The organism is Actinoplanes sp. G11-F43 (genome assembly GCF_050589265.1).
In the GTDB taxonomy this organism is placed as follows: domain Bacteria; phylum Actinomycetota; class Actinomycetes; order Mycobacteriales; family Micromonosporaceae; genus Actinoplanes.
The window spans coordinates 1-57,523 of sequence record NZ_JBNZCE010000001.1; the positions used below are offsets into that span (position 1 = coordinate 1).

Annotated in this window: 54 protein-coding genes, 2 tRNA genes and 2 pseudogenes (1 of these 58 cut by a window edge); 40 read left to right on the forward strand and 18 right to left on the reverse strand. The window is 68.4% G+C overall.

Annotated elements, in window-relative coordinates; genetic code table 11:
- The first annotated feature begins 111 nt into the window (after positions 1-111).
- A complete protein-coding gene (locus ACQ0O7_RS00005; protein WP_430779756.1) occupies positions 112-990 on the forward strand; it encodes an IS5 family transposase in 879 nt (292 codons plus the stop codon).
- A gap of 552 nt (positions 991-1,542) precedes the next feature.
- Here the strand turns inward: ACQ0O7_RS00005 and ACQ0O7_RS00010 are convergent.
- From ACQ0O7_RS00010 to rpmH, 8 genes and pseudogenes are all read right to left on the reverse strand, one after another.
- The gene (locus ACQ0O7_RS00010) at positions 1,543-2,688 is read right to left on the reverse strand and encodes a ParB/RepB/Spo0J family partition protein (RefSeq protein WP_430779602.1); all 1,146 of its coding nucleotides are present in this window, start codon (positions 2,686-2,688) and stop codon (positions 1,543-1,545) included.
- Positions 2,685-3,587: pseudogene (locus ACQ0O7_RS00015) on the reverse strand (ParA family protein); the annotation flags it as partial. The pseudogene ACQ0O7_RS00015 and the gene ACQ0O7_RS00010, both read right to left, overlap by 4 nt.
- A 410-nt stretch (positions 3,588-3,997) precedes the next feature.
- Positions 3,998-4,756, reverse strand: a complete 759-nt coding sequence (gene rsmG, locus ACQ0O7_RS00020; RefSeq protein WP_430779603.1) for a 16S rRNA (guanine(527)-N(7))-methyltransferase RsmG — start codon at positions 4,754-4,756, stop codon at positions 3,998-4,000.
- Between the two features lie 2 nt (positions 4,757-4,758).
- Complete coding sequence (locus ACQ0O7_RS00025; protein ID WP_430779604.1) at positions 4,759-5,343, reverse strand: protein jag; 585 nt, start codon at positions 5,341-5,343, stop codon at positions 4,759-4,761.
- 138 nt (positions 5,344-5,481) lie between these two features.
- Positions 5,482-6,510, reverse strand: a complete 1,029-nt coding sequence (yidC, locus tag ACQ0O7_RS00030) for a membrane protein insertase YidC (protein WP_430779605.1) — start codon at positions 6,508-6,510, stop codon at positions 5,482-5,484.
- Positions 6,507-6,770, reverse strand: coding sequence for a membrane protein insertion efficiency factor YidD (gene yidD / locus ACQ0O7_RS00035; protein WP_430779606.1), 264 nt, complete (start codon positions 6,768-6,770; stop codon positions 6,507-6,509). Before yidD ends, yidC begins: the two co-directional genes overlap by 4 nt.
- Positions 6,767-7,123, reverse strand: coding sequence for a ribonuclease P protein component (rnpA, locus tag ACQ0O7_RS00040; RefSeq protein WP_430779607.1), 357 nt, complete (start codon positions 7,121-7,123; stop codon positions 6,767-6,769). Before rnpA ends, yidD begins: the two co-directional genes overlap by 4 nt.
- A 36-nt stretch (positions 7,124-7,159) precedes the next feature.
- Positions 7,160-7,297, reverse strand: coding sequence for a 50S ribosomal protein L34 (rpmH, locus tag ACQ0O7_RS00045; protein ID WP_014448226.1), 138 nt, complete (start codon positions 7,295-7,297; stop codon positions 7,160-7,162).
- Between the two features lie 570 nt (positions 7,298-7,867).
- Here rpmH and dnaA point away from each other — a divergent pair.
- The 6 genes from dnaA (at position 7,868) to ACQ0O7_RS00075 (ending at position 17,740) form a co-directional block, all read left to right on the forward strand.
- Positions 7,868-9,706, forward strand: a complete 1,839-nt coding sequence (gene dnaA / locus ACQ0O7_RS00050) for a chromosomal replication initiator protein DnaA (RefSeq protein ID WP_430779608.1) — start codon at positions 7,868-7,870, stop codon at positions 9,704-9,706.
- Positions 9,707-13,383: 3,677 nt separating this feature from the next.
- Complete coding sequence (dnaN, locus tag ACQ0O7_RS00055) at positions 13,384-14,517, forward strand: DNA polymerase III subunit beta (RefSeq protein WP_430779609.1); 1,134 nt, start codon at positions 13,384-13,386, stop codon at positions 14,515-14,517.
- Between the two features lie 39 nt (positions 14,518-14,556).
- On the forward strand, positions 14,557-15,429 hold the full coding sequence (gene gnd / locus ACQ0O7_RS00060; protein WP_430779611.1) for a phosphogluconate dehydrogenase (NAD(+)-dependent, decarboxylating): 873 nt from the start codon (positions 14,557-14,559) through the stop codon (positions 15,427-15,429).
- Positions 15,430-15,432: 3 nt separating this feature from the next.
- Entirely contained in the window at positions 15,433-16,563 is a 1,131-nt protein-coding gene (gene recF / locus ACQ0O7_RS00065; RefSeq protein ID WP_430779612.1) for a DNA replication/repair protein RecF, read from the forward strand.
- Between the two features lie 151 nt (positions 16,564-16,714).
- A complete protein-coding gene (locus ACQ0O7_RS00070; RefSeq protein ID WP_430779613.1) occupies positions 16,715-17,230 on the forward strand; it encodes a DUF721 domain-containing protein in 516 nt (171 codons plus the stop codon).
- 33 nt (positions 17,231-17,263) lie between these two features.
- Positions 17,264-17,740, forward strand: coding sequence for a hypothetical protein (locus tag ACQ0O7_RS00075; protein WP_430779614.1), 477 nt, complete (start codon positions 17,264-17,266; stop codon positions 17,738-17,740).
- A 64-nt stretch (positions 17,741-17,804) separates the two neighbouring features.
- On the opposite strand, the gene ACQ0O7_RS00080 is transcribed toward ACQ0O7_RS00075, so the two are convergent.
- Positions 17,805-18,371 (reverse strand): hypothetical protein, encoded by a 567-nt coding sequence (locus ACQ0O7_RS00080; RefSeq protein ID WP_430779615.1) that lies wholly within the window; start codon positions 18,369-18,371, stop codon positions 17,805-17,807.
- 540 nt (positions 18,372-18,911) lie between these two features.
- Here ACQ0O7_RS00080 and gyrB point away from each other — a divergent pair.
- From gyrB to ACQ0O7_RS00145, 13 genes and pseudogenes are all read left to right on the forward strand, one after another.
- Positions 18,912-20,864 carry a DNA topoisomerase (ATP-hydrolyzing) subunit B gene (gene gyrB / locus ACQ0O7_RS00085; protein WP_430779616.1) on the forward strand — a complete coding sequence of 651 codons (1,953 nt, stop codon included), beginning with the start codon at positions 18,912-18,914 and terminating at the stop codon, positions 20,862-20,864.
- A 109-nt stretch (positions 20,865-20,973) separates the two neighbouring features.
- Positions 20,974-23,487 carry a DNA gyrase subunit A gene (gene gyrA, locus ACQ0O7_RS00090; RefSeq protein ID WP_430779617.1) on the forward strand — a complete coding sequence of 838 codons (2,514 nt, stop codon included), beginning with the start codon at positions 20,974-20,976 and terminating at the stop codon, positions 23,485-23,487.
- 3 nt (positions 23,488-23,490) lie between these two features.
- Positions 23,491-24,411: a DUF3566 domain-containing protein gene (locus tag ACQ0O7_RS00095; RefSeq protein ID WP_430779618.1), complete on the forward strand. Its 921-nt coding sequence runs from the start codon at positions 23,491-23,493 to the stop codon at positions 24,409-24,411.
- A gap of 76 nt (positions 24,412-24,487) precedes the next feature.
- A tRNA-Ile gene (locus ACQ0O7_RS00100) sits at positions 24,488-24,561 on the forward strand.
- Positions 24,562-24,739: 178 nt separating this feature from the next.
- Complete coding sequence (locus ACQ0O7_RS00105) at positions 24,740-24,868, forward strand: DLW-39 family protein (protein ID WP_211304171.1); 129 nt, start codon at positions 24,740-24,742, stop codon at positions 24,866-24,868.
- Between the two features lie 11 nt (positions 24,869-24,879).
- Positions 24,880-24,952: transfer RNA gene (locus ACQ0O7_RS00110), tRNA-Ala, on the forward strand.
- A gap of 297 nt (positions 24,953-25,249) precedes the next feature.
- Positions 25,250-25,426, forward strand: a complete 177-nt coding sequence (locus tag ACQ0O7_RS00115) for an RNA polymerase sigma factor (protein WP_430779619.1) — start codon at positions 25,250-25,252, stop codon at positions 25,424-25,426.
- Entirely contained in the window at positions 25,427-25,756 is a 330-nt protein-coding gene (locus ACQ0O7_RS00120; protein WP_430779620.1) for a sigma factor-like helix-turn-helix DNA-binding protein, read from the forward strand.
- Positions 25,756-26,193, forward strand: a complete 438-nt coding sequence (locus ACQ0O7_RS00125) for a hypothetical protein (protein WP_430779621.1) — start codon at positions 25,756-25,758, stop codon at positions 26,191-26,193. Before ACQ0O7_RS00120 ends, ACQ0O7_RS00125 begins: the two co-directional genes overlap by 1 nt.
- Positions 26,193-26,363 (forward strand): hypothetical protein, encoded by a 171-nt coding sequence (locus ACQ0O7_RS00130; protein ID WP_430779622.1) that lies wholly within the window; start codon positions 26,193-26,195, stop codon positions 26,361-26,363. The genes ACQ0O7_RS00125 and ACQ0O7_RS00130 overlap by 1 nt, the downstream gene beginning before the upstream one ends.
- A complete protein-coding gene (locus ACQ0O7_RS00135) occupies positions 26,360-26,536 on the forward strand; it encodes a hypothetical protein (protein WP_430779623.1) in 177 nt (58 codons plus the stop codon). Before ACQ0O7_RS00130 ends, ACQ0O7_RS00135 begins: the two co-directional genes overlap by 4 nt.
- Positions 26,537-26,584: 48 nt before the next feature.
- On the forward strand, positions 26,585-27,265 hold the full coding sequence (locus tag ACQ0O7_RS00140) for a DUF6461 domain-containing protein (protein WP_430779624.1): 681 nt from the start codon (positions 26,585-26,587) through the stop codon (positions 27,263-27,265).
- 147 nt (positions 27,266-27,412) lie between these two features.
- A pseudogene (locus tag ACQ0O7_RS00145) lies at positions 27,413-27,637 on the forward strand (NUDIX hydrolase); the annotation flags it as partial.
- Here the strand turns inward: ACQ0O7_RS00145 and ACQ0O7_RS00150 are convergent.
- Positions 27,574-27,798, reverse strand: coding sequence for a hypothetical protein (locus ACQ0O7_RS00150; RefSeq protein ID WP_430779765.1), 225 nt, complete (start codon positions 27,796-27,798; stop codon positions 27,574-27,576). The pseudogene ACQ0O7_RS00145 and the gene ACQ0O7_RS00150 sit on opposite strands and share 64 nt — an antisense overlap.
- A 54-nt stretch (positions 27,799-27,852) precedes the next feature.
- Positions 27,853-28,476: a hypothetical protein gene (locus tag ACQ0O7_RS00155; protein WP_430779766.1), complete on the reverse strand. Its 624-nt coding sequence runs from the start codon at positions 28,474-28,476 to the stop codon at positions 27,853-27,855.
- A 609-nt stretch (positions 28,477-29,085) separates the two neighbouring features.
- Between ACQ0O7_RS00155 and ACQ0O7_RS00160 the strand changes: the two genes are divergently transcribed.
- Positions 29,086-29,637, forward strand: coding sequence for a YbaK/EbsC family protein (locus ACQ0O7_RS00160; protein ID WP_430779757.1), 552 nt, complete (start codon positions 29,086-29,088; stop codon positions 29,635-29,637).
- Between the two features lie 29 nt (positions 29,638-29,666).
- On the opposite strand, the gene ACQ0O7_RS00165 is transcribed toward ACQ0O7_RS00160, so the two are convergent.
- The 4 genes from ACQ0O7_RS00165 to ACQ0O7_RS00180 all read right to left on the reverse strand — a co-directional run bounded on the left by ACQ0O7_RS00165 (position 29,667) and on the right by ACQ0O7_RS00180 (position 33,625).
- Positions 29,667-30,308 carry a DsbA family oxidoreductase gene (locus ACQ0O7_RS00165; RefSeq protein ID WP_430779625.1) on the reverse strand — a complete coding sequence of 214 codons (642 nt, stop codon included), beginning with the start codon at positions 30,306-30,308 and terminating at the stop codon, positions 29,667-29,669.
- Between the two features lie 130 nt (positions 30,309-30,438).
- Positions 30,439-30,876 (reverse strand): SufE family protein, encoded by a 438-nt coding sequence (locus tag ACQ0O7_RS00170; protein WP_430779626.1) that lies wholly within the window; start codon positions 30,874-30,876, stop codon positions 30,439-30,441.
- Between the two features lie 430 nt (positions 30,877-31,306).
- On the reverse strand, positions 31,307-31,699 hold the full coding sequence (locus tag ACQ0O7_RS00175) for a CBS domain-containing protein (protein ID WP_430779627.1): 393 nt from the start codon (positions 31,697-31,699) through the stop codon (positions 31,307-31,309).
- Between the two features lie 192 nt (positions 31,700-31,891).
- A complete protein-coding gene (locus ACQ0O7_RS00180) occupies positions 31,892-33,625 on the reverse strand; it encodes a proline--tRNA ligase (protein WP_430779628.1) in 1,734 nt (577 codons plus the stop codon).
- Between the two features lie 88 nt (positions 33,626-33,713).
- Here ACQ0O7_RS00180 and ACQ0O7_RS00185 point away from each other — a divergent pair, with 88 nt between their 5' ends.
- The 15 genes from ACQ0O7_RS00185 to ACQ0O7_RS00255 all read left to right on the forward strand — a co-directional run bounded on the left by ACQ0O7_RS00185 (position 33,714) and on the right by ACQ0O7_RS00255 (position 51,479).
- Complete coding sequence (locus ACQ0O7_RS00185; RefSeq protein WP_430779629.1) at positions 33,714-34,613, forward strand: sulfurtransferase; 900 nt, start codon at positions 33,714-33,716, stop codon at positions 34,611-34,613.
- Between the two features lie 84 nt (positions 34,614-34,697).
- Complete coding sequence (locus tag ACQ0O7_RS00190) at positions 34,698-35,273, forward strand: RNA polymerase sigma factor (RefSeq protein ID WP_430779630.1); 576 nt, start codon at positions 34,698-34,700, stop codon at positions 35,271-35,273.
- On the forward strand, positions 35,270-36,106 hold the full coding sequence (locus ACQ0O7_RS00195; protein ID WP_430779631.1) for a zf-HC2 domain-containing protein: 837 nt from the start codon (positions 35,270-35,272) through the stop codon (positions 36,104-36,106). The genes ACQ0O7_RS00190 and ACQ0O7_RS00195 overlap by 4 nt, the downstream gene beginning before the upstream one ends.
- Positions 36,103-36,963 (forward strand): ABC transporter ATP-binding protein, encoded by an 861-nt coding sequence (locus ACQ0O7_RS00200; protein ID WP_430779632.1) that lies wholly within the window; start codon positions 36,103-36,105, stop codon positions 36,961-36,963. Before ACQ0O7_RS00195 ends, ACQ0O7_RS00200 begins: the two co-directional genes overlap by 4 nt.
- Entirely contained in the window at positions 36,960-38,420 is a 1,461-nt protein-coding gene (locus ACQ0O7_RS00205) for a hypothetical protein (RefSeq protein WP_430779633.1), read from the forward strand. The genes ACQ0O7_RS00200 and ACQ0O7_RS00205 overlap by 4 nt, the downstream gene beginning before the upstream one ends.
- Complete coding sequence (locus ACQ0O7_RS00210) at positions 38,417-39,103, forward strand: hypothetical protein (protein WP_430779634.1); 687 nt, start codon at positions 38,417-38,419, stop codon at positions 39,101-39,103. Before ACQ0O7_RS00205 ends, ACQ0O7_RS00210 begins: the two co-directional genes overlap by 4 nt.
- A 32-nt stretch (positions 39,104-39,135) precedes the next feature.
- Positions 39,136-40,887: an HSP90 family protein gene (locus ACQ0O7_RS00215; RefSeq protein ID WP_430779636.1), complete on the forward strand. Its 1,752-nt coding sequence runs from the start codon at positions 39,136-39,138 to the stop codon at positions 40,885-40,887.
- A complete protein-coding gene (locus ACQ0O7_RS00220) occupies positions 40,887-43,658 on the forward strand; it encodes a tetratricopeptide repeat protein (protein WP_430779637.1) in 2,772 nt (923 codons plus the stop codon). The genes ACQ0O7_RS00215 and ACQ0O7_RS00220 overlap by 1 nt, the downstream gene beginning before the upstream one ends.
- A 32-nt stretch (positions 43,659-43,690) precedes the next feature.
- The gene (locus ACQ0O7_RS00225) at positions 43,691-44,296 is read left to right on the forward strand and encodes a TetR/AcrR family transcriptional regulator (protein WP_430779638.1); all 606 of its coding nucleotides are present in this window, start codon (positions 43,691-43,693) and stop codon (positions 44,294-44,296) included.
- Positions 44,297-44,350: 54 nt separating this feature from the next.
- Positions 44,351-45,691, forward strand: a complete 1,341-nt coding sequence (locus ACQ0O7_RS00230; protein ID WP_430779639.1) for an acetyl-CoA carboxylase biotin carboxylase subunit — start codon at positions 44,351-44,353, stop codon at positions 45,689-45,691.
- The gene (locus ACQ0O7_RS00235; RefSeq protein WP_430779640.1) at positions 45,691-46,569 is read left to right on the forward strand and encodes a hydroxymethylglutaryl-CoA lyase; all 879 of its coding nucleotides are present in this window, start codon (positions 45,691-45,693) and stop codon (positions 46,567-46,569) included. The genes ACQ0O7_RS00230 and ACQ0O7_RS00235 overlap by 1 nt, the downstream gene beginning before the upstream one ends.
- Before the next feature lie 147 nt (positions 46,570-46,716).
- Positions 46,717-46,998, forward strand: a complete 282-nt coding sequence (locus ACQ0O7_RS00240; RefSeq protein WP_430779641.1) for a hypothetical protein — start codon at positions 46,717-46,719, stop codon at positions 46,996-46,998.
- Positions 46,999-47,229: 231 nt separating this feature from the next.
- Positions 47,230-48,660 (forward strand): chaplin family protein, encoded by a 1,431-nt coding sequence (locus ACQ0O7_RS00245; protein WP_430779642.1) that lies wholly within the window; start codon positions 47,230-47,232, stop codon positions 48,658-48,660.
- Positions 48,661-48,778: 118 nt separating this feature from the next.
- Positions 48,779-50,302 carry an acyl-CoA carboxylase subunit beta gene (locus tag ACQ0O7_RS00250; protein WP_430779643.1) on the forward strand — a complete coding sequence of 508 codons (1,524 nt, stop codon included), beginning with the start codon at positions 48,779-48,781 and terminating at the stop codon, positions 50,300-50,302.
- A gap of 19 nt (positions 50,303-50,321) precedes the next feature.
- Positions 50,322-51,479 (forward strand): acyl-CoA dehydrogenase family protein, encoded by a 1,158-nt coding sequence (locus tag ACQ0O7_RS00255; protein WP_430779644.1) that lies wholly within the window; start codon positions 50,322-50,324, stop codon positions 51,477-51,479.
- A 14-nt stretch (positions 51,480-51,493) separates the two neighbouring features.
- On the opposite strand, the gene ACQ0O7_RS00260 is transcribed toward ACQ0O7_RS00255, so the two are convergent.
- Positions 51,494-51,979 carry a MarR family winged helix-turn-helix transcriptional regulator gene (locus ACQ0O7_RS00260; protein ID WP_430779645.1) on the reverse strand — a complete coding sequence of 162 codons (486 nt, stop codon included), beginning with the start codon at positions 51,977-51,979 and terminating at the stop codon, positions 51,494-51,496.
- Positions 51,980-52,077: 98 nt separating this feature from the next.
- Here ACQ0O7_RS00260 and ACQ0O7_RS00265 point away from each other — a divergent pair, with 98 nt between their 5' ends.
- Together ACQ0O7_RS00265 and ACQ0O7_RS00270 are read left to right on the forward strand one after the other, a co-directional pair.
- Complete coding sequence (locus ACQ0O7_RS00265) at positions 52,078-52,650, forward strand: YceI family protein (protein ID WP_430779646.1); 573 nt, start codon at positions 52,078-52,080, stop codon at positions 52,648-52,650.
- Between the two features lie 158 nt (positions 52,651-52,808).
- Positions 52,809-54,278, forward strand: a complete 1,470-nt coding sequence (locus ACQ0O7_RS00270; protein ID WP_430779647.1) for a glutamate--cysteine ligase — start codon at positions 52,809-52,811, stop codon at positions 54,276-54,278.
- Between the two features lies 1 nt (position 54,279).
- On the opposite strand, the gene ACQ0O7_RS00275 is transcribed toward ACQ0O7_RS00270, so the two are convergent.
- Positions 54,280-55,575: a Hansenula MRAKII killer toxin-resistant protein 1 gene (locus tag ACQ0O7_RS00275; protein WP_430779648.1), complete on the reverse strand. Its 1,296-nt coding sequence runs from the start codon at positions 55,573-55,575 to the stop codon at positions 54,280-54,282.
- A gap of 191 nt (positions 55,576-55,766) precedes the next feature.
- Between ACQ0O7_RS00275 and ACQ0O7_RS00280 the strand changes: the two genes are divergently transcribed.
- Entirely contained in the window at positions 55,767-56,411 is a 645-nt protein-coding gene (locus ACQ0O7_RS00280) for a PASTA domain-containing protein (protein WP_430779649.1), read from the forward strand.
- A 7-nt stretch (positions 56,412-56,418) separates the two neighbouring features.
- Here ACQ0O7_RS00280 and ACQ0O7_RS00285 read toward each other — a convergent pair whose 3' ends face one another.
- The gene (locus tag ACQ0O7_RS00285) at positions 56,419-56,745 is read right to left on the reverse strand and encodes a hypothetical protein (protein WP_430779650.1); all 327 of its coding nucleotides are present in this window, start codon (positions 56,743-56,745) and stop codon (positions 56,419-56,421) included.
- Between the two features lie 361 nt (positions 56,746-57,106).
- Between ACQ0O7_RS00285 and ACQ0O7_RS00290 the strand changes: the two genes are divergently transcribed.
- Positions 57,107-57,523, forward strand: the 5' end (the start) of a protein-coding gene (locus tag ACQ0O7_RS00290; protein WP_430779651.1) for a helix-turn-helix domain-containing protein. Its footprint extends 462 nt past the window's final position; the window shows 417 of its 879 coding nt (coding positions 1-417); it begins with the start codon at positions 57,107-57,109; its stop codon lies beyond the right edge, outside the window.

The window sequence follows — 57,523 nt, forward strand, 5'->3', positions numbered from 1 at the left end:
AGGTTGATCGATGTCACGCGTGGCGGTGATCGATAACTGAAGAGGTCTCCGGTATCTGGTTCTGCGACCAAGCAAGAACTTCATACCGGAGACCTCGTGTCCAGCGTAGCGGTGACGAGGCGGCACGACCTGACCGACCGGCAGTGGGCTGTCCTGGCCCCGCTCCTTCCCGCCGCGTCACCAACGGGTCGTCCGCCGAAGTGGGAGAAACGGCAGCTCATCGATGATATGCGGTGGCGGATCCGGACCGGGTCCCCGTGGCGTGACGTCCCCGCCGGGTACGGGCCCTGGCAGACCGTCTACGGCCTGTTCCGCCGTTGGCAGCGCGATGGCACCTGGGACCGAATCCTGTCCGCCTCGCAGGCCGGCGCCGACGCGGACGGCCGGATCGGCTGGACGGTCAGCGTGGACTCGACGACCAGCCGGGCACATCAGCATGCCGCCGGCGCGCGCAAGGACGGCCACCTACAGAAAGAACCACCCGGCGGTGTGCACGAGGAACCGGCCGATCACGCGCTGGGGCGGTCCCGGGGTGGACTGACCACCAAGACTCATCTCGCGTGTGAGCAGGGGCAGAAGGTGCTGTCGCTGATCGTGACCGCCGGGCATCGCGGTGACAGCCCGCAGTTCATCCCGGTGCTGGGCCGGATCCGGGTGACCCGTCTCGGGGTGGGGCGGCCCCGGACCCGGCCCGGCCTGGTGCTGGCCGACAAGGCCTACACCAGCCGCGGCAACCGTGACTACCTGCGTAAACGCGGGATCAAGGCCTGCATCCCGAGCAAGAAGGACCAAGACGCCCACCGCAAGGCCAAGGGCTCCAAGGGCGGACGCCCGCCGGCCTTCGACAAGGAGCTCTACAAGCTGCGCCACGCTGTCGAGAACGGCATTGCCCGACTCAAACGCCACCGCGGCGTCGCCACCCGCTACGACAAACTCGCCGTCAGGTTCCAAGCCGTCCTGACCATCGTCATCATCTGCGAGTGGCTCTGACCGGCTTATGAAACACGCCTTAGGGGTCGACGACTCGGACGGCTAGAACCAGAGCCGGCCACGACTGACTACTCGATGGGCGGAACAGTCGGCGACGGCACTACGGCAACCCGCGATGGCCCTCGCTCAAGGATGACAGCTCACTCACGACACATTCGCGGAAATCCTCTCACCAAGAGACAGGCTGGCGCCCACGCCAGGCGAAGACAGCAAATGATCCGGAGCCGCATTGGAACACGACCAAGGTGGCCTCCCGAACGGAGAAGTGTCCCCACGTTGGCTTGAGTCTCAAAGACAGGCTCGAACAGCACCGAGCCGAAAGTCCACTACCTAGAAAGTGAAATCTACTTTTATTTTGGTGCGACTGCAAAAATTTAGGCGACAAAAACCCCAAAAACCGCATTCCAAGAGTCAACCGCACGCTGCGATGCCAGTTAGAAATCTCAGGAGAATCGTTCTGACAGAACCGTTCGGGCGGCGTCCAGGTCCAGAAACGCCGAAGGCGCGTGAGTGACCCACGCGCCTTCGGGCAAAGCCCCGTCACGAACCGCCCTACTCCTCCGGCTCATCGCCGGCGCGAGGGGCGCCTTCCTCTTCCACGCCGATCATGCCGACTATGCGCTCCAGGTCGTCGACGGTCGCGAACTCGATCGTGATCTTGCCCTTGTTCCGGCCGATGTCGACTTTGACTCTGGTGTCGAAGCGATCGGACAACCGCTCCGCCAGATCGTTCAGGGCCGGCGCGTGCACCTTCGCCCTACGGGCTGCGGCCGGCTTCTTCACCATCGAGTCGTCTGACGCCGCCAGGTGCACGATCTCTTCGGTGGCTCGTACCGACAAGCCTTCTTTGACGATCCGCTCAGCGAGCGCATCCTGGGCCGCACTGTTGTCGAGCCCGAGCAGCGCCCGAGCATGCCCCGCCGACAGGATGCCCGCGGCAACCCGCCGTTGGACCGCGGCCGGCAGGTTCATCAACCGAATGGTGTTGGAGATCTGCGGCCGGCTGCGCCCGATCCGCCGGGCCAGCTCCTCATGGGTGGCACCGAATTCTTCCAGCAGCTGCTGGTAGGCGGCGGCTTCTTCCAGCGGGTTGAGGTTGGCCCGGTGGATGTTCTCCAGCAGCGCGTCCCGCAGCATCGCATCGTCGGGTGTGTCCCGGACGATCGCGGGGATGGTCTCCCGCCCGACGGCTTGCGCGGCACGCCACCGCCGCTCACCCATGACCAGCTCGTACCGGCCGTCACCGAGGTCGCGCACCACGATCGGCTGCAGGAAGCCGACCTCTTGGATGGAGGTTTTCAGCTCCTCCAGCGCTTCTTCGTCGAAGACATGACGCGGCTGCTTGGCGTTGGGCTCGATCGCCGAGACGGGCAGTTCAGCGAACCGCGCACCGGGCACCGGCGCCAGCCCACGATCATCTTCAAAGGAGTCCAAGGATTCCAAAGAGTCCCGGGAGCCCGAGGAATCCCGGGAGGCTGAGGAATCCCGGGAGACTGAGGAATCCGGAGAGCCCAGGGCGTCCGACGGAGTCGGCACAGCCGGAGCCGCGTTGCCAACTGACGAGATCGCGGGGGACGAAGAACCACCAGAGGAGCTCTGATCAGGAAGCACCTCGACGGAGGTAGCCGCTTCCCCGGCAGGCGCCGTAGGAATCAGCGCGCCCAGGCCACGGCCCAAGCCACCCCGCCGGTTCTTCATGCCGCCCCTCCAGTGTTGACTCCACGCATGGCGAGTTCCAGCGCAGCCTCGAAGTAGCTCGTGGCTCCTCGTGAACCCGGATCGTAAGTCATCACCGACTGGCCGTAGCTCGGTGCCTCCGAAACTCGTACGTTCCGGGGAATCACCGCGTTCAGCACCTTGGCGCCGAAGTGGTTCCGCACATCCTGCTCCACCGCATCTGCCAGACGCGTACGCCGGTCGTACATCGTCAACAAGATCGTAGAGACATCGAGGGTCGGATTGAGGTGCTGACGCACCAAGTTGATGTTGTTGATCAGCTGATTGAGACCTTCCAGTGCGTAGTACTCGCACTGGATCGGGATCAGCACCTCCTGCGCGGCGCAGAGCGCATTGACCGTCAGCAGGCCCAGCGACGGAGGGCAGTCGATGAAGACGTAGTCGAACTTCTCCGGGTGGCTGGCGATCGCCCGGGCCAACCGGGACTCACGCGCCACGACCGACACCAGCTCGATCTCGGCACCGGCCAGGTCGATGGTGGCCGGCACGCAGTACAGGTTGGGGATGCCCTCAACCTGCTGCGCCACCTCAGCCAGCGGCACATTGTCGATCAGGCAGTCGTAGACGTCCGGCACGCCAGCGTGGTGCGGCACGTTCAGGCCGGTGGAGGCATTGCCCTGCGGGTCCAGGTCAACCACCAGCACACGGTTGCCATGCAGCGCGAGCGCCACGGCAAGGTTGACCGTCGTGGTCGTCTTCCCGACGCCGCCCTTCTGGTTGGCGACGCAAATCACCCGCGGGTGGTCTGGGCGCGGCATGATGATCTCGCCGCTCGGGTTGAGGATCTGCACAGCTCGCAACGCTTCCATAGCAAGGGGTGGATCATCCTCATCCGACCCCGGCGTTTCACGTGAAACATGCTCGGTGGACTGAACCGACGCCCCTGAAGAAGGAGCGCCAGCGGTTTGGTGTGGCAGAGGTGTGCCATACCCATATGAAGGAAGGTCTTGATCGCCAGCGTGCAGCCCGCCCACGCTCACTCCCGACGGCCTGTCGAGAGGCGACTCGGTTTCACGTGAAACACCGTACTCATGCACCGCTTCATCCCTGATGGCTAGGAAGGGGTCGGCCGGCAGAACAAGGGAGACACTATCGACATCCGGCCAGCCTACGGGTGTCGGGCACCAGCCGCCATGGCCGTCCGTCCGTTCCGCGAGGAGCGCAACGTCACTCAGGGCCACCCCACCGCGATTGGGTACGGGCCTCAAGAGCACCACTAACGCCCCTCACAGCCCCCCTGACCGCCCGCAATCCGGATCGGTGAGCCCGCCTACCGCCGACGCGAAGACGACCGTGAGGAAGAACGTGACGAGGCGCGCGAAGTGGCACGTGTCGAGGTGCGGGGCGAGGTGCGGGAGGGAGCCCGGGACAGCACCGGAATCTCCACCACCGTCGTAGGCGGATCGATCAACCCGACCCCACACAGATGGATGACGGCCTCCCCTCCACCGAGTGAAGTGACGGCCTCCTGAGCGGCGGCGATCTCCTCAGCTGCCGACGACCCCTTCATCGCGAGCAGCCGGCCACCGACAGCAGCCAGCGGCAGGCACCATCCGGCGAGCTTGTCGAGCGCCGCGACGGCCCGAGCGGTCACCACGTCGGCTCCGGGTAGATCGACGTCTTCGGCCCGCCCGCGTACGACGGAGACGTTGTCCAGCCCGAGCGACTCGACCGCCTCGTCGAGGAAAGCGGTGCGCCGGGCCAGCGGCTCAACGAGGGTGATGCGGAGGTCGGGGCGGGCGATGGCGAGGACCAGGCCGGGCAGCCCGGCTCCGGAGCCGACATCGATCACCGACGCCCCGTCCGGGATGAGGGTCTCCATCACACCGCAGTTGATGAGGTGCCGCTCCCAGAGCCGTGGTGCTTCCCGGGGCCCGATCAGCCCACGGACGACACCATCGGTGGCGAGCAACTCCGCGTAGCGACCGGCCAGATCCAGTCGATCGCCGAAAACCTGGCGGGCAGACGACGGCCCGGGCGAGACGACGCCCGGGCCGGAGTCACCCGCGTCGTGGCGGGGCGAAGACACGATCAGTCCGCCACCCGTACGACAATCCGGCGGTTTGGCTCTACGCCCTCGGACTCACTCTGCACGCCGGTGATCGCGTTGACCACGTCGTGCACGCACTTGCGCTCGAAGGCGGACATCGGCTCCAGGCGAACCGGGTCGCCGTGCTCCTTGACCTTCTCGACGGCGTTGCGGGCGACGGCGCCGAGTTCCTTACGGCGGGCGGCCCGGTAGCCGCCGATGTCGAGCAGGAGGCGGCTGGGCGAGCCGGTGGCCCGGAAGATCGCCAGGCGGGTGAGTTCCTGGAGGGCCTCCACGGTGGCGCCGCGCTGGCCGACGAGCGGCTGGAGACGGCCGCCGACGACCTCGACCATCGGGCGGCCCGCGGAGACGAGCTCGTCGATGTCGCCGTCGTAGTCCAGGATGTCCAGCAGACCCTCGATGTAGTCCGCGGCGATCTCGCTCTGGCGGAACAGGTCCCCCTCCGAGGCGACGGTCTCCGGCTTCTTGACCTCGGTGGTCTCGGCCGCCTCGGTCGTCTCCGTGGAAGCGGTCTCCGAGGTGGCGGTCTCCGAAGAGGCGGAAGCGGGAGTGCTGGTGTCGGTCACGGTCTCATCTCCGTTGTCACTCGGGCCCGACCGGAGTCGGTCCGCTGTTTCCCGCGCCTGCTGCGTCGTGCCTGCCGGCGCGGGGAGGTCTGTGTGGGCCAAGGTGAGCGCCCGGGGCGTGGTGGCCCCGGGCAGCGATCATCCCTTGGGTTTGTTCGCCGGTCGGGCGCCCTTCTTGGGATTCACCGGTTTGGCACCCGGCTTGGGTGCGAGCGCCTTGGTGTCGACCACCGGGCTGGTCGGCTCCGGGGTGGCCGGCTTGCGGCCGAAGAGGCCACCGGTGCGGGCCGGCTGGACCGGGTTCTTGGCGGTGCCCGCGGTCTTGGTGCCGGTGGCCGGGCGGGCGGTGGAACCGCCCTTGTTCGCCATCGCCGGCGGCGGGAACTTGCGGAGCACCCACTGCTGCTGGGCCAGGGTGAACAGGTTGTTCGTGACCCAGTAGATGACGACACCGATCGGGAACAGCGCGCCGGAGAAGAGCAGCGTGAACGGGATGCCGTAGAGCATCAGCCGCTGGATCATCAGCTGCTGCGGGTCCTCGGCCCAGCCGGTCTTGAGGATCATCTGGCGCTGGGTGAGGAACGTGGTGGCCATCATGATCAGAACCAGGACGGCGGCCAGGATCTTGACGGTGAGGCCGTCGGCGTTGAGCGCGGCCAGCTCGGCGCTGGACGACCCGAACTTGGCACTGATCGGCGCGTTGAACAGGTGCGCGACGGCGGCGCTGTTGAACTGCTCGAGCGGCCAGCCGTACAGCTGCTTGTTGGCGTCCGAGATCGTCGGGTCGAGGTGCTGGAGCACGTGGAAGAGGCCGAAGAAGACCGGGATCTGCAGGAACATCGGGAGGCAACCCATCAGCGGGTTGGCCTTCTCGACCCGGTACAGCTCCATCATTTCTTTCTGGAGCGTCTCCCGGTCGCCCTTGTGCTTCTCCTGCAGGGCCTTGACCTTGGGCTGCAGCGCCTGGATCGCGCGCTGGCTCTTGATCTGCTTGACGAAGACCGGGAAGAGGATGACCCGCAGTGTCACCACCAGGAAGAAGATCGCCAGGATCCATGCCCAGTTGGTGCCGATGACACGACCGTCAGGTATGCCGATCGCGTCCCACAGTGAATGCCATCGCAGAAGAATCCACGAGATGACGTAGTAGATCGGGTCCAGACTCAATCTATAGCTCCAGTCACATCGGCAGGACGGTGACGGATCGGGTCAGGCACCGGGTCATACCCGCCAGGGTGGAAGGGATGGCACTTCAAGAGCCGCCAGATCGCCAGGCCGGCCCCTCGGACCGCGCCGTGACGCGCCAGTGACTCCTGGGCGTACGCGCTGCACGAGGGGTAGAACCGACAGCGGGCCGGCAGCGCCGGACTCAAGTATCGACGGTACGCGACAACAACCGCCGTCAAGAGGCGGGCGGCCAGGCTCATCGTGGCCGCCGTGGTTTACGCGCCGAGACGAGCGCGCTCTCCAGATCAGTGGCCAGCGTGGCGTACGTGGCGCCGGCGGCAGCCGGAAGTGCCCGAACCACCAGTGACGCTCCCGCCGGGAGATCGCTGAGGAGTGGCCGGACGAGGTGACGCAGTCGGCGTCGGACCTTATTACGCACCACCGCGTTGCCCACCGCTTTGGATACGACAAAGCCGGCGCGCGCCGTGGAGGCGGACGCCGGCTCGTCGATAAGCAGGTGAACGACCAGGGTGCCGCAGCCGGCTCGACGGCCGCCGCGGATCGCTGCGGCGAAGTCGTCGCTACGCCGCAGTCGTTGCGTCGCGGCTAGCACGACTACCTGGGCATTCCGACCCGACTAGCGGTCGGCTCAGGCCGACAGCTTGTCGCGGCCCTTGGTACGGCGGGCAGACAGGATGGCGCGACCGGCACGGGTGCGCATGCGCAGCCGGAAGCCGTGGGTCTTGGCGCGCCGACGGTTGTTCGGCTGATAGGTGCGCTTGCTCACGTCAAAAACTCCGTCTTCGTACTACGACTCTGGGGGCATCCGCTGCAAGACGCCACTCTAGCAGAGCGCGGCGGAGCAACCGCCCAACCCTACGCAGGGGCATCATGGGGGTCAACCATATCCTGAGTCGGCACGTCGGCTCAGGCGTGTACCCAGGACCTGCCCGGTCTTTCCGTGCACACAGTGAATCTTTTCCCGCGACCGGGCGGTGGACGGCCGGCGCGACAGTTGTAACCCGCCAGTCGGCGCTGTTAGCGTGCGCGGTTGCTGGTCTCATCGGCCGTTCGTGAACCGCGAAGCGACGGCCAAAACCGGACAAGCAGGTTGATCGTTCGCCACGGTGAGCCCTGTGGTGAGCCTGTGACGAGCCAGTTCACCACCCGCGCCACCACAGGCTCCGGTGACCTGCCGACCATCCGGCCGGGAGCGGCCACCGGCAACCCCACGGCTTGTGGATAACCTGTGGATAGCCGGTTGGCACCGTGCGTGCTCAGCACGTTGACTGTGTTGGGTTGGCGAAAGGCCGGACAAGGCTCACCGGGGGTCGGTGGCGATGGGGGTGGCGCGGCGGTGGCCGATCAGGTCGACCTGGGCACGTTGTGGCGTGAGACGTTGGACGAGCTGTCCGACGAGATCGCGTCACGGCAGCAGCGCGCCTATCTACAGTTCACCCGGCTGAGGGCGATAGTCGAAGACACCGCTCTCCTATCGGTTCCGGACACCTACACCCGCGACATCATCGAGTCCCGGCTGCGCCCGGCGATCACCGAGGCGCTCACCAAGCGGCTGAACCGGCCCATTCAGGTGGCTGTCACGGTCCGGCCTCCGGAGGACGGCTCCGGCATGCCCGGCACCGTCTACGGCACCCCGTCCGAGCAGGTCGCGCCGATGGCCGACCCGCAGCCGCGGCACTACGCGGACGCCGGCCCCTATCAGCCGGAGCTGCCCGCCTATCCGGGCCCGCAGCGGATGCCCGAGCCGCCGTACCAGCAGCAGGCGTTCGGCCCGGCCGAGCACGCGCCCGAGCCTTACCCGACCGGTTCGGCCCAGCATTCGGCACCGCAGACGCCGTACTCCCGCGGTGTTCCGACCGGCCAGGAGGCGCTGTTCGCCGACCCGATGCCGTCGTCGGCGCCGCCGCAGGTGAACCGGTCGCCGGCCACCCGCCCGGTCGAGAACGATCAGCCCAACGACGCGGTGGCGCACCGGTTGGCTGCCGACGCCGCGCAACTCCGCGACAATCAGCGTCATCCCGACGACCGCCCGATGCCGGGTCCGGACCGTCGCGACGACGTCCCGATGCGTGGCGACAACGGCCCCGGCCGGCCGGCGATCGACCTGCGCGGCCCCGGCACCACCCCGCGTCCCGGCGGGCAGGACGGCAACCGGCTCAACCCGAAGTACATGTTCGAGACGTTCGTCATCGGCTCGTCCAACCGGTTCGCGCACGCCGCGGCGGTCGCGGTCGCCGAGTCGCCGGCGAAGGCGTACAACCCGCTGTTCATCTACGGCAGCTCCGGGCTGGGCAAGACCCACCTGCTGCACGCCATCGGCCACTACGCCACCACTCTGGGGCACGCGCGCTCGGTCCGCTACGTGTCGACCGAGGAGTTCACCAACGATTTCATCAACAGCCTGCGCGACGACAAGACGCAGGCGTTCCAGCGCCGCTACCGCGACGTCGACATCCTGCTGATCGACGACATCCAGTTCCTGGAGAACCGCGAGCGGACGCAGGAGGAGTTCTTCCACACCTTCAACACGCTGCACAACGCGAACAAACAGATCGTGATCAGCTCAGACCGCTCCCCGCGCCAGCTGGCCACCCTGGAGGACCGGATGCGGACCCGCTTCGAGTGGGGCCTGCTCGCCGACATCCAGCCACCCGACCTGGAGACGCGTATCGCGATCCTCCAGAAGAAGGCCGCCCAGGAGCGCATGTACGCGCCCGACGACGTCCTGGAATTCATCGCCTCCCGGGTGTCGAACTCGATCCGCGAGCTGGAGGGCGCCCTCATCCGGGTGACCGCTTTCGCCAGCCTCACCCGCTCCCCGGTCCAGCTCTCCCTGGCCGAGGAGGTCCTGCGCGACTTCATGCCGGACGGCGCCGGCCCGGAGATCACCGCCGACCAGATCATGGTCTCCACGGCCGACTACTTCGGCGTCTCCCTGGAGGACCTGCGAGGCCACTCCCGCAGCCGCGTCCTGGTCAACGCCCGCCAGGTCGCGATGTACCTCTGCCGCGAGCTGACCGACCTCTCCCTACCCCGCATCGGCCAGGCCTTCGGCGGCCGCGACCACACCACGGTGATGCACGCCGACCGCAAAATCCGCCAACACATGGCCGAACGGCGTTCCCTTTACAACCAGATCGCCGAACTAACCAACAGAATCAAACAAAACACCTGATTTGGTACGCCCCAGGGGCCCCCAACCGCACCCCGGGGCCCAGCCCCGGGCGATCAGGCGGCGCCGGCTGACGACCTTCCCACCACCGCCGGGCTGTGCTACCCCATCACCGCCTACCCCTCCCAGCCCCGCCCACCCATAGCGGGCCCCCACCCCGTAGCCACCACATGCAACGGACGACACCCAGGCAGGGTTGAGGCAACCACCGCAGTGCCAATTCCCGCCCGCCCAGCCCCCGCCCGCCCAGCCCCCGCCCGCCAAGTCCCCACAGGCCCAAATTCCCGCGTCGCAACATCCCCGCGCCGCCCGGTGCCTGAGGGCCCGACATCCCGCCACCTTCAGCGTCCCGTCGTCCCATCGCGGAGGCGCTCCGGTGCCTTGACCCTTAGATCCCTAACGGGAACGACCAGCCATCTCAAGTTGTCGGCACTTTTCCGCCGATTTGGCCCTCCCTCGGCTGGCATCCCCGTCGGCGCCCTTCTCAAGTGGGTCCGTCGCACAAGGGCTCACAGCCCGGCAGATCTTGGCGGATTCACTACCGTTCAGAGCCTTCTCCTCGGCAGCCGGGCCTCGTGCGGCCAATCCCGCGCACAAGCAACCGAAAATCCCCGATCTTGCCCGGTTTACCACCGCTTTCGAGCCTCGCTCTTGGCCGCCTGATCACTTGCGGTCAAGCCCTCGCGCGGGCAACCCGCTCAGCAGAGATTTTGGTGGATTTACCACCTAAAACGGTGGTAAATCCACCAAAATTGGCCAGGGTGGGGCCGAAAGGCGGATACTCGCGCGGAGAATTGACCGCGTCCGGGCCGGCAGCCCAGAGGAAGACTCTTTCGGTGGTAAACCGGCCAAGATCGGACGTAGAGAGCGCTTGCGCGGCCGACAGCCGCGCCGCCGAGAAAGGCCTCCTCCGGTGGGGAATTCACCAAGATCACGGTGGAGGCAGGGTCACCGATGTGGCCCCGGCCGCACCCGGCCTAAGCCCCGATCAGGCCAACGCCAACCTGAGCGCCGACCAACCACATCGCGATGCCAACGCCACCTCGGAGCCAACGCCAACAGATGCCCTCTCAGCTGTGGGCACCGCCGACTGACGTCCAACTGTGGGCGCCGTCGGCTGCCGTTCCAGCTGTGGGCGCCGCCGGCTGCCGTCCAGCTGTAGGCACCGCCGGCTGCCGTCTCGGCTGCACGGCATGGGCTCGGGCACAGAGGGCCAATCATCAGCACTCGGCCCGACCGAAAAGGTCACGCCCTGGGATGACATCAAGAGGCCGGTTACCAAGCCTCCGTCCCGATCCCACGCGCTCCCGCGCCCAAAACTCACACCCCGCCTCACCGTCACACCCTGCTGACACGCCCACCCCCGCGCCCTGCCCTCGCGCTCGGCCTGCTGGGACATCCACGCCCCTGCCCTGTTGACGCCTTCGCGCCCCGCCCTTACTGGCACACCCGCTCTCCGCCTTTCCGCCCCGCCCTCCCGCTCCGACGGCACGGCCGCGCCCCTGTTTTCGCGCCCCGCCTGCTGGCACGCCAGCGCTCCGCACCCGCACGTCGCCCTGCCGTCACCCTCGCGCTCCGCCGCCGTCATCGCCGTCGTCGCCCTTTGGCCGCTCTCGCTGCTCTCGCTGCTCTCGCTGCTCTCGCTGCTCTCGCTCTCGCCCTCGCTCTCGCCCTCGCCCTCGCCCTCGCCCTCGCCCTCGCCCTCGCCCTCGCCCTCGCCCTCGCCCTCGCCCTCGCCCTCGAATCATTATTTTTTATAATAAAATGCACACTACTGCACAAACTAAAACGCACTAAATCCTATTTAAATTCGCAAAAGCCTTTAGCATTTTAAAGACAACTAAATGTGTTAAAATAATTTGATAGCTGTATTAACCAGCGCAATAGACTCGTCGACGCGGAATGGTGTGCCGGGCAGTGGCGGTATGACGGGCAGGCCCGACTTCGACAATCCGGAACAGCGCGGCTCATGGGACTGACGTGCCTTGCGCGGACGGTTTGAGCGCGGGACAAACACCGTTCACAAACGGATGCCCGAGTCCGTAAGGGAGCCGCCCTGCCGGCTGGGTAGGCCTACGCCGAACCTGGTTCCCGAAACTCCGTTAGCCCCTGTCTGAAACTCCATCAGCGAAGCTCTGACCTGCACATCTGTGAGGAACACGATGACCGGCGCGGGAGCTGGCTACGAAATAGCAGGCCTGCGGTTCGGGCTGACGGTGAGGCTCCGCGAGACGGTTCGGTGCCTGGCGAACGGCTCGACACCTGGCGATGATCACGGATCGACGCGCCATCTGCACCAGCTCGTCGATCACACAAGGCGGGTCCTACCAAGGCGGATCCCACCGGCGCGGGCACTACCAGGGCAGGTACTACCAGGGCAGGCCATACCAGTGCGTGCCCTACGAGCGCGGGCACTTCAGCGCGGATCCCACCAGCGCGGGTTATGCCGGGACAGTGACATCAGGCCGGCCACGCCAGGACGCCACGACAGCACCGGTTGGGGTCCTGCTGTGGACAACCCCGGATATGCCCCGGCAGCGCCCGGCAGCCGGGCCCGGACATGCCGCACGGGCCCTGGATCCACAGGCTGACGCGGGACGCCACGAATCGCTCACTGGGCTGTGGACAAGTGCTCTGAGCTGCAGGAAAACGATGGCCTCAGGGACGGCTGGAGGGCTCAGCTGTCGTTCCGCGTACCCAATGGGAAGGAAATCCACAGGGAGTGGGGCGCCGGCTCGGACCGGCACGGTTTTGATCGTCCACATCCGGGGGCACGCAGGGACGGGCGTCGACGCCTGAAGCAGCCGATTCGTAGTTATCCCCAGGTTCTCCACGAACGAGTGAACCGACTCTGAGCTGCACTTTCACGAGCGATCGCTACTTATCCACGGGTAATACACCGGGTTTTCCACAAGTTATGCCCAGATCAACTACCGGAATCCACAATATCGACGCTGCTCAACGCCTGTTTTCCGAAGTGATCCACAGCGATTTGTCAACGTCGGAACGGTCCAGTTACGTGCCAACGTTTTCCACACTAATCCACAGGCATCCACAGGCTGGATCCCCAGGCGGTGGATATCTCCCGACCCGGTTATCCACAGATGTGCATCAACTCTGTGGAAATCGATGTGGACAGACACAGAGGGTCGTAGTTGATCTCACAGCCTGTGGAAGCCTGTGGATATCCTGTTGAAGGTTCTGGGGACGACGAGTCAGGACCGTCCCTGCGTTATGCACAGGCCGGGGGATAAAACCGGTGGATAGCCTGGGGACAGCCTGTGGACAACGGTGGATAACCCTGGGGAACGATCATCGCTGTGGACAGAGACCCCGAGTTATACCCGGGTTTCCCACATGTGAATCACACGTGGATAACTCTCTCACCAGCACAAACGCCGGTTTTCCACAGAACACACAGCCCCGATGAAGACGACTAGTTATCTCTTCTAAGAGAACAAAAACCAATCATCAGCGTTGTGGAAGGTTGGAGGCTCGGTTCGAGGTTCGCCTCGGTCGAGGTTCACCAAGCACCGGGAAGCAGGGGCTCGGAGAGTTGGAGTCCTCGCCCTCGGCGGTGTAAGAAGCCGGACCAGGGCCGGGCACGCATCAGCACCGCCGGAGCCATAGAGTTCAGTGGGGTCCATGCCCCTGTATGAGGACGCATCGCGGAGGACAGCATGAAGTTCCGGGTGGAGCGTGACGCGCTCGCCGACGCCGTGGCGTGGACAGCCAAGAGCCTGCCGAGCCGGCCCTCGGTGCCGGTTCTCGCCGGGGTGATGCTCCGGGTCGCCAACGGGCGCCTGCAGGTGTCCGGCTTCGACTACGAGGTCTCCAGCCAGGTGAGTGTCGAGGTGCAGGCCGACGCCGACGGGGCCGCACTGGTCTCCGGCCGTCTGCTCGCCGAGATCACCAAGGCCCTGCCGGGCAAGCCGGTGGACATCGCCGCGGTCGGCGCGCATCTCGAGCTGGTCTGCGGCAGCGCGCGGTTCACCCTGCCGACGATGCCTGTGGAGGACTACCCGTCGCTGCCGGACATGCCGTCCAGCGCGGGCACTGTCGACGCCTCGACGTTCGCCTCAGCGGTTTCCCAGGTCGCGATCGCCGCAGGTCGGGACGAGACCCTGCCGATGATGACGGGTGTGCGCCTGGAGTTGAACGGTTCGACGATGGCGCTGCTGGCGACCGACCGGTACCGGCTGGCCATGCGGGAGATCGAGTGGAGCCCGGACGACCCGGAGATCAGCCTGAACGCGCTGGTGCCGGCGAAGACCCTGAACGACACGGCGAAGGCGCTGGGCCCGGCGGGCGGTGCGGTGACGCTGGCTCTGGCGCAGGGCAGCGCCGGTGAGGGCATGATCGGTTTCGCCGGTGGCGCCCGCCGGACGACGAGCCGTCTGCTAGACGGGGCGAACTACCCGCCGGTGCGTTCGCTGTTCCCGGCGTCGCACAACGCCGAGGCCCGGGTGGCGGTGTCGGCTCTGGTGGAGGTGGTCCGACGGGTCGCCCTGGTGGCCGAGCGCCAGACCCCGGTGCTGCTGAGCTTCAGCGAGGACGGCGTGGTGGTCGAGGCGGGTGGCACCGAGGAGGCGCGGGCCAGCGAGGCGGCCGAGGCGGCGTTCACCGGTGAGCCGCTGACGATCGGCTTCAACCCGCAGTACCTGATCGACGGTCTGCAGAACCTGGGGTCGCCGACGGCGGTGTTCGCGTTCGTCGACGCGTTCAAGCCGGCTGTGATCTCCCCCGCTGGCGAAAGCGGCGAAATCATCCCGGGTTACCGCTATCTGATCATGCCGATCCGGGTGACTCGCTGATACTGAGCTTGAACCAATCGCTCATCTAGGGAGATCACCATGCAACTCGGCCTGATCGGTCTCGGCCGCATGGGTGGCAACATGCGGGAACGACTGCGTGCAGCGGGGCACGAGGTCGTCGGATTCGACCACAACCCGGACAAGAGTGACGTCGCCAACCTGGCCGAGCTGGCCGAGAAGCTGGCGGGGCCGCGTGTCGTCTGGACCATGGTGCCGGCCGGCAAGATCACCGAGGACACGATCAACCAGCTCGCCGAGGTCCTCGAGGCCGGCGACATCATCATCGACGGCGGCAACTCGAAGTTCACCGACGACGGTCCGCGGGCCGAGCGGCTCAAGGCCAAGGGCATCCACTACCTGGACGTCGGTGTGTCGGGCGGCGTGTGGGGCATCACCAACGGCTACGCGCTGATGGTCGGCGGTGACGCCGAGCAGGTGGAGCACTGCAAGCCGATCTTCGAGGCGCTCAAGCCGGCCGGTGAGTTCGGCTTCGCGCACGCCGGCACGCACGGCGCCGGCCACTACGCCAAGATGATCCACAACGGCATCGAGTACGGGATGATGCAGGCGTACGGCGAGGGGTACGAGATCCTCCTGGCGTCCGAGCTGGTCCACGACGTGCCGGCGGTCATCAAGAGCTGGCGTGAGGGCAGCGTCGTCAAGTCCTGGCTGCTGGATCTGCTGGACCGGGCGCTGGACGAGGACCCGACGCTGGCCAACCTCAAGGGCTACGTGGAGGACACCGGCGAGGGCCGGTGGACCGTCGACGAGGCGGTGCGTCTGGCCGTACCGGCGCATGTCCTGGCCGCGTCGATCTTCACCCGTTTCGAGTCCCGCCAGGAGGACTCGCCGGCCATGAAGGCGGTCGCCGCGCTGCGCCAGCAGTTCGGTGGACACGCCGTCAAGCGCTGATCCATGCACGTACGCCGGGTCGAGCTCACCGACTTCCGAAGCTATGAGCGGGTGGCGGTCGATCTCGATCCCGGCGTGTCCGTGCTGGTCGGGCAGAACGGCATGGGCAAGACGAACCTGATCGAGGCCCTGGGTTACGTGGCCACTCTGGACAGTCACCGGGTGGCCACCGACGCTCCGCTGGTGCGGCGGGGGGCGACCTCGGCGGTGGTTCGCTGCGCTCTCGTCCACGACGGCCGTGAGCTGCTGGTGGAGCTGGAGATCGTGCCGGGCCGGGCGAACCGGGCCCGGCTGAACCGCTCGCCGGTGCGCCGGCCCCGGGACGTGCTGGGCGCGCTGCGGATGGTGCTGTTCGCCCCGGAGGACCTGGAGCTGGTTCGGGGCGATCCGTCGGAGCGCCGGCGGTACCTGGACGATCTGCTGGTGGCCCGCCAGCCGCGGTACGCGGGGGTGCGCGCCGACTACGACCGGGTGATCAAGCAGCGGAACGCTCTGCTGCGCAACGCCTACCTGAATCGCAAGGTGGGCGGGACTCGTGGCCAGGACCTGTCGACACTGGCGGTCTGGGATCACCATCTGGCCCATCACGGGGCGGAGCTGCTGGCCGGCCGGCTGGAGCTGACGTCGGCGCTGGCTCCGCACCTGACGAAGGCGTACGACGCGGTGGCGGCCGGCCGGGGTGCGGCGACGATCACGTACGCCTCGCGGTTGGGTGATGCCCTGCCGGTCGATCGTCCGGCGCTGGAGGCGGCGATCCTGGCCCGGCTGGAGGAGCGCCGGGTGGCCGAGACCGAGCGCGGCACCACGCTGGTCGGGCCGCACCGTGACGATCTGGCGCTGAGCCTGGGTGATCTGCCGGTCAAGGGGTACGCGAGCCACGGCGAGTCCTGGTCGTTCGCGCTGGCGCTGCGGCTGGCCGCCTACGACCTGCTGCGGTCGGACGGCATCGAGCCGGTGCTGGTGCTCGACGACGTGTTCGCCGAGTTGGACACGGCGCGCCGGGAGAGGCTGGCGGGTCTGGTCTCGGACGCGGGACAGTTGCTGGTGACGTGTGCGGTTCCGGAGGACGTGCCGGCGAGTCTGCTCGGCGCGCGCTACGACGTGACGACAGGATCGGTGACCCGTGTCCCCTGAGTTGCCACCCGACGGGTCGGCTGACCGGCCTCAGCGCTTCGTGGAGGCCCGTAACGACCTGTGGGCTGGGATGGATGAGGACCGAGAGATCCAGGGCGGTCCTGGGGGCTCTGAGCGGTCCGGGCGTACGGCGGAACCGGATCCACAGCCTGTGGACAACGGCGACCTGGCCGGTCCGGAACTGGCGCGGGCGGTGCTGGACGCCGCGCTGGCTCGCCGCCGGGACGCCGCCCGGGCACCGCGCCGGAAGACCGGAAGTGGTCAGGGCAGTGGCCGGCGGTTGCGCGGCTACTCCGGGCCGGGGCCGGACCCGCGTGATCCCCAGCTGTTCGGTGCCATGCTGGAGCGCCTGGTCAGGGCGCGGGGCTGGGAGAAGCCGAAGGCGGAGGCCACCGTCTTCGGGGCGTGGGAGAAGGTGGTCGGGCCGGACATCGCCGCGCACAGCCGCCCGATCAAGATCGAGGGCGGGGTGCTGACCGTCGAGGCGGAGTCCACCGCCTGGGCCACCCAGCTGCGGATGTTGACCGCGACTCTGCTTCGCAAGATCGCCGGGGAGGTCGGCCACAACGTGGTGACCAGGCTGAACATCCACGGGCCGGCGGCGCCGTCGTGGAACCGGGGGCCGCGGCGGGTGCAGGGCCGGGGGCCACGAGATACGTACGGCTGAAACCGATCGGCCCTGACAAACGTCTGAAGAAGCATGGTCTCGCTTCTGCGCCGTGTCGTCGTCCTGCTGCTGCTCGTGCTCGCCCCGTTACCGGTGGTGGCGAGCCCCGCGTGGGCGTGCTCGTGTGCGGGTGGCTTCGATCGGTTGGAGCGGGCCGAGCTGGCGTTCGTGGGTGTGGTCGAGGAGGTGGACGGCGACTGGATCGGCCCGGACACGGAGGTCGAGTTCGCCGTCGAGTCGGTCCTCAAGGGCGATCCCGGCAAAAGAGTGACACTAGTCACTGCCAAGGACTCGGCGTCCTGTGGATACGAGTTCGTCGAGGGCGGGCGCTACCAGGTTTACTCGGTCGGCGGCGCGACGTCGTCCTGTGACGGCAACGAGATGCTGGCCCGGATGCATCGCGAGGTCGAGGACCGTACCCGGATCTTCTGGGTCGGCTCGGTGTTCGTCCTGATCGCCGTGGCGGGTGGCGTCAGCTGGCTGATCCGCCACCCGCGAAAGCCCCAGTGACCGGCGCCGGCCTCGGTAGTCAGGCTCAGTAGCCGGGCTCAGTAGCCGGGATCAGCAATCGGGCTCAGTAATCGGCGAAGACCGCGAAACCCCGCTCCGCGCACCGGCGGTAGAACCCGGCCAGCACGGCCAGCTCGGTGCGCGCGAAGCTCCAGTGCGGCGAGTTCCCGGCGTCGTCACGCAGAGCCGCGAGCCGTTGGTCCAGCCATCGCAGCTGCTGCTCGGGGAGCCGGCCGGCCGAGATCGCGGTCCGCAGCACCTCGGTGACGGTGTCGAAGGTGACCAGGTCACCGAACTTCTCGTGACCCTCGACGAACCGCTCCAGACCGCCGGCGATCCACGCGCAGCCGTCCGGGTCGATCACCGGGTCCTCGTCCTCGGCCGCGGCGTCGGTGGCGTAGAGCACACCTTCCAGACCAAGCAGAAGATCAACCAGTTCGGTGTACGCGGTGGCACGCACCGTGCCGGTCTTGGCGACGTGCAACGCCAGCGCGCCGGTGGGTGCCGCGATCTCCGGCCGGTCGGCGATCGCCCCGAAGTCGACGAACTCGGCGGGAGCCACCGGGTCGTAGTACTGGTTCGTCCGCGGCCAGTGCACCGCGACGTTGTCCAGGCCCTTGTCGTGCGCCATCCGGGGCCACCCCTCCTCGACCTGCCCTGCGACCGCCTGGCCGTCTCCGGCCCGCGGGCGAGGTTACGACACAGGCCCGCGACGTTGTCGAGCAGTGTCGCAGTGAGTGTGGGCCGGGCACCGCAGGCGCGCCCGAGGGCCGGAACTGCCGCAGCGTTTGCCATTGCACGGGGCGGCTGTGCCGTGTAGGGGATTACGTGGGTAGCGCCTCAAGTCGCGCTACGGCAGTCTCAGGCACCCGGAAGGGGTGCCGGACCCTCGCCGATTCGGTCCGGCGGAGTAGAATCGACGGCGACCGGGAAAACTGTGCTTGACGTTGCGGAGGGCCACCGGGCCATCCCTCATCGTCACGCTATGCGGTTTTTCCAGCCGATCACGATCCGCGGGCCGTCCGCGGCGACCGGCGCGCACGGTTCCACCGGTGGTCCGCATCCTTCTCGCGGTGTCATCCCTGGTCTCCCGTGTGCTGCCGGCCGCCGTCGAGGGCTCGCCAACCCCGTAGCGGGGCCACACCGGCCCGGCACGAGAAAGTGGCCGAGGGTGTCTGAGAATCAGCAGGAGTACGGTGCCGGCTCCATCACCGTGCTCGAAGGCCTGGAAGCGGTCCGCAAGCGTCCCGGTATGTACATCGGTTCCACCGGTGAGCGCGGTCTGCACCACCTGGTCTGGGAGGTTGTGGACAACGCCGTCGACGAGGCGCTGGCCGGGTACTGCGACACCATCGACGTCGTCCTGCTGCCGGACGGCGGTGTCTCGGTCACCGACAACGGCCGTGGCTTCCCGGTCGACCTGCACCCGACCCTGAAGAAGCCGGGTGTCGAGGTCGCGCTGACCGTGCTGCACGCCGGTGGCAAGTTCGACGGCCAGGCGTACAAGGTGTCCGGTGGTCTGCACGGGGTCGGCGTCTCGGTGGTGAACGCGCTCTCGACGCGGATGGCCGTCGAGATCCAGAAGGACGGCTTCTGGTGGCGGCAGAAGTACGAGTACTCGGTGCCCGGCGAGCTGGTGAAGGGCGAGCCGACCGACAAGCTCGGCTCGACCGTGCAGTTCTGGCCGGACCCGGAGATCTTCGAGACGGTCGCGTTCGACTACCAGACCATCTACCGCCGGCTCCAGGAGATGGCGTTCCTGAACCGCGCACTCACCATCAACTACACCGACCAGCGGCCGGACCAGCTGGACGAGAACGGTGAGGCGCGCAGCGTCTCCTTCATGTACGAGGACGGCATCGCCGACTTCGTGCGGCACCTCAACGCCAGCAAGAGCGCCATCCACAAGACCGTGATCCAGTTCGAGGCCGACGTGCCCGAGGAGGGCATGGGCCTGGAGATCGCGATGCAGTGGAACGAGTCGTACGGCGAGTCGGTCTACACCTTCGCCAACCGCATCAACACGCATGAGGGCGGCACGCACGAAGAGGGCTTCCGGGCCGCGCTGACCAGCATCGTCAACCGCTACGGCATCGAGAAGAAATTCCTCAAGGGCGACCAGAAACTGTCCGGTGAGGACATTCGTGAGGGTCTCGCCGCGATCATCTCGGTGACGCTGGCCAACCCGCAGTTCGAGGGCCAGACCAAGACGAAGCTCGGCAACACCGACATGAAGAGCTTCGTGCAGAAGGTCGCGAACGAGCAGCTCGCCGACTGGTTCGACCGCAACCCGGCGGACGCCAAGATGATCATCACGAAGGCGGATCAGGCGGCCCGCGCCCGGATCGCCGCCCAGCAGGCCCGCAAGCTGGCCCGGCGCAAGTCGCTGCTGGAGTCCGGCTCGATGCCCGGCAAGCTGGCCGACTGCCAGTCCACCGACCCGCGCGAGACCGAGCTGTTCATCGTCGAGGGCGACTCGGCCGGTGGCTCGGCCAAGTCCGGGCGGGAGAGCCGGATCCAGGCGATCCTGCCGATCCGCGGCAAGATCCTCAACGTGGAGAAGGCCCGGATCGACCGGGTGCTGAAGAACAACGAGGTCCAGGCGCTGATCACGGCCATGGGCACCGGCATCCACGACGAGTTCGACATCGCGAAGCTGCGGTACCACAAGATCATTCTGATGGCCGACGCCGACGTCGACGGCCAGCACATCCAGACGCTGCTGCTCACCCTGCTGTTCCGCTTCATGCGGCCGATGGTCGAGCTGGGCCACGTCTACCTCGCGTCCCCGCCGCTCTACAAGCTCAAGTGGAACAAGCGGGGCGACGACGCGCAGTACGCCTACTCCGATCGCGAGCGTGACGGTCTGATCGCCCTGCGCCAGCAGAAGAAGCCGAACGCCAAGCCGGACGACATCCAGCGGTTCAAGGGTCTCGGCGAGATGAACTACGACGAGCTCTGGGACACCACGATGAACCCGGACACCCGGACGCTGCGCCAGGTGACGCTCGACGACGCCGCGGTGGCGGACGAGCTGTTCAGTGTGTTGATGGGCGAGGACGTGGAGGCCCGCCGGTCCTTCATCCAGCGCAACGCCAAGGACGTCAGGTTCCTCGACATTTAAGTTTCGAGGGCCGTATCCACAGCGTGTGGCCACTTTCCACAGTGTTATCCACAGCCTTATGCCAGTTTCGGCAGTATTTGCCCGGAATCACCTTGAGTAAGGGTTAAAAGTGACTGACACTCCCGAGCCCCCCGGCGGCGACGAGACCCCGGCCGATACCGGCGGCAGCGTCTCACAGCGCATCGAGCCGGTCGGCCTCGAAGTCGAGATGCAGCGGTCGTACCTCGACTACGCGATGAGCGTCATCGTCGGTCGTGCGCTGCCCGACGTCCGGGACGGCCTCAAGCCGGTGCACCGCAAGATCCTTTACGCGATGTACGACGCCGGCTTCCGTCCCGACCGCGGTTACGTCAAGTGCGCCCGCATCGTCGGTGACGTGATGGGCAACTACCACCCGCACGGCGACTCGTCGATCTACGACGCCCTGGTGCGCATGGGGCAGCGCTGGTCGCTGCGCTACCCGCTGATCGACAGCAACGGCAACTTCGGCTCGCCGGGTAACGACCCGCCCGCCGCCATGCGCTACACCGAGGCGAAGCTGTCCCCGCTGGCGATGGAGATGCTGCGGGACATCGACGAGGACACCGTCGACATGCAGGACAACTACGACGGGCGCACCAAGGAGCCGACGATCCTGCCGGCCCGGTTCCCGAACCTGCTGGTCAACGGCTCCGAGGGCATCGCGGTCGGGATGGCCACCAAGATCCCGCCGCACAACCTGGGCGAGATCGCCAGCGCCGTCCAGTGGCAGCTCGACAACCCCGAGTCGGACGAGGCGACCGCACTGGAAGCGATGATCGAGCTCGTCAAGGGCCCGGACTTCCCGACCAAGGGCCTGATCGTCGGCCAGTCGGCGATCAACGACGCGTACCGGACCGGCCGTGGCTCGATCCGGATGCGCGCGGTGGTCGAGGTCGAGGAGGACACCCGCGGCCGGCCGTGTCTCGTGGTGACCGAGCTGCCGTACCAGGTGAACCCGGACAACCTCGCCGAGCGCATCGCCGAGCTGGTCAAGGAAGGCAAGCTCACCGGCATCGCCGACATCCGGGACGAGTCCTCCGGCCGTACCGGCATGCGGTTGATCCTGGTCCTGAAGCGCGACGCGGTCGCCAAGGTGGTGCTGAACAACCTCTACAAGCACACCCAGCTGCAGGAGACGTTCGGCGCCAACATGCTGGCGATCGTGGACGGGGTGCCGCGCACGCTCAACCTGGCGCAGTTCATCCGCTACTACGTCGACCACCAGATCGAGGTCATCCAGCGGCGGACCGCCTACCGGCTGCGCAAGGCCGAGGAGCGGGCGCACATCCTGCGCGGTCTGGCCAAGGCGCTGGACATGCTGGACGAGGTCATCGCCCTGATCCGGCGCTCGCCCACGGTCGAGGACTCCCGTCAGGGCCTGATGCAGCTGCTCGACGTGGACGAGGTCCAGGCGACCGCGATCCTCGACATGCAGCTGCGCCGGCTCGCCGCCCTGGAGCGGCAGCGGATCGTCGACGAGCTGGCGAAGATCGAGCTGGAGATCGCCGACTTCAAGGACATCCTCGCCAAGCCGGAGCGGCAGCGGGCGATCGTCTCCGAGGAGCTGGCCGAGGTCGTCGCGAAGTTCGGTGACGAGCGGCGTACCCAGATCATCCCGTTCGACGGCGAGGTCTCGATGGAGGACCTCATCGCGCGCGAGGACGTTGTGGTGACGATCACACGTACTGGATATGCGAAGCGCACGAAGACCGATCTGTACCGGTCTCAGAAGCGCGGCGGTAAGGGCGTCAGCGGTGCCACGCTGCGACAGGACGACATCGTTTCGCACTTCTTCGTGATCTCGACCCACGATTGGATCCTGTTCTTCACGAACAAGGGCCGGGTATATCGGGCGAAGGCGTACGAACTGCCCGAGTCGAGCCGGGTGGCCAAGGGACAGCACGTCGCGAACCTGCTGGCCTTCCAGCCGGATGAGCAGATCGCGCAGATCATCCAGATCCCGAACTACGAGGTCGCGCCCTACCTTGTGCTCGCCACTAAGAATGGGCTCGTGAAGAAGACGCGCCTGGACGAATTTGACTCCAACCGCAGCGGTGGCATCATCGCCATCAACCTGCGGGAGGATGACGAATTGGTGGGCGCTGCGCTGGCGGCTCCGGAGGACGATCTGCTGCTCGTCTCCAAGAAAGCCCAGGCCATCCGCTTCAATGCCACTGACGAGGCGCTACGGCCGATGGGCCGTGCGACGTCCGGTGTGATCGGTATGCGGTTCGGTGAGGCCGATGAGCTTCTCGCCATGGAGGTGGTTCGACCCGACATGGATGTGTTGGTCGCCACCGATGGTGGGTATGCGAAGCGGACGCCCATCGAGGAGTATCCGGTGCAGGGCCGTGGTGGCAAGGGGGTGCTGACCGCCAAGATCACTGAGCGTCGTGGTGGACTTGTCGGCGCTCTGGTGATCAGCCCGGAGGATGAACTGTTTGCCATCACCAGCAATGGTGGTGTCATCCGGACTCCCGTGAAGCCTGTACGGCGCACACGGGATCGGAACACAATGGGGGTCAAGCTGATGGACCTCCCAGAAGGTGTAACCATCGTGGCGCTTGCTCGCAATGCCGACGAGCCTGACGAACAGGACTAGTTGATGCCGGAGACACAGGCGAAGTCGGGGGGCACGGGGACCTCAGCGACTCCGGACGATGCGGCGAAGAAGGACACTGCCGCACCGAACGGGCGTGAGACCACGGGGCGCGCCTCTGTACCCGCCGATGCCCCGTCCCCGCCGAAGTTCACCAGGGCGCCGGGCATGGCGCCGCCGCCCGGTGAACCCGCGGCCGGCAGCACCGACGGCGCGGACAAGCGGCCAGGCGGCGGACAGCCGCCGGTGAAGGGCTCGGCCTCGGTGCCGGTCGTCACCAAGGGTAAGGGTGCGGCTCCGGGGACGACCCCCGGCCGCACACCGGGCAGCACCACCGGATCGACCACGCCCGGCAGCCCGCCGGCCACGGCACGGCCCGCCGCCGCGTCGGCGACCGTGACGCCGCCCGCGCCCGGCGCCGCCAAGCAGCGGACCGGTGGCACCACCACGGCGGCCCCGGCCGCCGGCGGTGCCGCAGCGGTCGGAGCGGCCCGTGTCTCCGAGGCGGTCCGGTCGGCACGGTCCACCGTGTCGTCGGCCGCCGCGCGCGGCCCGCGCCGCGCCCGGCTCAACCTCAAGCGGATCGACCCGTGGTCGGTGATGAAGTTCGCGTTCGCGGTGTCGATCGTGCTCTTCATCGTGGTCGTCGTCGCGACCTCGGTGCTCTACCTCGCCCTCGACACGATGGGTGTGTGGAGCTCGGTCAACGGCAACCTCCAGGACCTGGTGACCGCCAGCGGCGGCACGGAGAGCGCCACCGGTGGCACCTTCCGGATCACCGCCTGGGGCGTCATCGGCACGTCGATGCTGATCGGCGCGGTCAACGTGGTGCTGTTCACCGCGCTGGCCACGCTGAGCGCGTTCATCTACAACGTGTGCGCCGACCTGGTCGGCGGCATCGAGCTGACGCTGGCCGAGCGGGACTGACGTTTCGCCATCGGGTTGCGGGGACCCCGCTTTGGAGCCCCGCGACCCGATGCGGTAATGTTCCTTCCGCAGGTGAGGGGCTATAGCTCAGTCGGTTAGAGCGCAGAGCTGATAACTCTGAGGTCGATGGTTCGATTCCATCTAGCCCCACGAGCGACAGGTGACCCCTGTCCGCGGAGAGCGCGGACCGGGGTCACTCGTCTTTCTGCTCCGGGGGCCGAGCCCCCGGAGACCCCGCATCACGGTGACCACCGTCGGCCTTTCGCTTGCGGATGGCGTCCGTGGTTCGAGTAGTCTTCGTTTAGTCGCTGCAAAGGGGTGTAGTTCAGTGCTGAAGAAGCTCCTCATCATCGCGGGTGTCGTCGGTGTGGCGGCCCTGGTGGTCAAGAAGGTCAAGGCCTCCAGCGACGAGCGTGCCCTGTGGCACGAGGCCACCACTGCTCCTGACCTGCGCTAGTCGCGGGTCACGGGGCCCTAGCTCAACTGGCAGAGCACCGCCTTTGCAAGGCGGGGGTTAGGGGTTCAAGTCCCCTGGGCTCCACTTTCCAGGCCTGTGACCAGGTCGTTTGCAAGTCCAAGATTAGTGGGACCTTCTTGGTCCCGATCCCGCCGATGATTATTGCTCGGCGTCGGGGTCACCGAGTAAGCCCTTGACGAACCACTTCTGGCTTCGGAACATGCGGTTCAGTTCGTGAGCCGCATTGCTCAAATCCGCGTATACGCATCGCACCTTCGACGCCGTCCGGAAGACCGGGCGGTATTTTTCGTGTGCGGCGCAACCTGGGTGGGAGGTCGACCGTGAACGATGTGACGGTGCCGACCCCGCGAAGGAGCCGGAATGCGCAACGCGGAGAGCTTCGATGACTTCTACCGGCAGACCCTGACACGGGTGCTGCGGTACGCCTACGCGCTCGTTGGCGACCCCGGTGACACCCAGGATGTGGTGCAGGAGGCGTACGCCAGGGCATGGCGGCACTGGCGAACCGTGGCCGCCCATCCGGCCCCTGAGGCCTGAGTGCGGCTCACCGTCTCCCGGCTGGCCACCGATCGCTGGCGGTGTAGCCGCAACTGGCTGGCCGTCCTCTCCCGGACCAGTGCGCCCCCGCCGGTGAGGCCACCGAATGAGGACACCGTCCTGCTCACCGGCGCCCTGCGGGAGTTGCCGGCCCGGCAGCGTCAGGCGGTGGCGCTGTTCTACCTCTACGACCTGCCGGTGGCGCGGATCGCCGAGGAGATGGCCGTCTCCGAGAACACCGTCAAATCCTGGTTGTCACGGCCCCGGGGAACGCTGGCCGGCCTGCTGGCCGCGAACGGTGTCGTGGCCGACATGGTGGAGGTGCAGTGATGGGCACACGACTGGACGAGATGTTCACCGCGTTGCAGACGGACGCCGACATGACCCCGATGCCGGAGGACCTCCGTGGCCGGGTGCGAATGGCCGCGGCCGGATCGGCATTGGCCGTCGTGGCTGTGCTCACCGTTCCCTTTCTCCATTCCGGCCTCCCGCAAGCGGCTCCCGAGGCCCCCGCGGTGGTATTGCCGTCGGTGATCCCGGATTCGGCGTTCCTGAAGCCGGTCGAAACCGGGGAGAGCTGGTTTCCCGAGGAGTCCGAGGTCGCGATGCTGCCGCCACCGTGCGGGCGGGCGCCCGGTGTCGCCGAGATGGCGGGAATGTACCGCCAGGTGCATGTCATCTACCGGGAGGCGGGCGCGTCGGGGCGGGCGGATACATCGAGCAGACGATTCTGCTCTTCCCGGACGACGACGGGGCGCGACGGCTGATGGACGGCCTGCGGGCCGCGGTGACGGCCTGCCCGGAGGAGACGGTCACCGACTACCGGCCCCGTGGTCCACGGTCGGTGGTGATCCCCTCCGCCGTGCTGCGTTACCGGCTCCTCGACCCGATTCCGGCCGGGACGATTTGCTGCTGGCCGCGCAGTCCGAGCCGGTGATCGACGCCGAGGGTGACGAACATCGCCTCGACGACCGGATCGCGGCGGTGCGTTCCGGCAGCAAGGTGGTGATTCTGGACTTCAACGTTGCTCTTTCCGCCGGCAAGATCAGCGAGCAGATGACGCGGAGCATCGTCATGGCCGCGGTGCGGCGGCTGGAGGAGTCGCGCTGACCGTTTCGGGGGGCGTACCAAAGGCATGATCTTTGATCTACTGATCGGGTGAGACGTCGCGCCGTCCTGCTCCTGACCTTGGCCTCGATGACCGCCTGTGGATCGCCGGCTCCGCTGGAGTCGCTGCCGTCCGTCGGCCCGTCGCCGGATCTCGGATGGCCGGACCGGAGCGCCGACCTCACCCACGGGTTCTGCTTCACCATGATCCGGGACATCACGCCGTACGACCTGATCGAACGGCTCGGTGGCCAGGAGCTGCAGCGGGTCGAGTGGCATCGGGTGATCGGGCCCGGCGACGGGGAGGCGGGTGTCCGGAACCGGTTCTTCCTCGGCATCGCCCGGGTCGGCGACTGGTCGATCATCGTGGAGGACAACGGGACCCTCGGTGTCACCCGGGAGATCGTCCAGCCGCTCTCGGCCGACGGTGGGGAGGTGCTGGCGTACCGCGGCGGGGGTGGGGATCCGGGCCGGCTCCTGGTGTTCCGTGACGGGGATCTCGCGCTCGATCTGGACACCTCGGCGCCGGACGAGGCCGGTGGCAGCGATGCGGGCGGGTTCCGGTCCGAGTTGATCGCCGCGGGACTGCTTGCCGGTACGGGGTACGGCCCCGGAGTGAGCGAGCCCACTGGGCCGGCGTTGTCGTTCCTCGCCGCTCGTACCGGAGTTCCGTTGACCTTGGAGTTGTTGACGGACCGGACGTATCTGCTGGTCACCGTTCCGCAGGCGTAGGTCCACATATGCCCGTTCTTCGGCTGTGCCGGTTATCCACAGAGGAATGAAGGAACTCTGCGGGGCTCGATTCATGCGGTTAGCCTGCAAGGCGTGAACGAACGAAGACGGGCCGCCGCCGTGATCGTGCGGGACGGCCGTGTGCTGATGGTGCACGAGCGCAGCCGGCGATCCGGTGGCGGCGAGTGGTGGACCCTTCCCGGCGGTGGGCTGCGCCCGGGGGAGACGGCTGAGGAGGCCTTGCGGCGCGAGGTGTTCGAGGAGACGGGTCTGGTCGTCAGCGCTGCTCGATATGTGCTGGAGATGCCCTACCCGTCCGGCATGACGTCGGTCTTCACGGTCAGCGTCGCCGACGGGGAGCCCCGGGTCGGGCATGACGACGGCTTCGGGCCGGAGCAGATCGGGGTGGACTGGTTGCCGGTCCCCGAGCTGCCGATCGAGACCAGCGGGGTGCCGGTGCCGCCGTTGATGGTGGTCCTGCCGACAATCTCAGGCCAGTCGGCGATGTCGACACAGGCGCCGCCAGCGTCCACACCGACCCAGACGACGACGTCGGGTCCGGCGGCCTTGGAGCAGGCGGTGTCGGGTCAGACCGATCGCGCGGAGCCGGGGACCGTGTCGCGGTCCGCCTCTGCCGAGGGCCCTGCCGGGGATGCCTCGACTGTCGTGGACCGTGGGGACGTCTCGACCGTCGCGGACAGCGGGGACGTCTCGACTGTCGTGGACCGTGGGGATGCTTCGACCGTCGCGGACAGTGGGGACGTCTCGATCGTCGCGGACCGCGGGGACGTCTCGACCGTCGCGGACAGTGGGATCGGCGATGGGCGGAACGGGTCGGCGACCGCGCGGCGGCGCTCGACCACGAAGTAGGCGCAGGCCGCGGCGTAACCGACGGCCAGGACCGCGGTGAGCGCTCGGACGTGCCACGACAGCGCCGGCACGTTGGTGGCCGCGGCGGAGATCATCGCCCAGCAGGCGAGCAGCACGGTGTTGATCGTGTCGGTGCGGTACCAGACGATCTGCGACATGCGGCGGGCCTGCCGTTGGATCTCGACCACGAGGGCATGCGCCATCACGATCGACAGCAGCCCGAGCAGCAGGGTCGCGAAGATCGAGTGATGGCCACCAGCGACGGCGACGAGTGCTGTGGCGCCGCCCAGTAACGCGAGGCCACTGACGGTCCCGATGCGTGCTTGGCGGCGATCCCTCACAACCTCTGACGGTCGGCATGATCCGCCGCGAACTGAGGACTTTGCCGATACGTGCGTTTCACGCCCGCCGATTTGGCTGCGTCTGCTCCGGTTCGGGTCTACTGTCCCGCTGGGGATGTCGCGTCCTGAAATGCCATCACGCGAGTATTTGGCTTCCAACGCACCGCGGCTGCGGCCCTGGACTGATCCGCGCTGCCATGGCCGTCCGTGGTCGTCTTCTTCGCCTCCATGGCGTCTCGCAGTCGTTTCTTCACCCCCATGACCGACACCGCTGCCTCCTTCGCTCTTATAACCGACGCTGCTGCCTCCTCGCCTCCATGGCCAACGTCGCCGCTTCCTTCAAAGCCAACGCCGCCGCCTTTGCCTCCAGCGTCGTCCCGTCGTCAATCAGACGGCCCTCACACGCCGGACGGCCCGTGGCTTCCGGCTATTGATCCGTCATCTTCACGATCGGCCACCACCGGTTGTTCTGTTGCTGACCGGCCGTGGTGAGGCCGGTCGTTGCCGGGCTGGTGGGTCGACTGCGGGTGGGCTGGGCCGAGCGCCGGAGTGAGATGTGGGGTGGGTCGGTGTGCCGATGCCGTCTGGGTGGGCAAGGATGACGACATGATGGGAAGCCTGCAGACCGAATCCGCCCAGTCGCGTACCGACCTGCTCGCCCCGCCGGTGGCCAAGGCGCTGACGGTGTGGCCGGTGGAGGGCCCGATCGACGCCGATCAGGTGCTGGTGGCGCCGATCGATCCCACGCTGGCGGATACGGCCGCGTTCTGTGAGGCGTATGGGGTGAGCCTGGCCGAATCCGCCAACTGTGTGATCGTCGCCGGTAGCCGCGGTGGGGTCACCCGGTATGCCGCCTGCATCGTGCTCGCCACCACGCGGGCTGACGTCAACGGCGTGGTCCGGCGTCACCTCGACGTGCGTAAGGCGAGCTTCGCGCCGATGGACGACGCCGTCTCGCTGACCGGAATGGAGTACGGCGGGATCACCCCGATCGGCCTCCCCGCGGACTGGCCGATCCTGGTCGACTCCCGGGTGGTGGCCGTCCCGCACGTGATCATCGGTTCCGGTGTCCGGCACAGCAAGATCGCCATCGCGGGCCCGGCGCTCGGTGCGCTACCGAACGCCGAGGTGATCGACGGCCTGGCGCGCGAGGTGTCCTGACGGGTGTTGATGATGTTTCACGTGAAACATCATCGTCCGGCGCTGGCATCCTCGCGCCGGGTGATCTCCTCGAAGGCCGACAGCAGGGTGCTCGACTCCTGTGCGCCCGGCACGGCGTACTTGCCGTCGATCACGAACGTCGGAACGCTGGTGATCCCGAGTTCTCGCGCCTCCTCGATGTCGGTGTGCACCGCGCTCGTGCCGGCCTCCGACTCCAGGTAGGCCAGCGCCTCGGAGGCGTCCAGCCCGACCGAACCGGCGACCGATGCGAGTGCCGGCGACGCGCCGATGTCGATGCCGTCGGTGAAATGCGCCCGCTGCAGGGCATCCAGCATGTCCGCTTGGCGCTCGTGTGTCGCGGCCCAGCCGATCAGTCGATGCGCGTCGAAGGTGTTGGCGGCGATCGCCCGGTCGAAGTCCAGCGTTAGGCCCTCACTGGCACCGATCGCTGTCACCTGGGCGAACATCTGCTCCACCTGCTCCGGTCCACCGAACTTCGCGGCCATCACCGCCTTGAGGGGGAGGGGCTCCGACACCGGTGAGGCATCCAGCTGATACGCCCGGTAGGTCACCGTCACCGCACCATCGAAGGACCGTAGCGCGTTCTCGAGCCGACGCTTACCGATGTAGCACCACGGGCAGATCACATCGGACCAGACCTGAATATCCACGTCACTCCGTCTTGAGGGGATCGTCGCAAAGCCGGTGCCCGGCTACCGCAAAGCGGGTGACCAGCTACCGCAGAATGGGTGACCGGGGCACCGTAGAGCCGGTAAGTGGCCTCGGCAAAGTCGTGAGCGGTCAGTCGTGGGCCGCGGTCTGCTCGGCGACCTGCCGCTTGAGACGGGCCAGGACCGCGGTCCCGCCCCGCACCCGCAGCGGGCTGATCGCCTGGGACAGACCCATCCGGGCATAGAGATCATCCGGTACGGCCAGAACCTGCGCCGTGGATGCCCCAGCGAGTCCTTCCGCGAGGATGCCGGCGAAAGCGCGCGTGGTCGGCGCCTCGGGCGGGCAGTCGAAGTGGGTCACCACAGTGTCGTCCGGCTGCACGATCGCCTTCAGGAAGAACTGCGTCTGACACTCCGGAACCTGCTCCATCCCCTCGTGCCCGACAAGATCGGCGGGCAGGGCCGGCACCGCGTCGGAGAACTCCAACAGCATCTCCAGCACCACGTCCCGAGGCGCGGAGGCGAACTCGTCAACGATCTCGGCCAACTTCGGCGGCATGTCACTCACGATCTCGACCCTACGCGCGCCCCGGCGAACAACCAGTCGCGGTCCGACCGCCTCGCCCGCCCCGATCCGGTCTGTTCGTGCGCCACGGGCCAGTCCAATCACAGCGTCGGACCGGCCTGCCTGTCCTGCAGCGCCGGACCGGCCTACCGTCCGGCGGTATCCGATCGGCCTACCATCCGGCGGCGTCGGATCGGCCCACCGTCCGGCGGTGTCGGATCGGCCCACCGTCCGGCGGCGTCCGATCGGCCTACCCATCCGTCACGATCCGGGTCGGTCTGGCCCACCCCTTACGGACCGGGCCGGTCGCCTCACCCGTTGCGGTCCGGGTCGGTCGGCCCGCGCGGTTTGCCCGCCTGTCATGGACCGGGGCACATACCTCTTGCGGAACGGTCCGTGGCGTGCAAGCCGGTGTCGGGCGCCGGTGTCGGGGTCAGGCGGCCGCTGACGAGAACGGAAGCAGGGCGATGTCGCTCAGGCTGAGGATGCCGACCAGGTTGCGGTCGGCGTCGCAGACGAGCAGGCGGCGTACGCCCCGATCCCGCATCGCGTGGACGGCTTCCTCCACGGTGGCGCTCTGCTCGACCATCAGCAGTTCGCGAGAGGCGATCGAACCGAGAGTGGTGGTGGCCGGCGCCTGATGCTCGGCGACCGCCCGGATCACGATGTCGCGGTCGGTCACGATGCCGGCGAGTGTGGCGCCCCGGGTGACGACCACGTCGCCGATCCGCTGGTCCCGCATGGCCTGCGCCGCCTCGTCCAGCGGTGTGTCCTCCGGCAGGTAGACGACCTGCCGGGTCATCGCGTCAGCGACCAGCCTGACCATGCCTCCGCCTTCCACCGCCACTGAATACCGTCACTACTGAATACGGTCACCGGCAACCGCCGTTACCGCCGACTCCTGTACCGCCGGACGCCGTCGCCGACTTCCACCGAACGCCGTCGCCGGCGAAACGCCGTAGTACCGAACGCCGTCAGCACCGTATGCCGTTGCCGGTGAAACACCGTCACCGCGCAGTTACCCGAGGTCCGTCGTGATTACACCCACTACGTCATCGAGGGGTACATCCTTCCGTTTTTGAGTGCGCCGCTCGCGGACCTCCACCCAGCCCTCGGCGAGACGCCGGCCCACCACCACCGCCCAGGGGACGCCGATCAGCTCGGCGTCGGTGAACTTGACCCCGGCCGACACGTTGGGCCGGTCGTCGACGAGAACGCGGACACCGGCCCGGGACAGAGCCTCGCCGAGTCGCAGCGCCGCCTCGACCTGACCGTCCTTGCCGGCCGCGACGACGTGCACGTCGACGGGCGAGACCGCCGCCGGCCAGACCAGCCCGCGATCGTCGTGATGCTGCTCGGCGATCGCGGCGACGGCCCGGGAGACACCGATGCCGTACGACCCCATGGTCGGCCGGACCGGCTTGCCGTCGGAACCGAGCACGTCGAGCCCGAACGCGTCGGTGTATCGCCGGCCCAGCTGGAAGATGTGCCCGATCTCGATGCCCCGGCGCATCGTCAGCGTGCCCTCGCCGCAGGCCGCGCACGGGTCACCGGCCCGCACCTCGGCGGCCTCGATCGTCCCGTCGGGGGTGAAGTCGCGCCCGGCCACCACATTCGTCGCATGCCGGCCGGGCTCGTTGGCGCCGGTCAGCCACGCCGTGCCGGGGGCGACACGGGGATCGGCGAGATAGCGGATCTTGATGCCCTGCGGCCCGATGTAGCCCTTGACCAGGTCGGGCTGGGCGTCGAAGTCGTCGAACAGGGTTGCGGTGGCCGGCGACAGCGCGGCCTCCAGCCGTTTCATGTCGACCTCGCGGTCGCCGGGCACACCGATCGCCAACAGCTCCGGATCACGGCCGGGGTGGTGCACGGTGACCACCACGTTCTTCAGGGTGTCCGCGGCCGTCCAGTCGTCGCGGCCCCCGAGCCGCCGGCTGTTGGCCAGCTCGACCAGCGCGGCGATCGTCGGTGTCTCCGGGGTGTCGTGCACCTCCAGGGCGGGTGCGGTCACCGCCGGAACGGTGGGCACCGGCGTGATCACCGCCTCGGTGTTGGCGGCGTGGTCGCAGACGGTGCAGCCGACGAAGGTGTCCTCCCCGACCTCGGCCGCCGCCAGGAACTCCTCGGACGCCGAGCCGCCCATCGCGCCGGACGTGGCCGAGACGATGGTGTGCTCCAGGCCGATCCGGTTGAAGACGCGCTGGTAGGCGGCGCGCATCCGCCCGTACACCTCGATCAGTCCGGCCTCGGAGAGGTCGAAGGAGTAGGCGTCCTTCATCAGGAACTCGCGGCCGCGCAGCAGGCCACCGCGGGGGCGTGCCTCGTCCCGGAATTTCGTCTGGAACTGGAAGAGGAGCAGTGGGAAGTCCCGGTAGGAACCGGTCATGTCCCGCACCAGCAGGGTGAACATCTCCTCGTGGGTGGGCGCGAGCAGATGCTCGGCTCCGCGCCGGTCCGTCAGCGTGAGCAGGAGATCGCCATACTCCGCCCACCGGTTGCTGACCTCGTAGGGCTCGCGGGGCAGCAGCGCCGGGAACGCGACCTCCTGCCCGCCGACGGCGAGCATCTCCTCCTGGATCACCGCGCTGATCCGGTCGAGGACCAGTTTGCCGAGTGGCAGCATGGTGTAGCCGCCCGGAGCGGCGCGGCGGATGAACCCGGCGCGCACGAGGAGGCGGTGACTCGGCACCTCCGCGTCCGCCGGCTCCTCACGCAGGGTCTTGAGCAGCAAGGTGGACATCCGAAGCAACATGGAGCGAGCTTAGGCACCCGCCCTGACGAGTTCATCCAGTTATCCACAGGCGGGCGGGGACCACCTCCCGAGCGTTAGCGTTGACGGCATGTCCGTTTCGAACGATCCGGCGCAGGCGCTTCAGGCGTTCGCGCATCCCGAGAAACTGGTCACCACCGAGTGGCTCGCCGAGAATCTGGAAACGCCCGGTCTCGTCGTCGTCGAGTCGGACGAGGACGTGCTGCTCTACGACACCGGCCACATCCCCGGCGCGGTCAAGGTCGATTGGCATCTGGAGCTGAACGACCAGATCAGCCGGGACTATCTCACCCCAGCCGCGTTCGCCGAGCTGTGTGCGGCCAAGGGCATCGGCCGGGACGACACGATCGTCTTCTACGGCGACAACTTCAACTGGTGGGCGGCGTACGCACTCTGGGTCTTCAGTCTTTTCGGGCACCGCGATGTGCGGCTGCTCGACGGCGGCCGGCAGAAGTGGGCGGCCGAGGGGCGCACCCTGACCCGGGAGAAGACGGCCCGCCCGGCCGCCGACTATCCGGTCCCGGTCCGCAACGACGCCGAGATCCGGGCCTTCCGCGACCAGGTGATGGGGCACATCTCCAGCGGGCGCCCGCTGGTCGACGTGCGCTCACCCCAGGAGTACACCGGTGAGCTGACCCACATGGCGGCTTATCCACAGGAGGGCGCGCTGCGCGGCGGGCACATCCCGGGCGCGGTGAGCAAACCGTGGAAGTCGGCGGCGAACGAGGACGGCTCCTTCAAACCGCACGACGAGCTGATCAAGATCTACCGGGACGAGCTGGGCCTGGAGTCGGCGGACGACATCATCGCCTACTGCCGGATCGGTGAGCGGTCCAGCCACACCTGGTTCGTGCTGCGCCATCTGCTCGGCTATCCGCAGGTCCGCAACTACGACGGCTCCTGGACGGAGTGGGGCAACCTGGTCCGGGCTCCGATCGCGAAGGGGCCGGAACCCGGCGGTCTGAGCTGAGAAGAATCCCTGACGGCGCTGCCTCTCCGGCAGCGCCGTCTTTTTGCGTGAACCAAATCCGGGACCGTCGGCGATAGTCCAGATGTGCGACGGAGAAAGCAACCGGTGCCCCCGGTCAGCGAGCAGAGCAGCGATGCCGAGCTGCTGCGCGCCATCGCCGCCGAGCAGACCGCGGCGTTGCGGCTGCTGCACCATCGGCATGCCGGCTGGCTGCGCGCCCGACTGCGCCGTCGATGTGCCGACCCGGACGTCATCGACGCCGCCATTCAGGACACCTTCGTCGCGGTCTGGAGCGATGCGAAGAAGTATGAGGAGCGGTCCGCCGACGCCGCCGCCTGGCTGTGGACCATCGCCGTCCGGCGGCTCGTCTCGGCGCTGCGGGGCCCGGCCCACCGCTGGCTGATCGATCCGGCGGCCGATCCGGCCGACGACGTCGCCACCACACCGTCGGCTGAGGAGCTGGTGCTGCTCGGTGTCGAGCACGGCGCCCTTGGGCCGGCACTCGACCGGCTCTCCCCCGAGCTGCGCAGCCTGATCGAGGCGACCGCGCTCGACGGGCTGACCGTGCGGGAGGCGGCGAAACTGCTGGGCATCCCCGAGGGCACCGCGAAGACAAGGCTGATGCGCGCCCGGACGCGACTGAGGGAGCTGCTGGCATGACCACCGAATGGCACGTCGACCCAACCCTTCTCGGGCAGTACGAGCGCGGTGCTCTCGAGCCCAGCCGTGTGATGGCGGTCGAGGCGCACATGCTGGCCTGCGCCGACTGTCGCGGGCGGATTCCGATCGACATCACCTGGATGACCGGCAACTGGTCGATCGTCTACGACAACATCCACGCGCCCGAGCCGGGGCCGGTGCAGCGGCTGCTGACCCGGGCCGGCCTGCCCGAGCACCGCATCCGCCTGCTCACCGCGACCCCGGCGCTGCGCTGGTCATGGCTGCTGGCCACCCTTCTCGTTCTCGGGCTCGCGGTCTCCGCGTCCCTGCTCACCTGGACCGGGGACGGCACCGGAGCCGGTTATCTGTTCCTGATCCTCGCGCCGGTCCTGCCGGTGATCGCGGTCTCCGGGGCCTACGGTCCCTCCGTCGACCCGATGCACGAGATCACCGGCACGACGCCGGCGGCCGGCCCGGCCCTGGTGCTGTGGCGGGCGGTCTCGGTCGTCGGTGTCGCCTCAGTGACCACCGTGATCGCCGCGCTGCTGGTGTCCGGTCCGGTCTGGTTCGCGGCTGCCTGGCTGCTGCCCGCCCTGTTGCTCTGCATCGGATCCCTGGCACTGGCCACGGCCATGCCACTGCCCGCCGCGGCCGGCCTGCTCGGTGCGCTCTGGTGCACCGGCGTGCTCGGCGTCTATGTGACCCGGAGCGAGGCCTTCGTGCCGGTCATGTTCGGTCCTTCCGCACAACTCAGCTATCTCGCCGCGGCGCTGGTCGCCACGGTCGTCCTCATCCAGCGGCGTGGCCGCTTCGACCTGGGAGAGCGCCGATGACCACGGTGACCGTCAGCGGACTGTCCAAACGTTACGGCTCGATGATCGCGCTCGACGCCGTCGACATGACGATCGGCGTGGGCGTGACCGGTCTGCTCGGGCCGAACGGTGCGGGCAAGAGCACCTTCCTCCGATGTCTGGCCACCGCGCTCGGCCCGGACGACGGGACGATCCGGATCCACGGGTTCGACCCGTCCGTGCAGGAGCAGCGGACCGAGGTGCGCCGCCGGATCGGATACCTTCCCCAGAACCCGGGGCTCTACCCGAACTTCACGGCGTACGCCCTGCTCGACTACGTCGCCGTGCTCAAGGAGATCACTGATACCCGGCAGCGGCGGGCCGAGGTGCGGCGCGTGCTGGACGAGGTGGAGCTCACCGACCGGGCCCGGACCAAGGTGCGCAAACTCTCCGGCGGCATGCGCCAGCGCCTCGGTCTCGCCCAGGCGCTGCTCGGCGACCCGGAGCTGGTGATTCTCGACGAGCCCACCGTCGGTCTCGACCCCGAGCAGCGGATGCTGTTCCGGGCGCTGGTCTCGCGGATCGGTGAGCGGCGGACCGTGCTGCTCTCCACCCACCAGACCGAGGACGTCGGCGCTCTCTGCGAGCGGGTTGTGGTGATGAGCGGCGGCCGGGTGGTCTTCCAGGGCAGCCCTCGCGAGCTGGCCGGCATCGCCGCCGGGCAGGTGTGGCTCTCCGAGGCGCCACCGCGGGGCAGCGCGGCGTACTGGCGCAATGCCGACGGGTTCTACCGGACGATCGGCCGGCAGCCGGCCGGCGGTGAAGCGGCCCGGCCGACGATCGAGGACGGCTACCTGCTGCTGCTCGGCAGTGCCGTCGCCGTCGAGGTGACCCGATGACGCTCATCGCGGAGCGCCCGGCGCCGCCCGCACGGGTGGCGACGACGGCACTGGCCCGGGCCGAGGCCCGCCGGCTGTGGCACGACCCCCTCGTCTGGATCGGCATCGTGCTGGCCATCGCGTTGTGCCTGGTCTGGTCCTGGACCCGGATGCAGACGTGGGAGACCTTCCACGAGAACACCGGGATGGGGTCGATGGTGCTGGCGGCCGCGCTGCTGCTGGCCACCCACATGGCGGCCAGCCGCGATCAGCGGGCCGGTGCCGAGGAGAGCACCCGGACGATGCCCGCCGGTCCCGGGCGCCGCAGCATCGCACTGCTGGTGGCGGTGCCGGCGGCGGCGGCGATCGGTGCCCTCGTCTATGTCGTCGACCTGGTGCTGTTGCTGCCGTCTGGGCCGGCCGGAGCGTTCGATCCCTGGACCGCGCTGGTGCCGGCGGTCGTCCCGGCGATCGGTGCCGCCGTGGGGATCGCGGTGGGCCGGGCTCTGCCCCACCCGGCGGCCGGTGCGCTGACCATCGTCGGCTTCGTCGGGATCCTTTTCGCGCTCCTGATGGCGAATCAGAGTCAAGGCGACTGGGGAAACGTCCTGTTCCCCGTGCCGCTCTTCGGCTGGGGCGACTACGGCGTGGATTACGCCTTCGAATGGCACCTGCTCTACCTGCTCGGCCTGCTGGCGCTGGCTGTCGCCGCCGTGTGCCGGGAGGCGGTTCCGAAGGCTTCCGCGGTGATCGCTGTGGTGGCCGTGGTGGTTTCCGGTTTCGCCGTGCGACGGGAGGAGGCGGCCGCCCCGGATCTGTCCGACGCCGGAGCGTCCCAGCCGTTCACCACACCCGACATGCTGGTCTGCCAGACCCATGAGAGGGTGCGCTACTGCGCTCTTCCCGGATACGAGCACTGGATCGAGGAGTGGCGGCAGGCGGTCGAGCCGGTGTCCAGACTGCTGCCGGCCGACGCGGAGCGGCCGGCGATCCGGCAGATCTCCAGGTCGGACGACCACCGGCCGCTCACCCCGGGTCATCCGGAGCTGGTGGTCGGTGACACCTGGGGCCGGTTGGGGCGCTGGGCGGAGGACTCCCGGACGAGGCTGATGCGTGACTACGTCGCCACCTCGGTGGGGATCCTTCGGCGGGACGACCTGATGTCCTGGCGGAGTTGTGACGCTGGTGGCCAGCACCGGACGGTGGTCGCGCTGTGGCTGCTGGGGCAGGTCGCACCGGCTGAGCCGCTGACGGTTCCGCGGGTCCGGTACGGGTCGGCCGAGGCCGATGCCGCCGCGAGTCTGCTGGCCAAGCCGCAGGACGAGGTCTCGGCCCACCTCGCCGGCCGCTGGTCCGAGGTGCTCGACCCGTCGGCCACCGCTCTGGCCGGGCTCGGTGTGACGTTGACACCGCCCCCGATCCCCGCGGAGGAACCCGAGGAGACGTCGTTCGAAGCGGACCGGGGAGTCTGCCGGTGATCCTGACCCTGGCTGCGCACCTGGCCCGGGCGGTGCCGTGGTGGCCGTTCGCCGGTGCGGTGGCGTTGGCCGGGTTCGTGCAGTCGCCCACGCTGCTGGTCGCCGAGCCGCATCCCCGGATGGCGGTGACCGGTCTGCTGATCGGCGCGGGCGTGCTCGGGGCCGCTGCCGGGTTCGCCCTGCCGGACCTGATGGCGTCGACGGTGATCACCCCGGTTCCCCGGTGGCGGCGGCAGTGGCTGCGCCTGGTGCTGCTGCTGGTCCCGTCGATGCTGGTCTGGGTGGTGCTGCACGCCGCCGTGCGGGCCGGCGCCGGGCCGTCGGTGACCTGGCCGGCCGGGTTCGTGACCCTGCAGGCGGCGGTGTGCGGGTTGCTGCCGGTGGCGGTCGCGGCGGTCGGGGCGCGATATCGGGACGAGGCCGGCGGGGCCCTGCTCGGGCCGGTGGCGCAGGGCATCGCCATGGTGGTGAGCCTGTTCTTCACCGGCCGGAGTTCGCCTTGGTCGTTGCCGGTCGACGCCGACTGGACCACCGCACAGCGGGTCTGGCCGGTGATGTTGGCGCTGGTGGTGATCGTCCTGCTGCTGGCCAACCGGGAGACGGCCTGCCCGCCGAGGGGTCGGCGGCGGCCGGCGGCGGCCGGAGAAACGGGAGATTGGGGTCGGCGGGGGATATCGGTCTGATTTTGTCGGTGGTAAGCGGTACCGTGCCGCCCGTGAGCAACACGTTCCAGGTCGACCTGCGGGGCATCGTCGATCTGCTCAGCCACCACCTCTACGCGAGCCCCCGCGTGTATGTCCGTGAGCTGCTGCAGAACGCCGTGGATGCGATCACGGCCGTCGGGCCGGCGCATGACGGCGTGGTGACCATCGCCTCGTCCGACGGCACCGGTGACGGCACGCTGCGGATCGACGACAACGGTATCGGCCTCACCGAGGCTCAGGTGCACGAGCTGCTGGCCACGATCGGCCGGAGTTCGAAACGTGACGAGCTGGGGTTCGCCCGGCACGAGTTCCTCGGGCAGTTCGGGATCGGGCTGCTCTCCTGCTTCCTGGTCGCCGACCAGATCCGGGTGCACACGCGGCAGGCGGGGGCCGCGCCGGTGCTCTGGACCGGATATTCGGACGGCCGGTATGACGTGCGGCCCGGTGACGAGCGCGAGCCGGGCACCACCGTCACGCTGATCCCCCGGCGAGGTGCCGAGCACTACTTGACGGCTGAGGCGGTGACCGAGCTCGCTGGGACGTACGGCGGATTGCTCCCGGCCCGGGTGATGGTCGACGACCGCAAGGTGACCGTCGGCACCGTGCCGTGGAAGTTGCCGCCCGAGTCCCGTCTCGCCTACGCCGAGCGCACGCTGGGTTTCCGGCCGTTCGATGTGATCGAGCTGGATGTGCCGGCGGCCGGCTTGTCCGGGGCCGCGTTCGTGTTGCCGACGCCGGTGAACCCGGCGACGAGGGGTGGACATCGGGTCTACCTGAAGCGGATGTTGCTGTCGGAGAGCATCGAGGGGTTGTTGCCGGAGTGGGCGTTCTTCGCCCGGTGCGTGGTGGACAGCACCGAGTTGCGGCCGACCGCGAGCCGCGAGGCCCTCTACGACGACGGCCTGCTCGCCGAGACCCGTGAGGCGATCGCTGACCAGCTGCGGGGCTGGCTGGTGCGGTTGTCGACGACCGATCCGCGCCGGCTGGCGGCGTTCCTGCGGATTCACCATCTCGGGGTGAAGGCGCTGGCGTTGCACGACGACGAGATGCTGCGGCTGGTCGAGCAGTGGTATCCGATGCAGACGAACATGGGTGAGGTGACGCTCGCCGAGTTCCGGGCCCGGCACGGTGTGCTGCGGTACGCCTCGACGGCTGACGAGTTCCGGCAGCTCGCGGCAGTGGCCGCCGCCCAGGACATCGGGCTGATCAACGGCGGTTACGTCTATGACGCCGAGTTGATCCAGCGGCTGGCGCTCGTCGATCCGGAGGTGCGTGCGGAGCGGTTGGATCCGACCGATCTGACCACCCGGTTCACCGCGGTGGACACCGAGGCCGAGTTGCGGTTGCGCCCGTTCCTGGCGGCCGCCCAGCGGCGGCTGGACCGGCTGGGCTGCGAGGTGGTGGTGCGGGTCTTCGACCCGGTGACGCTGCCGGCGCTCTACCTGGTGAGCCGGGAGGCGGCGTTCCACGACGAGTTCACGGCGAGCCGTGATCAGGCCGACGACCTGTGGGGCGGGGTGCTGGACGCGTTGTCGCGCACGGTTCCGCCGGAGCGCCCGCAGCTGGTGTTGAACCACCGGAATCCGCTGGTCCGCCGGGTGGTGGCGCTCGGTGACGACGAGCTGGCGGGGCTGGCTGTCGAGTCGTTGTACGGCCAGGCGCTGATGCTCGGCCATCACCCGATCCGCCCGTCCGACGCGGCCCTGTTGACCACGTCGTTCCTGGGCCTGCTGGACCGGGCCGTCCCGGGGGAGGAGTCCTGATGAAGACGGCGCAGGAGCTGTGGGATCTGCTCGGCGAGGCGGATCATCTGCCGTACGGGTCGGCGCAGATCGCCGTGGTGGAGCAGGTGCTGCGGCACGTGGATTCGACTGATGACGCGGCGTTGCGGTTCTATGCGCGGCTGTTCGCGACGACGTCGTACATCTATGGCGGCGAGCCGGTGAAGGCGTTCCCCACCTTCTCCTGGTGCGTGTCCGATTTCGACCGTAACCCGAGTCAATACCACCAGCACTGGACCCACAACCTGCTGTGGCTGTTCAAGAACATGGTGAGTTCGCTGACCACGTTCCCCGAGGTGCCGTTGGAGCGGACCCGCGCGGTCCTGGACGACATGGAGCGCCGGTACCGGGAGGCGGGGCACGGCCTTCAGCCGGTGTTCAAGCACCGCTATCTGATCGCCCGGCATGTGGGTGACCGGGAGGCGGCCGAGGAGTGGTTCTCGAAGTGGCAGGCGGCTCCGCGGGATTCGCTGTCGGATTGTGCCGGCTGTGACCCGACGACGCTGGTCCGGCATCTGGCGGCGGCGGAGCGGTTCGAGGAGGCCGCCGAGTTGGCGGGCCCGGTGCTGGCCGGTGATCTGTCCTGTTCCGAGCAGCCGCAGACGATTCTCGGCGAGCTGATGACCGTCTACCTGAAGACCGGTCGCCGGCAGGACGCCGCGGACGCGCATCGCCGCTCCTACCTGCTGGAACGCAACAATCTGGCGGATCTGTGGGAGATCGGCGGGCACATCCGGTTCTGCGCGCGGACCGGTAACGAGAGCCGTGGTCTGGAGATCCTGCAGCGGCACATCGACTGGCTGGAGCGGGCGCCGTCGCCGGCCGCCGCGATGCATTTCGCCGCGGGCGCCGTGGTGCTGTTACGCCGGCTGACCGCGCGGGGGCACGGTGACACCCTGATCCGCCGGGCGGATCGCCCGGATGTCACGGCTTCCGTGCTCGCTGCCGAGTTGGAGAAGTTCGCGCTTGAGGTGGCGGCCCGGTTCGACGCCCGTAACGGCACCGATCACCAGAGCGGTGTGATCGTCGACGTGATGAATTCGGCGCCGTTCGAGGTGGAGTTGCCGTTGGCGGCGACGGCCCGGCGGGCGGCGGCGCCGGTCCCGGCACCGAGGGTGGAGCCGGAGGCGGTGCCGGTGGACGAGAGTGCCACCGCTGATGAGCTGCTGGACCTGGTCGAGCGGTGTCAGGACGAGGACCGGGACGAGGCGGCCCGGACGGTGCTGGCGGCGTTCGAGTCCCGGTTCGGGGTGCCGGAGGATCAGCCGCGGTACTGGTCGGCGCGGGGTTTCCTGCTGCCGGACGATCGGTTCGCCGAGACGGTGGCGGCGTGGGAGCGGGCCGCTGACCTGTTCGACGCGGCCGGTGACGCCGGTGAGGCGAGCATGATGCGAGCCCGGATCGCGGTGCTGCGGGCCCGTGACGTGGAGCCGACCGAGGAGCTGTTGGCCGTCGTCCGGGCGAACGCGGCCCATCATGACGAGCACGGTGACGCGAAAAGCCGGGCGAGCGCGTGGCTGCGGCTGTCGCAGATGTTCCGTCTGTTGGGCCGGCCGGAGGAGGCGAACGACGCGGGTGACCGGTCGGACCGGTTCGCCGCGGAGGTCGGTGACCCACGTCGGCAGGCGTATCACGCGATGGTGCGGGCGCATCACCGGGCGCTGGACGACCGGGGTGACGAGGCCTTGGCGGCGGCCCGGGAGGCGTGGGCGTTCTACCGGGAGCACGGCCCGGTCCAGCGCAGCGCCGAGGTGGCGACCATGGTCGGGCAGCTCAGTCAGGATGCCGAGGAGGTGGTGGCCGCGTTCGGCGAGACCATCGCGGCGGGTCTGGAGGGCCCGGCGCTGGGCGCCCGGCTCAACCGTGGGCGTGGGCTGATGGTGCTGGGCCGGCCGGTGGAGGCGGTCGACGAGTTCGCCGAGGCGATCGCGATCCTGAGCGGGCTGGACGACGGGGACGAGACCGGGATCTTCGCCCGGCAGGATCTGGCGCAGGCCTATTACCAGGCGGATCGCCCGGCGGAGGCGGCTGAGGTGGCGGAGGAGGCGCTGCTCGGGTTCGAGCGTCTGGGCCACGAGTCGGCGGCTGCCGACACCCGGTTCCTGCTGGCCGCGGTCTACCGGGATCTGGGTGACACGGACCGGGCGCTGGGCATCTACCGGACCCTGATCGAGGGGCTGGCGGACAATCCGGCCGGCCGGGGTCAGGTGGGTGAGCAGGCCGGTCAATTGTTGTACGACCTGGACCGGGACGCCGAGGCGGCACTGACCTTCCGGGCCGCCGCCGAGTCGTTGCACGAGTCCGGCGACCTGGCCGGTGAGCTGCGGGTGCTGCGTCGCCGGTTGATGGCGCTGAACTACGCCGATGACATGCCGCAGGCCGAGGAGGTCATCCGGCTGGGGCTGGGGCGGTTCGAGGAGCTGCCGGACGACCTGGCGGAGCAGCCGGGCGTACGGTGGAGTCGCTCGATCTTCGCCTTCGAGATCGGCAACCTCTATCTGCGCCGTGAGCGGTACGCCGACGCCCTGCCGTACCTTGCGGGTGCCCCGGAGCGGCTGCGGGAGATCGGTGCCGACGAGGAGGCGGACCGGATGGAGTGCATGGTCGCCGAGGCGCTGCTGCGGTCGGGTTCGGTGATGGAGGCGGAGCGGGTGCTGAGCCCGCTGGTGAAGCGTCTGGGGCCGGACTCCCCGGCCCGGGAGCTTGCGGTGAACCTTCACAACGAGGCTATCAATGGGCTGAACGACCGTTAAGCGCCGGCCCGGCTTCGGGTTACAGTTGCCAGGTGACGACGGTAGATCAGCGGCACCGGTCCACCCCGCCGGCGCCGAGGCGGCGGTCACGCCGCGATGAGATTCTGGAAATCGCGGTGGGCCTGTTCGCCTCCCGCGGCTATCACGGCGTGTCGATGGACGACATCGGCTCGGCGGCCGGCGTCACCGGCCCGGCGCTCTACCACCACTTCGCCGGCAAGGAGGCGATGCTGGTCGCCGCCCTGATCCCGGTCAGTGAGGGCCTGCTCGACGGTGGCCGGGAGCGGGTGGCCCGGCATCCGGACGACGATCAGGCCGCGCTCGTCGATCTGATCGACTTCCACGTGGATTTCGCGCTGGCGAATCCCGCGGTGATCGCCCTGCACCTGCACGAGCTGGACCGTCTGCCGGAGGATCCGCGCCGGCAGATCCGCAAGCTGCAGAGGTTGTACGTCGAGGAGTGGGTGGGCGTGCTGTCCCGGGTGCGTCCCGAGCTGCCCGCCCCGGAGGCCCGGGTGCTGGCGCACGCCGCGTTCGGCCTGATGAACTCGACGCCGTTCCTGGGCGGGGAGGTGGACCGGGTGCGCCGGGCCGCCCTGCTGCGGGACGCCACGATCCACGCTTTGACCGGGCGATAGATCCCACAAGGATGCGCCCGGCGATGACCGACTCACAAAGTTGGAAAGAGGGCCATGATCGAGTCACTGCTGGTCGCGAACCGGGGCGAGATCGCCCGCCGGATCATCCGGACCGCGAGACGTCTGGGCGTCAGGACGATCGCGGTCCACTCCGATGTGGACGCCGATCTGCCGTTCGTGCGGGAGGCGGACGAGGCGGTCGGCATCGGGCCGGCCAACCCGGCGGAGAGCTATCGCAACACCGAGGCGATTCTGGCCGCCGCGAAGTCGACGGGTGCTCAGGCGGTGCACCCCGGCTACGGCTTCCTCAGTGAGAACGCGGACTTCGCCCGTACCGTGGCAAGCAACGGCCTGGTGTGGGTCGGACCCGGCGCCGACGCGATCACCGCGATGGGCGACAAGATCAATGCCCGGAATCTGATGGCCGCGGCCGGTGTGCCGGTCGCGCCCGGATCGCCGGATCCGGCCGGCAGCGCGGAGGCCGCGCTGGCGGCGGCCGAGAAGGTCGGCTTTCCGGTGATGGTGAAGGCCTCGGCCGGTGGCGGCGGGATGGGCATGGCCGTCGCCGAGGACGCGGACGGCCTGGTCCGGGAGTACGAGAAGGTCCGCGTGTTCGCCGAGCGGATGTTCGGCGACGGTGGGGTCCTGATCGAGCGCTACTTCCCCCGGGTCCGCCATGTGGAGGTGCAGATCCTCGGTCTGGCCGACGGCCGGGTGGTCGCCCTGTCCGAGCGGGAGTGTTCGGTGCAGCGCCGCAACCAGAAGCTGGTGGAGGAGGCGCCGTCCCCGGCGGTCACTCCGGAGCTGCGCGAACGGATGCTGGATGCGGCGGTGCGGGCCGGTGAGGCGGTCGGTTATCGCAACGCGGGCACCGTCGAGTGCCTGCTCGATCCGGCGACCGGCGAGTTCTTCTTCCTGGAGATGAACACCCGGCTGCAGGTCGAGCATCCGATCACCGAGCTGATCCACGGCATGGACCTGGTGGAGGCGCAGCTGAGGATCGCCGCCGGACAAGAGGTAAAGATCGGAAGTGTGCAAAGTCGGCATGCGATCGAGCTGCGGATCAACGCGGAAGATCCGAAACGCTTCTTCCCGGGCCCCGGCAAGATCACCACATGGGTCGAGCCGGAGGGTGAGGGCATCCGAGTCGACTCCGGTTACGCCGAAGGCACCACGGTCAGCCAGAACTACGACTCGCTGATGGCCAAACTGATCGTATTCGGTTCAAATCGGGACGAAGTATTACAAAAGGCACGGATTGCGGTCGACGCATTCAAGATCGTTGGCCCGAAGAACAACCTGCCGTTCTTCGCCGAGCTGCTGGAGAACCCGGAGTTCCGCTCCGGCGACTACGACACCGGCATCGTCGCGCGGATGAGAAACGGGCGGATGTGATGACCAGCGTCTCCCTCCGCGAGGTGGCACCCCGCGACGGCCTGCAGAACGAGTCGCCGATCGACACCATGGCCAAGATCGAGCTGCTGGACGCGCTGAGCGCGACCGGGGTGGGCCGGATCGAGGCGGTCTCGTTCGTCCATCCCCGCGCGATCCCGCAGATGGCCGACGCCGACGAGGTCTGGGCGAAGGCCTGGCACAACCCGGACGTCCGCTACTCCGCGCTGATCCCGAACACCCGGGGCGCCCAGCGTGCCCTGGCCGCCGGGTTCCGGGAGATCGAGGTGGTGGTCTCGGCGAGTGACACCCACAACCGCCGCAACCTGAACCGGTCCACTGAGGAGTCGCTGGACGACATCGCCCTGCTCATCCCGCTGGTGCACGAGGCCGGCGCGACGCTGGAGGTGATCGTGGCCACCAGTTTCGGCTGCCCGTTCGAGGGCGATGTGGATCCGGACCGGGTGGCCGGCCTGGTCGCCCGGGTGCGTGCCGCTGGCGCGGACCGCATCGCGTTCGGCGACACCACAGGCATGGCGACACCGCGCCGGGTCCGCGATCTTCTGTCCGCCGTACGCCCGGACCTGCTCCACTTCCACAACACCAGGGGCACCGGTCTGGCCAACATCCTGACCGCTCTGGACCTGGGTGTGACCGAGTTCGACGCAAGCGCCGGCGGCCTGGGCGGCTGTCCCTATGCTCCGGGCGCGTCCGGCAACGTGGCCACCGAGGAGGTGGTGCACATGCTGCACGACATGGGCATCGACACCGGTATCGATCTTGACAGGCTGATCGGGGCGGCGGCGCTGGCGGAGCGACTGGTCGGCAGGCAGTTGCCGTCCGGTGTTCTGCGAGCCGGACCGCGTACTCGGCTGGTGTGACTTTCGCTGCCTTTCCTGGGGTCGATTTTCCGATTTGTCCGCGTGACTTTCCGCGCGCTCCCGTCGTTACCAATACCGAGCGGCCAAATACGCCGGTCCTTTACTAAAGGGACTAATCAGCCGCCGGTAGACGACGAGGGGTGAATCATGAAGCGCACCGAAAATCGCAATGTGATCATCCCCGGCGGCTCCTCGCTCATGCCGTCCCACAGCCAGGGGACGGAGCGGCGACCGGAGCGCCGCGCGGGACGGACGCTCCCGCGTGCATTCGCCGTCCCGGCAACCGACGAGACGATCCCGGCGGCCTACGGGTTGATCGCGACGGCCGATGAGAACATCCGGGCGCCCAAGGGCAAGATCAGGCCCCGGTCCCACGTCCACCGGCATAGCCCGGCCGCCCGGCCGGTGCCGGAGGACGTGCGCGCCTGACCGGCGACGGCCCGCCACACTCCCGGCGCTCGGTAGAGCGCCCGTTCCACCCGGTTCCCCATCCGTTTGCGAACAAGCGGCGAACCCGGGTGACGCCTTCAGAAGGCACCCTCACCAGCGAAATCAGGCCGGATAACTGCTCCGGGGCCTCGCTGTGCCCGCATTCCGGGCGGAAAAGAAAAGCGCCATGCGGAAAAGACAATCACCATTGCGAAAGGCATCCCTTTTCTGATGAAGAAGACTTGGGTTCGTAAGACTCTGAGTGTCGGAATCTTCGCCGCCGGTGCCCTGCTGCTCGCCCCGGCCGCCGCCGCGCAGGCCGACGTCGACCAGCTCACCACCGGCAACTTCGGCACCCTCAACGGCACCCAGGTGGCCATCCCGGTGACCGTGCCGGTGAACCTGGTCGGCAACTCGGCCGGCATCCTCGGCTCGGCGCAGAGCTTCGGCGTCGGCGCCAACCAGGTGGAGAGCGGCGGTGCCGGCGGGACCACCCAGCGGTCCGCCCAGAACCGCGGCACCCTGAACGGCACCCAGGTCGCCGTGCCGATCACCGTCCCGGTGAACGTGTCCGGCAACGCCGCGGCGGTGGCCGGCAAGGCCAGCGCCACCGGCATCTCCGCCAACCGGGTGGAGAACGGCTGGAACGGCATCGGCGGCGGGGGTACCGACCAGGTCAGCTTCGGCAACTTCGGGACCTTGAACGGCACCCAGGTCGCCGTGCCGATCACCGCCCCGGTCAACGCCTGCGGCAACGCGCTCGCCCTGATCGGCGGTGCCGGCTCGACCGGGGTCTGCGCCAACCAGGTCGGCGGCGGCAGCGGCTTCGCCCGCAAGGCCCAGCCGTTCGAGAGCAAGAGCAAGGCCAAGACCAAGCACGACCGCAAGCGCGTCGAAGGGTTCTTCCCCGGCTCCGGCGGCATCGGGATCGGCCAGACCAGCTTCAGCAACCACGGCACCCTGAACGGCACCCAGGTCGCGGCGCCGATCACCGTCCCGATCAACGCGTGCGGCAACTCGCTGGGCGTGCTCGGGTACGCCAGCGCCCACGGGTCCTGCGCCAACTACGTCGGTGGCGGCGTCGCCTACCGCAAGCCGGTGCAGTGGAAGAAGCACCTGGTTCCGGTCTACACCCCCGGCTACATGCTCGGCGGCAGCGACTGTGACGACTGGAACGCGAACGTCTACCGCCACATGACCCGTCCCACCTGCGGCGACAACGGTGGCGCGTACGGCGGCGTGCCGAGTTACGGCGACCCGGGCTACGGCTACGGGGAGTGCGACAACAAGAAGCACAAGGGCAACAAGGGCCACAACCAGAACTGCAAGCCGGTGAAGCCCGGCAAGCCCGGCAAGGACTACGGCCAGGTCAGCCCGGACCGCGGCAACGACGGTTACGGCGACACCGGCGACCAGGGCAACGACGGGTACGGCCAGGGCGGCCGCGACAACGCCGGCTACCCGGCCGACGTCGACGACGACACCTCCTACGGTTCGCCGGTGGGCGGCGACCAGGACGACAACGCCTACGTCAAGGGCGACAAGTACGGCAACACCAAGGTCGGCGGCCGTAGCGCCGAGAAGTCCGCGGTCGGCGGCCTGACCCAGGACCTGGGCACCGGCGGTCTGGGTGGTCTGGACCTGCTGAACACCCTGCGCTGACGCGTCACGCACCAGCACGAACGGGAGCCCCACGGGGCTCCCGTTCGCCGTTGCCGCGACACGAGCGGGTGAGCTAGCCTAACGTTCGTTAAGCCTAACGAGCGTTAAGGATGGTGCCATGGACGGCGAGGCGCTGGCCGGAGTGCGCAAGCGGGTGCTGGCCGGTGGCGCGGAGCGCTACCACGCCGCCAACGCGGCCAAGGGCAAGCTGTTCGCCCGGGAGCGGATCGCGCTGCTTGTCGACGACGACTCGTTCGTCGAGGACGGCCTCTACGCCAACAGTCTCGCCGACGGACTGCCCGCGGACGGGGTGATCACCGGAGCCGCCCGGATCGACGGCCGGGACGTCTGCGTGATGGCCAACGACTCCACGGTCAAGGCCGGCTCCTGGGGCGCCCGCACGGTTGAGAAGATCATCCGGATCATCGAGCGCGCCTACCAGCTCGGCGTCCCGATGGTCTACCTGGTCGACTCGGCCGGCGCCCGGATCACCGATCAGGTCGATCTCTTCCCCGGGCGGCGCGGGGCCGGGAAGATCTTCCACACCCAGGTCAAGGCGTCCGGGGCGATTCCGCAGGTCTGCGCGCTGTTCGGGCCGTCGGCCGCAGGCGGGGCGTACATTCCGGCGTTCTGCGACGTGGTCGCCATGGTCGACGGCAACGCCAGCATGTATCTGGGGTCCGACCGGATGGTCGAGATGGTCACCGGGGAGAAGACCACCCTGGAGGCGATGGGCGGCGCCCAGGTGCACTGCAAGGAGTCCGGGGTCGGGCACTTCCTCTGCAAGTCCGAGCGCGAGGCCCTCGATGTGGTCCGCACCTACCTGTCCTACCTGCCGTCGGACTGGACCGGGCAGCCTCCGGCCGCTGCCGCCGCCGATCCCGCGAAGGTCGATCTCGGCGCTTTGGTCCCGGTCAGCGAGCGCCAGGCCTTCGACATGCGGCGGTACGTGAAAGGCCTGGTCGACGCGGACTCCTACTTCGAGATCTGGGCGCTGTGGGCCCGGGAGCTGACCGTCGGATTCGCCCGCCTGAACGGCGAGGTGGTCGGTATCGTCGGCAACAACTCGATGTTCAAGGGCGGTGTGCTCTTCGTCGACTCGGCCGACAAGACCAGCCGTTTCGTGCAGTTGTGTGACGCTTTCAACGTGCCGCTGCTGTTCCTCACCGATGTGCCCGGTTTCATGGTCGGCACCGCGGTGGAGCGGCAGGGTATCATCCGGCACGGCGCCAAGATGATCACCGCGATCTCCGAGGCCACCGTGCCGAAGATCTGTGTGGTGGTGCGCAAGGCGTACGGCGCCGGGCTGTACGCGATGGCCGGCCCCGGGTTCGAGCCGGACGCCACGATCGCCCTGCCCACTGCCAAGATCGCGGTGATGGGCGCCGAGGCGGCGGTCAACGCGGTGTACGCCAACAAGATCGCGGCGATCGAGGATCCGGACGAGCGGGCCGCGTTCGTCGCCGAGCGCCGCGCCGAGTACGAGCGCGACATCGACATCATGCGCCTGGCCAGCGAACTCGTGGTGGACGCCGTGGTCGAGCCGGGCGATCTGCGGGGTGAGCTGGTGCGCCGGTTCGCCGCGGCCCGGGGCAAGGACCGCTCGTTCTCACGGCGCCGTCACGGCGTCACTCCGGTGTAGAGAGTAGAGAGAGGTAGTCATGGTCGACTTCCGGCTCGGCGACGAGTACGCGGAGTTGCGCGACAGCGTCCGGCAGTTCGCTCAGGAGCAGGTCGCGCCGGTGATCGCCGAGCACTACGAGAAGAAGACATTCCCGTACGAGATCGTCCGTCAGATGGGCAAGATGGGCCTTTTCGGGCTGCCGTTCCCGGAGGAGTTCGGCGGGATGGGCGGCGACTACTTCGCGCTCTGCCTGGCTCTGGAGGAGCTGGCCCGGGTGGACAGTTCGGTCGCGGTCACCCTGGAGGCCGCGGTCTCGCTGGGCGCCATGCCGATCTTCCGGTACGGCACGCCCGAGCAGAAGGGGCGCTGGCTGCCCCGGCTGGCCGCCGGTGAGGCGCTCGCCGCGTTCGGGCTGACCGAGCCCGGCACCGGTTCGGACGCCTCCGGCACCACCACCCGCGCGGTTCTCGACGAGAGCACCGGGGAGTGGGTGATCACCGGGACGAAGGCGTTCATCACCAACTCCGGCACCGACATCACCTGCCTGGTCACGGTCATGGCGGTGACCGGGGTGAACCCGGACGGCAGTAAGGAGCTGTCCACGATCATCGTCCCGTCCGGCACTCCGGGTTTCACCGTGGCGCCGGCGTACTCCAAGGTCGGCTGGTGTGCGTCGGACACCCACGAGCTTTCCTTCGATGAGGTACGTGTCCCGAAGGCGAACCTGCTCGGCGAGCGGGGCCGGGGGCTGGCGCAGTTCCTGCGGATCCTGGACGAGGGGCGGATCGCCATCGCGGCCCTGTCGGTCGGCCTGGCCCAGGGGTGTGTCGACGAGTCGGTGACGTACGCCCGCGACCGCATCGCCTTCGGTAAGCCGATCAGTGGCCATCAGGCGATCCAGTTCCTGATCGCGGACATGGACCTGCGTGCGCACGTGGCCCGGCTCGGCTACTACGACGCGGCCTCGCGGATGCTGGCCGGCGACGACTTCAAGCGGTACGCCGCGATCGCAAAGCTGAACGCCAGCAACGCGGCCATGGAGAACAGCCGGTACGCCACTCAGGTCCACGGCGGCTACGGCTTCATGAACGAGTCCGCGGTCGGCCGCTTCTACCGGGACGCCAAGATCCTCGAAGTGGGTGAGGGCACGTCCGAGGTGCAGCGCATGCTCATCGCCCGGGGCCTCGGGCTGTAACGAGATCCGCTATCTCAGGCGGGCAGTGCGGTCTCCGTGCTGCCCGCCGCCGCGCACGGGTTGACCGCGTCGCGGATGGTGCGCAGCGTGTCCAGCAGCTCCTCCAGCCGGTCGGCGGGGAGCAGCCCCACATACCACCTCTGCACCAGCTCCAGATGCCCCGGCAGCACCTCGCCGAGCCGCTGCATGCCGTCCTCGGTGATCACCGCGTAGGAGCTGCGCCGGTCGCTCGGGCAGGCCTCCCGGCGGACCAGCCCGGTCCGCTCCATCCGGTCCACCACCCGCGTGACGCCGCTGGTGGAGAGGGTGGTCTGGGCGGACAGGTCGGTCATCCGCAGGTGGTTGCCGGGTGACCGGGCCAGGCGCATCAGCACCTCGAACTCCACCTGGGAGAGGCGGTGCTCCTCGAACTGCGCGGCCAGCCGGCTCATCAAGCCCGTGTACGCCTCCGCGAGCAGCCCGACTGCGGTGAGGCGAGGGTCGTCCAGGTCCGTGTTCACGTGACCAACACTAGCAGGCACTTGACAGGGGGAATATTGCCGAGCATATAGTTGCTCCGTCAGACAAGCATCCCCAAGCTTCGGAAGAAGGCAGTGTCATGACCGTCAGCACCCGTGAGTTCGAAGGCCTCCAGATCCCCGCCGCCGGCACCTACGAGCTGGACGCGGCGCACAAGCGGGTCGGTTTCGTCGTCAAACACCTCATGGTCAGCAAGGTTCGTGGCCAGTTCGCCGAGGCGAGCGCCACGATCATCGTGGGCGAGAACCCGCTGGACTCCTCGGTGACCGCGTCCATCAAGACCGCGAGCGTCGAGACCGGCCAGGTCGACCGGGACAACCACCTGCGGACCGGCGACTTCTTCGAGGCTGAGAAGTACCCGACGATGGAGTACCGGAGCACCGGCGTGAAGTCGCACGCGGGCGCCGAGTTCATCCTCTCCGGCGAGCTCACCATCAAGGACGTGACCAAGCCGGTCGAGCTGGTCGTCGAGTTCGAGGGCGCCACCACCAGCCCGTACGGGCAGCATCTCTTCGGCTTCAGCGCGCACACCGAGATCGACCGGGAGGACTGGGGCCTGACCTACAACATGGCCCTGGAGACCGGCGGCGTGATGATCGGCAAGAAGATCAAGATCGAGATCGAGGGTGAGGCCATCCTCCAGCAGGGCTGACAGTCCCCTGTGGTTCTACGAAAGGCGCCGTCCGGATTCCGGGCGGCGCCTTTCGTTTGATCGGTGGCGGTGTGCGGCCCGGGATGGCAGGGTTGACCGAGCGCAAGCACTCGTTCACAAAGCGGTGATCGACGTCCGTTTCGTCCCCGGAGGGGCACATGGGCAAGGATCTGGTGACCGCAGCCTTCACGCCGTACGACCGGGTCCTGTTCCGCGGCCGGGTGCGCCGCTGCCTGGACGTGCTGTCCGAGATGCTGGCCACCGAGCCGTTCCAGGCCGACGGCCCGAGCGCCGGCCTGGAGATCGAGATGAACCTGGTCGACGGCGAGGGCGGCCCGTCGATGCGGAACGCCGAAATCCTCGCCGATCTCGCCGACCCCCGGTTCCAGCCCGAGCTGGGCCGGTTCAACCTCGAACTCAACGTGCCGCCCCGGAGCCTGGCCGGCGCCGGTCTGGCCGACTTCGAAGAGGACATCCTGGACTGTCTGCGCGCCGCCACCGAGTGCGCGGACAAGGGCGAAAGCCGTCTGGCTCTGATCGGAATGCTGCCCACCCTCGACCCCGAGCACCTGGTGCCGGCCAACCTCTCCGACAACGAGCGGTACCGGGCCCTGGACGCCGAGATCGCCGGCGCCCGCGGCGACCACTTCCGGATCGACATCCAGGGCACCGAGCGGCTCGTCGCCGGCAGCGACAGCATCGCCCCGGAGTGCGCCTGCACGAGTGCGCAATTTCACCTCCAGGTCGCGCCGGCCGACTTCGCCCGCTACTGGAACGCCTCCCAGGCCGTCGCCGGGGTGCAGCTCGCCGTCGGCGCGAACTCGCCGTTCCTCTACCGGCGCCGGCTCTGGGCGGAGACCCGGATCCCCCTGTTCGAGCAGGCCACCGACGCTCGGCCGGACGAGTTCGCGGCGCAGGGCGTACGACCGCGGGTCTGGTTCGGTGAACGCTGGATCGATTCGATCCTCGACCTCTACGAGGAGAACCTGCGCTACTTCCCACCCTTGCTGCCGGAACTCGGCGAGGAGGATCCGGTCACCGTCCGCGAGGCGGGCGAGATTCCCCGGTTGTACGAGTTACGCATGCACAACGGGACCGTCTACCGCTGGAACCGTCCCGTCTACGACGTCGCCGGCGGGCGCCCGCACCTGCGTGTCGAGAACCGCGTCCTGCCGTCCGGCCCGACCGTGACCGACGTGCTGGCCAACGCCGCGTTCTACTTCGGACTCATCCACCAGCTCGCCGAGGACCCACGGATCCGGCACGAGCTGGCCTTCACCGACGCCGAGGCGAACTTCCAGGCCGGGGCCCGGGACGGCATCACCGCCCGGCAGACCTGGCCCGGCCGGGGCGAGACACCGGCCGTCACCCTGGTCCGGGACGTGCTGCTGCCGCTGGCGGCCACCGGCCTGGACCGGTTCGGCGTGCACCCGGCCCAGCGCGACCGGCTGCTCGGCGTCGTCGAGGACCGCTGCCGGACCGGCCGCAACGGGGCCACCTGGCAGACCGCGGCGGTCCGGGCCGCCGGGGAACGCGGGCGGGACCGGGCCGCGGCACTGCGCGAGATGACACAGCGGTACGTGGAGTTCCAGCGCACCAACGAACCGGTGCACACCTGGCCGGTGTGACCTATTTCGCTGAATCGTCCGGGTTGATCCGGGCCACCGTCGGTTTGGTGGGTGGCGGGGTGATCGTCGACTTCGGAGTGGGCTCGCCGTTGCCGTTGCGGCGCTTCGCCGGCGGTTTCGGGACGGCCGTCGGTGTCTTCTGGACCGCCGTCGGCGTCTTCGGCAGAGCGGACGCGGGCACCGGCTTCAGTGGGGCCGGCGGCTTCTCCGGGACCGGCGTGCGCTGGGTGACCGCGCTGACCCGGCCGGTGGCCTTCGGCGCGGCCTCCGGCTTCGGCGTGGCCTTCGTCTCCGGAACCCCTGCCCCAGGAGCCTTCGTCTCCGGAGCTGTCGCCTCCGAGGCTGTCGCCTCCGAGGCTGTGGTCTCCGAGGCTGTGGTCTCCGGGCCGGTCCTGTCCGGAGCGGGCAGTGCGGGCGCCGTCTTCCTCGGCCGGCCCCGCCGGCTCTTCGCGAGGGCCACGGTCAGGGCCGAGCCGCCCAGGCCGGCGAGAACGGCGTACGGCGCGATCAGGTACGCCGACTGGAGCGGGCCCAGCGCGACGGTCAGCTGCGGCGCCAGGGCCAGGAACGAGAACGCGACCAGCAGCGGGCCGACCGCCCCGGAGATCGCCGTGCCCAGCCCCACATCACCGCGCAGTGCCGCCGGACCGGACGCGAACAGGCCGATGACGAACGCCGCGGCCAACGTCAGCAGGGCACTGGGCCAGTAGATGCCGCCGTACTGCACCGGATTGACCGACTCGGCGAACTGCCAGCTGGCCAGATAGGTGGCGACGTCACGGCCGCTGGCCAGCTCGGCGCCCACCCCGGCGACGGCCAGCGCCCACAGCCACAGCGCGGTGCCGATCAGGTTGGCCGCGACCGGGCCGGACGACACCGCCCAGAACGCGACCATCAGCCCGACGAGCAGCCCGGCCAGTGCGTAACCACCGGCGACGAGCTGCGGGGAGAGGGTGCCGTCGTGCACCGCCGACCGGGCCGGCAACGCGACCAGGGTCAGCGACACCAGCCCACCCAGGGCCGAGGCCAGGGAGAGGACGAATCGCCAGAGCACCCGCCAGCGGCTGGGGATCTCCGGACGCATCCGCCCGGCCACCACCGCGCCGAGAACCGTCGCGCTCGCCGTGATCCAGGCGGCCCAGCCGAGACTGCCCAGCCAGGTGCCGTCGGTCTCGGTCGCGGTCACCGGCCAGGCGATCACGCCCAGACCGTAACCCAGCCCCAGCTGTGCGGCCCCGGCGCCGGCGGCGATCCCGGCGGCCGTGGCGGCCTGTGTAGTCAAGCCCTTGTCGGCCATGCGGGGCACTGTACTGCTCTGTACCGATGTCTGGGAAATGGTCGGTCCGCTCGCTTTCCGCTGGTGGGAACGGCAACCGGCCGACAAGATTCGGTACCTTGACGCTGCGGCGGGTAACCGCGGAGGCCGGCGGGAAGGAACCGGAGATGCCCGAGGAGCACGATCCTGAGCGTCCGGACTCTGTGGACCCTGTGCCCCGGAATGACGCGGAGTACGCATCGGAGAGGGCCACGGACTCCGGGTCTCCGGAGGAGCCGGATCGTGACGTCTGGACCGGGCGGGCCGGGGTCCGGCCGTACGGCGCGGTGCCTCGCGACCCGTACGAGGAGGAGAGCGGCTGGGCCGACCGGGACGCGGTGGAGCCGTCCGGCCGGTGGTGGACGCCGATCGCCGTCGGCACGGTCGCGGTGGTGCTGCTCGGCCTGCTCGGGTTCGGCATCCTGGTGATCGTGCAGAACTCCGGCGCCGGCACCGATCCGCCGGCGGCCACACCGACCGCTGTCCAGATCACGACAGAGCCGGCCGAACCGGAGGCCGGCACACCACCCCCGCCTGTCGAGGCGCCGGCCACCCCGGCGACGACCGATCCGGCCGATGCCGAGGTGACCGTGCCCGCACTACGTGGGATGCCCCTCGCGGACGCGCAGGCGGCTCTGTCGCGTACCGGTCTGGGGTGGCGAGTCATCCGTCGGGAGAGCGACGCCGAGCCGGACACGGTGATCGCCTGTGATCCGGCGGAGGGTCAGCAGGTGCCGTCGGACACCCGCATCACCCTCGTCGTGGCCACCGCGCCACCGACTTCGCCGAGCGCCGATCCGTCCGTCGCCCCGAGCTGATTACTCGCTAGCGGTTGGTAGCACGCACCGTCCGGGTCGGGAGGACCCCCGGGCGTGCGGGTTGACGGCCGTTACGCGCCCGCGGATCAGGCGCCTTCCCGACCGCACGCAGGCCGTTGACCTGCACGAAGATGGATCGACGCTCAACCGCGTCACCGGCCGAGTTCAATTCGTAGCCGTCCAGCCAGACCCAACCCTCATAGGTCGGCCAGTCGTGCACTCGAATGACCCGGAACAACATCGGTGACGCGAATTGGACACTCGCCGCCTTCGTCACGTGGATTACATCACCGGACCGAGGTAGAACCACGTCATCTCCTGCCCTGAGACTCATGTGGGATTGTGGACTTGGTGACAAGTGCATCAGTTTGCCGCCTGAATGCACTTTTGCAAGCCTTCAACGGATTTGACCATCGAAGGAGGTTGCGGAACGTCACTGCCGCCGAACAGCCCCACCCGTGACGGGGTGGTGGTCCACGATGGACCACCGTTGGCTCGGCGCCCCGTGATGGACGTCGTTTTGGTGCGAATTAACCGCTCCTGGCCGGATCTCTCAAGAACATTAAGTGACGGCGGCCATACGGAAAGATTGCACCACCAGTGTCGTCGATGCAAGTTGCATGTCACGCTTCCGTGATCCTGCGTGATCATCCACTGTGCTTGAACGATCAAGAACGCGCCGGGAGACTGGATCGGTGAATCGACGCCGCAGTCCCACCCTCCGTCGACGCCGCCTCGGTGTGGAACTGCGCAGACATCGTGAGGCGGCCGGCGTGACCATCGACGTGGTGGCGGAACGGCTTGGTTGTTCGCCATCGAAGATATCCCGCATCGAAACCGGACATACCAGCGCCAGTCCCGCCGACGTAAGCGACATGTTGGACATTTATGGCGTGAATCCTGACATTGCGGGCGAGCTGGTAGAAATATCGCGAGACGCCCGCCAGAAAGGCTGGTGGCATCCGTTCTCCACCGTCCTGAACAGCACTTATGTCGGCTTCGAGGCCGAAGCTAGATCAATTCAGGCGTACGAGCAGCAGGTGATTCCCGGCCTGTTGCAAAGTGAGGAGTACGCCCTGGCTCTCATTGGATCCGCCCGATGGGATGACACC

Bases quoted from the DNA above. Each gene is read 5' to 3' on its own strand.
- ACQ0O7_RS00160 (WP_430779757.1), top strand. From the start codon at position 29,086: ATGGGAAGCCTGCAGACCGAATCCGCCCAGTCGCGTACCGACCTGCTC.
- ACQ0O7_RS00240 (WP_430779641.1), top strand. From the start codon at position 46,717: ATGAAGCGCACCGAAAATCGCAATGTGATCATCCCCGGCGGCTCCTCG.
- ACQ0O7_RS00010 (WP_430779602.1), bottom strand. From the start codon at position 2,688: ATGAAGAACCGGCGGGGTGGCTTGGGCCGTGGCCTGGGCGCGCTGATT.
- ACQ0O7_RS00125 (WP_430779621.1), top strand. From the start codon at position 25,756: ATGGGCACACGACTGGACGAGATGTTCACCGCGTTGCAGACGGACGCC.
- ACQ0O7_RS00185 (WP_430779629.1), top strand. From the start codon at position 33,714: ATGTCCGTTTCGAACGATCCGGCGCAGGCGCTTCAGGCGTTCGCGCAT.
- ACQ0O7_RS00195 (WP_430779631.1), top strand. From the start codon at position 35,270: ATGACCACCGAATGGCACGTCGACCCAACCCTTCTCGGGCAGTACGAG.
- ACQ0O7_RS00285 (WP_430779650.1), bottom strand. From the start codon at position 56,745: ATGAGTCTCAGGGCAGGAGATGACGTGGTTCTACCTCGGTCCGGTGAT.
- ACQ0O7_RS00080 (WP_430779615.1), bottom strand. From the start codon at position 18,371: ATGGCGCACGACAAGGGCCTGGACAACGTCGCGGTGCACTGGCCGCGG.
- ACQ0O7_RS00200 (WP_430779632.1), top strand. From the start codon at position 36,103: ATGACCACGGTGACCGTCAGCGGACTGTCCAAACGTTACGGCTCGATG.
- ACQ0O7_RS00175 (WP_430779627.1), bottom strand. From the start codon at position 31,699: ATGGTCAGGCTGGTCGCTGACGCGATGACCCGGCAGGTCGTCTACCTG.
- recF (WP_430779612.1), top strand. From the start codon at position 15,433: ATGCACGTACGCCGGGTCGAGCTCACCGACTTCCGAAGCTATGAGCGG.
- ACQ0O7_RS00275 (WP_430779648.1), bottom strand. From the start codon at position 55,575: ATGGCCGACAAGGGCTTGACTACACAGGCCGCCACGGCCGCCGGGATC.
- ACQ0O7_RS00250 (WP_430779643.1), top strand. From the start codon at position 48,779: ATGGACGGCGAGGCGCTGGCCGGAGTGCGCAAGCGGGTGCTGGCCGGT.
- ACQ0O7_RS00130 (WP_430779622.1), top strand. From the start codon at position 26,193: ATGGACGGCCTGCGGGCCGCGGTGACGGCCTGCCCGGAGGAGACGGTC.
- ACQ0O7_RS00075 (WP_430779614.1), top strand. From the start codon at position 17,264: ATGGTCTCGCTTCTGCGCCGTGTCGTCGTCCTGCTGCTGCTCGTGCTC.
- ACQ0O7_RS00230 (WP_430779639.1), top strand. From the start codon at position 44,351: ATGATCGAGTCACTGCTGGTCGCGAACCGGGGCGAGATCGCCCGCCGG.
- ACQ0O7_RS00095 (WP_430779618.1), top strand. From the start codon at position 23,491: ATGCCGGAGACACAGGCGAAGTCGGGGGGCACGGGGACCTCAGCGACT.
- dnaN (WP_430779609.1), top strand. From the start codon at position 13,384: ATGAAGTTCCGGGTGGAGCGTGACGCGCTCGCCGACGCCGTGGCGTGG.
- ACQ0O7_RS00270 (WP_430779647.1), top strand. From the start codon at position 52,809: ATGGGCAAGGATCTGGTGACCGCAGCCTTCACGCCGTACGACCGGGTC.
- ACQ0O7_RS00205 (WP_430779633.1), top strand. From the start codon at position 36,960: ATGACGCTCATCGCGGAGCGCCCGGCGCCGCCCGCACGGGTGGCGACG.
- ACQ0O7_RS00180 (WP_430779628.1), bottom strand. From the start codon at position 33,625: ATGTTGCTTCGGATGTCCACCTTGCTGCTCAAGACCCTGCGTGAGGAG.
- yidD (WP_430779606.1), bottom strand. From the start codon at position 6,770: ATGAGCCTGGCCGCCCGCCTCTTGACGGCGGTTGTTGTCGCGTACCGT.
- gnd (WP_430779611.1), top strand. From the start codon at position 14,557: ATGCAACTCGGCCTGATCGGTCTCGGCCGCATGGGTGGCAACATGCGG.
- ACQ0O7_RS00220 (WP_430779637.1), top strand. From the start codon at position 40,887: ATGAAGACGGCGCAGGAGCTGTGGGATCTGCTCGGCGAGGCGGATCAT.
- ACQ0O7_RS00255 (WP_430779644.1), top strand. From the start codon at position 50,322: ATGGTCGACTTCCGGCTCGGCGACGAGTACGCGGAGTTGCGCGACAGC.
- ACQ0O7_RS00265 (WP_430779646.1), top strand. From the start codon at position 52,078: ATGACCGTCAGCACCCGTGAGTTCGAAGGCCTCCAGATCCCCGCCGCC.
- ACQ0O7_RS00115 (WP_430779619.1), top strand. From the start codon at position 25,250: ATGCGCAACGCGGAGAGCTTCGATGACTTCTACCGGCAGACCCTGACA.
- ACQ0O7_RS00245 (WP_430779642.1), top strand. From the start codon at position 47,230: ATGAAGAAGACTTGGGTTCGTAAGACTCTGAGTGTCGGAATCTTCGCC.
- ACQ0O7_RS00235 (WP_430779640.1), top strand. From the start codon at position 45,691: ATGACCAGCGTCTCCCTCCGCGAGGTGGCACCCCGCGACGGCCTGCAG.